General features: G+C 58.6%; 51 protein-coding genes and 1 tRNA gene (2 of these 52 cut by a window edge). 31 read left to right on the top strand and 21 right to left on the bottom strand.

Annotation, left to right across the window (positions count from 1 at the left end; translation table 11 throughout):
- Both ABJ076_RS06840 and ABJ076_RS06835 read left to right on the top strand, forming a co-directional pair.
- Nucleotides 1-133, top strand: partial view of a PLP-dependent aminotransferase family protein gene (locus ABJ076_RS06840; RefSeq protein ID WP_348194460.1) — the final stretch only. It extends 1,268 nt beyond the left edge of the window; only the last 133 of its 1,401 coding nucleotides appear in the window; its start codon lies off the left edge, out of view; the stop codon is at nt 131-133.
- A 49-nt stretch (nt 134-182) separates the two neighbouring features.
- Nucleotides 183-767 carry a GNAT family protein gene (locus tag ABJ076_RS06835; RefSeq protein ID WP_348194458.1) on the top strand — a complete coding sequence of 195 codons (585 nt, stop codon included), beginning with the start codon at nt 183-185 and terminating at the stop codon, nt 765-767.
- 52 nt (nt 768-819) lie between these two features.
- Here ABJ076_RS06835 and ABJ076_RS06830 read toward each other — a convergent pair whose 3' ends face one another.
- From ABJ076_RS06830 to ABJ076_RS06820, 3 genes are all read right to left on the bottom strand, one after another.
- Nucleotides 820-1,683, bottom strand: a complete 864-nt coding sequence (locus tag ABJ076_RS06830; protein ID WP_348194456.1) for a hypothetical protein — start codon at nt 1,681-1,683, stop codon at nt 820-822.
- Between the two features lie 165 nt (nt 1,684-1,848).
- Entirely contained in the window at nt 1,849-3,060 is a 1,212-nt protein-coding gene (locus ABJ076_RS06825) for a M20/M25/M40 family metallo-hydrolase (RefSeq protein ID WP_348194454.1), read from the bottom strand.
- Nucleotides 3,061-3,107: 47 nt separating this feature from the next.
- Entirely contained in the window at nt 3,108-3,263 is a 156-nt protein-coding gene (locus tag ABJ076_RS06820) for a hypothetical protein (RefSeq protein ID WP_348199336.1), read from the bottom strand.
- Nucleotides 3,264-3,339: 76 nt separating this feature from the next.
- Between ABJ076_RS06820 and ABJ076_RS06815 the strand changes: the two genes are divergently transcribed.
- On the top strand, nt 3,340-4,386 hold the full coding sequence (locus tag ABJ076_RS06815; RefSeq protein WP_348194452.1) for an ABC transporter substrate binding protein: 1,047 nt from the start codon (nt 3,340-3,342) through the stop codon (nt 4,384-4,386).
- Nucleotides 4,387-4,448: 62 nt separating this feature from the next.
- On the opposite strand, the gene ABJ076_RS06810 is transcribed toward ABJ076_RS06815, so the two are convergent.
- Nucleotides 4,449-5,048 carry a YitT family protein gene (locus ABJ076_RS06810; RefSeq protein WP_348194450.1) on the bottom strand — a complete coding sequence of 200 codons (600 nt, stop codon included), beginning with the start codon at nt 5,046-5,048 and terminating at the stop codon, nt 4,449-4,451.
- 367 nt (nt 5,049-5,415) lie between these two features.
- Here ABJ076_RS06810 and ABJ076_RS06805 point away from each other — a divergent pair, with 367 nt between their 5' ends.
- The 6 genes from ABJ076_RS06805 (at nt 5,416) to ABJ076_RS06780 (ending at nt 13,509) form a co-directional block, all read left to right on the top strand.
- Entirely contained in the window at nt 5,416-6,573 is a 1,158-nt protein-coding gene (locus tag ABJ076_RS06805; protein ID WP_348194448.1) for an ABC transporter substrate binding protein, read from the top strand.
- Nucleotides 6,570-8,489: an ATP-binding protein gene (locus tag ABJ076_RS06800; protein ID WP_348194447.1), complete on the top strand. Its 1,920-nt coding sequence runs from the start codon at nt 6,570-6,572 to the stop codon at nt 8,487-8,489. The genes ABJ076_RS06805 and ABJ076_RS06800 overlap by 4 nt, the downstream gene beginning before the upstream one ends.
- Before the next feature lie 255 nt (nt 8,490-8,744).
- On the top strand, nt 8,745-9,134 hold the full coding sequence (locus tag ABJ076_RS06795) for a DoxX family protein (RefSeq protein WP_348194445.1): 390 nt from the start codon (nt 8,745-8,747) through the stop codon (nt 9,132-9,134).
- Nucleotides 9,135-9,235: 101 nt separating this feature from the next.
- Nucleotides 9,236-10,792 (top strand): adenosine deaminase, encoded by a 1,557-nt coding sequence (locus tag ABJ076_RS06790; protein ID WP_348194443.1) that lies wholly within the window; start codon nt 9,236-9,238, stop codon nt 10,790-10,792.
- Between the two features lie 279 nt (nt 10,793-11,071).
- Nucleotides 11,072-12,664: an acyl-CoA synthetase gene (locus tag ABJ076_RS06785; RefSeq protein ID WP_348194441.1), complete on the top strand. Its 1,593-nt coding sequence runs from the start codon at nt 11,072-11,074 to the stop codon at nt 12,662-12,664.
- Nucleotides 12,664-13,509, top strand: coding sequence for a hypothetical protein (locus ABJ076_RS06780; protein ID WP_348194439.1), 846 nt, complete (start codon nt 12,664-12,666; stop codon nt 13,507-13,509). The genes ABJ076_RS06785 and ABJ076_RS06780 overlap by 1 nt, the downstream gene beginning before the upstream one ends.
- Nucleotides 13,510-13,705: 196 nt before the next feature.
- Here the strand turns inward: ABJ076_RS06780 and ABJ076_RS06775 are convergent, their stop codons facing one another.
- From ABJ076_RS06775 to aceA, 4 genes are all read right to left on the bottom strand, one after another.
- Nucleotides 13,706-15,745 (bottom strand): methyl-accepting chemotaxis protein, encoded by a 2,040-nt coding sequence (locus ABJ076_RS06775; RefSeq protein WP_348194437.1) that lies wholly within the window; start codon nt 15,743-15,745, stop codon nt 13,706-13,708.
- Between the two features lie 253 nt (nt 15,746-15,998).
- Nucleotides 15,999-16,074: transfer RNA gene (locus tag ABJ076_RS06770), tRNA-Ile, on the bottom strand.
- Nucleotides 16,075-16,283: 209 nt separating this feature from the next.
- Nucleotides 16,284-16,481 carry a hypothetical protein gene (locus ABJ076_RS06765; protein ID WP_348194436.1) on the bottom strand — a complete coding sequence of 66 codons (198 nt, stop codon included), beginning with the start codon at nt 16,479-16,481 and terminating at the stop codon, nt 16,284-16,286.
- Nucleotides 16,482-16,582: 101 nt separating this feature from the next.
- Entirely contained in the window at nt 16,583-17,887 is a 1,305-nt protein-coding gene (gene aceA, locus ABJ076_RS06760) for an isocitrate lyase (protein ID WP_348194434.1), read from the bottom strand.
- Between the two features lie 185 nt (nt 17,888-18,072).
- On the opposite strand from aceA, the gene ABJ076_RS06755 reads away from it, so the two are divergent.
- The gene (locus tag ABJ076_RS06755) at nt 18,073-19,584 is read left to right on the top strand and encodes a short-chain fatty acyl-CoA regulator family protein (protein ID WP_348194432.1); all 1,512 of its coding nucleotides are present in this window, start codon (nt 18,073-18,075) and stop codon (nt 19,582-19,584) included.
- A gap of 91 nt (nt 19,585-19,675) precedes the next feature.
- Here ABJ076_RS06755 and ABJ076_RS06750 read toward each other — a convergent pair whose 3' ends face one another.
- Nucleotides 19,676-20,605 (bottom strand): LysR family transcriptional regulator, encoded by a 930-nt coding sequence (locus ABJ076_RS06750; protein WP_348199002.1) that lies wholly within the window; start codon nt 20,603-20,605, stop codon nt 19,676-19,678.
- Between the two features lie 123 nt (nt 20,606-20,728).
- Here ABJ076_RS06750 and ABJ076_RS06745 point away from each other — a divergent pair, with 123 nt between their 5' ends.
- The gene (locus tag ABJ076_RS06745; RefSeq protein ID WP_348194430.1) at nt 20,729-21,409 is read left to right on the top strand and encodes a DUF2306 domain-containing protein; all 681 of its coding nucleotides are present in this window, start codon (nt 20,729-20,731) and stop codon (nt 21,407-21,409) included.
- A 148-nt stretch (nt 21,410-21,557) separates the two neighbouring features.
- Here ABJ076_RS06745 and ABJ076_RS06740 read toward each other — a convergent pair whose 3' ends face one another.
- On the bottom strand, nt 21,558-22,874 hold the full coding sequence (locus ABJ076_RS06740; protein ID WP_348194428.1) for a beta-eliminating lyase-related protein: 1,317 nt from the start codon (nt 22,872-22,874) through the stop codon (nt 21,558-21,560).
- Between the two features lie 102 nt (nt 22,875-22,976).
- Here ABJ076_RS06740 and ABJ076_RS06735 point away from each other — a divergent pair, with 102 nt between their 5' ends.
- From ABJ076_RS06735 to ABJ076_RS06725, 3 genes are all read left to right on the top strand, one after another.
- Entirely contained in the window at nt 22,977-23,891 is a 915-nt protein-coding gene (locus tag ABJ076_RS06735) for a LysR substrate-binding domain-containing protein (protein WP_348194426.1), read from the top strand.
- A gap of 121 nt (nt 23,892-24,012) precedes the next feature.
- Entirely contained in the window at nt 24,013-25,128 is a 1,116-nt protein-coding gene (locus ABJ076_RS06730) for a substrate-binding domain-containing protein (RefSeq protein WP_348194425.1), read from the top strand.
- Between the two features lie 8 nt (nt 25,129-25,136).
- On the top strand, nt 25,137-27,323 hold the full coding sequence (locus tag ABJ076_RS06725) for an ATP-binding protein (protein WP_348194423.1): 2,187 nt from the start codon (nt 25,137-25,139) through the stop codon (nt 27,321-27,323).
- Between the two features lie 85 nt (nt 27,324-27,408).
- On the opposite strand, the gene rpoD is transcribed toward ABJ076_RS06725, so the two are convergent.
- The 3 genes from rpoD to ABJ076_RS06710 all read right to left on the bottom strand — a co-directional run bounded on the left by rpoD (nt 27,409) and on the right by ABJ076_RS06710 (nt 31,993).
- On the bottom strand, nt 27,409-29,514 hold the full coding sequence (rpoD, locus tag ABJ076_RS06720) for an RNA polymerase sigma factor RpoD (protein WP_348199001.1): 2,106 nt from the start codon (nt 29,512-29,514) through the stop codon (nt 27,409-27,411).
- Nucleotides 29,515-29,573: 59 nt separating this feature from the next.
- Nucleotides 29,574-31,427: a DNA primase gene (gene dnaG / locus ABJ076_RS06715; protein WP_348194419.1), complete on the bottom strand. Its 1,854-nt coding sequence runs from the start codon at nt 31,425-31,427 to the stop codon at nt 29,574-29,576.
- A 110-nt stretch (nt 31,428-31,537) separates the two neighbouring features.
- Nucleotides 31,538-31,993, bottom strand: a complete 456-nt coding sequence (locus ABJ076_RS06710) for a GatB/YqeY domain-containing protein (RefSeq protein ID WP_348194417.1) — start codon at nt 31,991-31,993, stop codon at nt 31,538-31,540.
- Nucleotides 31,994-32,291: 298 nt separating this feature from the next.
- Between ABJ076_RS06710 and carA the strand changes: the two genes are divergently transcribed.
- From carA to ABJ076_RS06675, 7 genes are all read left to right on the top strand, one after another.
- Nucleotides 32,292-33,509 carry a glutamine-hydrolyzing carbamoyl-phosphate synthase small subunit gene (gene carA, locus ABJ076_RS06705; RefSeq protein ID WP_348194415.1) on the top strand — a complete coding sequence of 406 codons (1,218 nt, stop codon included), beginning with the start codon at nt 32,292-32,294 and terminating at the stop codon, nt 33,507-33,509.
- A gap of 8 nt (nt 33,510-33,517) precedes the next feature.
- Nucleotides 33,518-36,775 (top strand): carbamoyl-phosphate synthase large subunit, encoded by a 3,258-nt coding sequence (gene carB / locus ABJ076_RS06700; RefSeq protein WP_348194413.1) that lies wholly within the window; start codon nt 33,518-33,520, stop codon nt 36,773-36,775.
- 96 nt (nt 36,776-36,871) lie between these two features.
- Entirely contained in the window at nt 36,872-37,345 is a 474-nt protein-coding gene (gene greA, locus ABJ076_RS06695) for a transcription elongation factor GreA (RefSeq protein ID WP_348194411.1), read from the top strand.
- A 143-nt stretch (nt 37,346-37,488) separates the two neighbouring features.
- Nucleotides 37,489-38,121 (top strand): LysE family transporter, encoded by a 633-nt coding sequence (locus ABJ076_RS06690; RefSeq protein WP_348194409.1) that lies wholly within the window; start codon nt 37,489-37,491, stop codon nt 38,119-38,121.
- Between the two features lie 288 nt (nt 38,122-38,409).
- Nucleotides 38,410-39,618 carry an O-succinylhomoserine sulfhydrylase gene (gene metZ, locus ABJ076_RS06685; protein WP_348194407.1) on the top strand — a complete coding sequence of 403 codons (1,209 nt, stop codon included), beginning with the start codon at nt 38,410-38,412 and terminating at the stop codon, nt 39,616-39,618.
- Nucleotides 39,619-39,722: 104 nt separating this feature from the next.
- Nucleotides 39,723-40,250 carry a PAS domain-containing protein gene (locus ABJ076_RS06680; RefSeq protein ID WP_348194406.1) on the top strand — a complete coding sequence of 176 codons (528 nt, stop codon included), beginning with the start codon at nt 39,723-39,725 and terminating at the stop codon, nt 40,248-40,250.
- The gene (locus ABJ076_RS06675) at nt 40,247-40,720 is read left to right on the top strand and encodes a GNAT family N-acetyltransferase (RefSeq protein WP_348194405.1); all 474 of its coding nucleotides are present in this window, start codon (nt 40,247-40,249) and stop codon (nt 40,718-40,720) included. The genes ABJ076_RS06680 and ABJ076_RS06675 overlap by 4 nt, the downstream gene beginning before the upstream one ends.
- Nucleotides 40,721-40,738: 18 nt before the next feature.
- Here ABJ076_RS06675 and ABJ076_RS06670 read toward each other — a convergent pair whose 3' ends face one another.
- A complete protein-coding gene (locus ABJ076_RS06670; protein ID WP_348194403.1) occupies nt 40,739-41,719 on the bottom strand; it encodes a mitochondrial fission ELM1 family protein in 981 nt (326 codons plus the stop codon).
- A 153-nt stretch (nt 41,720-41,872) separates the two neighbouring features.
- Here ABJ076_RS06670 and ABJ076_RS06665 point away from each other — a divergent pair, with 153 nt between their 5' ends.
- The 7 genes from ABJ076_RS06665 (at nt 41,873) to ABJ076_RS06635 (ending at nt 47,869) form a co-directional block, all read left to right on the top strand.
- On the top strand, nt 41,873-42,382 hold the full coding sequence (locus tag ABJ076_RS06665; RefSeq protein ID WP_348194402.1) for an Lrp/AsnC family transcriptional regulator: 510 nt from the start codon (nt 41,873-41,875) through the stop codon (nt 42,380-42,382).
- Nucleotides 42,383-42,473: 91 nt separating this feature from the next.
- Nucleotides 42,474-43,268, top strand: a complete 795-nt coding sequence (locus ABJ076_RS06660; RefSeq protein ID WP_348194400.1) for a hypothetical protein — start codon at nt 42,474-42,476, stop codon at nt 43,266-43,268.
- Between the two features lie 209 nt (nt 43,269-43,477).
- On the top strand, nt 43,478-43,921 hold the full coding sequence (gene dtd / locus ABJ076_RS06655) for a D-aminoacyl-tRNA deacylase (protein WP_348194399.1): 444 nt from the start codon (nt 43,478-43,480) through the stop codon (nt 43,919-43,921).
- Nucleotides 43,918-44,592, top strand: a complete 675-nt coding sequence (locus tag ABJ076_RS06650) for a hypothetical protein (RefSeq protein WP_348194397.1) — start codon at nt 43,918-43,920, stop codon at nt 44,590-44,592. Before dtd ends, ABJ076_RS06650 begins: the two co-directional genes overlap by 4 nt.
- Before the next feature lie 91 nt (nt 44,593-44,683).
- Nucleotides 44,684-46,036: a Re/Si-specific NAD(P)(+) transhydrogenase subunit alpha gene (locus ABJ076_RS06645; protein ID WP_348194395.1), complete on the top strand. Its 1,353-nt coding sequence runs from the start codon at nt 44,684-44,686 to the stop codon at nt 46,034-46,036.
- 2 nt (nt 46,037-46,038) lie between these two features.
- Nucleotides 46,039-46,455 carry an NAD(P) transhydrogenase subunit alpha gene (locus ABJ076_RS06640; protein WP_348194394.1) on the top strand — a complete coding sequence of 139 codons (417 nt, stop codon included), beginning with the start codon at nt 46,039-46,041 and terminating at the stop codon, nt 46,453-46,455.
- A gap of 16 nt (nt 46,456-46,471) precedes the next feature.
- Entirely contained in the window at nt 46,472-47,869 is a 1,398-nt protein-coding gene (locus ABJ076_RS06635; protein WP_348202633.1) for an NAD(P)(+) transhydrogenase (Re/Si-specific) subunit beta, read from the top strand.
- A gap of 207 nt (nt 47,870-48,076) precedes the next feature.
- On the opposite strand, the gene ABJ076_RS06630 is transcribed toward ABJ076_RS06635, so the two are convergent.
- From ABJ076_RS06630 to ABJ076_RS06615, 4 genes are all read right to left on the bottom strand, one after another.
- Nucleotides 48,077-49,357: an aminotransferase class III-fold pyridoxal phosphate-dependent enzyme gene (locus ABJ076_RS06630; protein WP_348192037.1), complete on the bottom strand. Its 1,281-nt coding sequence runs from the start codon at nt 49,355-49,357 to the stop codon at nt 48,077-48,079.
- Nucleotides 49,358-49,439: 82 nt separating this feature from the next.
- Nucleotides 49,440-50,021, bottom strand: coding sequence for a c-type cytochrome (locus tag ABJ076_RS06625; RefSeq protein ID WP_348192035.1), 582 nt, complete (start codon nt 50,019-50,021; stop codon nt 49,440-49,442).
- Complete coding sequence (locus ABJ076_RS06620) at nt 50,018-51,274, bottom strand: PQQ-dependent sugar dehydrogenase (RefSeq protein ID WP_348192032.1); 1,257 nt, start codon at nt 51,272-51,274, stop codon at nt 50,018-50,020. Before ABJ076_RS06620 ends, ABJ076_RS06625 begins: the two co-directional genes overlap by 4 nt.
- A gap of 195 nt (nt 51,275-51,469) precedes the next feature.
- Nucleotides 51,470-52,708 (bottom strand): MFS transporter, encoded by a 1,239-nt coding sequence (locus tag ABJ076_RS06615; protein WP_348192029.1) that lies wholly within the window; start codon nt 52,706-52,708, stop codon nt 51,470-51,472.
- 219 nt (nt 52,709-52,927) lie between these two features.
- Here ABJ076_RS06615 and ABJ076_RS06610 point away from each other — a divergent pair, with 219 nt between their 5' ends.
- From ABJ076_RS06610 to ABJ076_RS06600, 3 genes are read left to right on the top strand one after another with little or no spacing between them, the layout of a single operon-like run.
- A complete protein-coding gene (locus ABJ076_RS06610) occupies nt 52,928-54,205 on the top strand; it encodes an NAD(P)/FAD-dependent oxidoreductase (RefSeq protein ID WP_348192027.1) in 1,278 nt (425 codons plus the stop codon).
- Nucleotides 54,206-54,261: 56 nt separating this feature from the next.
- Nucleotides 54,262-54,681 (top strand): RidA family protein, encoded by a 420-nt coding sequence (locus ABJ076_RS06605; protein ID WP_348192024.1) that lies wholly within the window; start codon nt 54,262-54,264, stop codon nt 54,679-54,681.
- Between the two features lie 26 nt (nt 54,682-54,707).
- A complete protein-coding gene (locus ABJ076_RS06600) occupies nt 54,708-55,382 on the top strand; it encodes a DUF1028 domain-containing protein (protein ID WP_348192021.1) in 675 nt (224 codons plus the stop codon).
- 3 nt (nt 55,383-55,385) lie between these two features.
- Here ABJ076_RS06600 and ABJ076_RS06595 read toward each other — a convergent pair whose 3' ends face one another.
- The 3 genes from ABJ076_RS06595 to ABJ076_RS06585 all read right to left on the bottom strand — a co-directional run.
- Complete coding sequence (locus tag ABJ076_RS06595; protein ID WP_348192018.1) at nt 55,386-56,993, bottom strand: Rieske (2Fe-2S) protein; 1,608 nt, start codon at nt 56,991-56,993, stop codon at nt 55,386-55,388.
- 26 nt (nt 56,994-57,019) lie between these two features.
- Nucleotides 57,020-57,499: a VOC family protein gene (locus tag ABJ076_RS06590; RefSeq protein WP_348192015.1), complete on the bottom strand. Its 480-nt coding sequence runs from the start codon at nt 57,497-57,499 to the stop codon at nt 57,020-57,022.
- Between the two features lie 96 nt (nt 57,500-57,595).
- On the bottom strand, nt 57,596-57,671 hold the end of the coding sequence (locus ABJ076_RS06585) for a hypothetical protein (RefSeq protein ID WP_348192012.1). It continues 251 nt past the right edge of the window; 76 of the gene's 327 nt are visible here — the last part of the coding sequence; its start codon lies off the right edge, out of view; it ends in the stop codon at nt 57,596-57,598.

The following is a 57,671-nucleotide window of genomic DNA, read 5'->3' as shown; positions in this document are numbered from 1 at the left end:
CCCCGGCGCGGGCCGCAACCGTCTCCGCCTCTCCCTCGGCAATCCTAAGGACCTGAAGATCGTGCGTCACGGTCTCGGGGTTATCGCCGAAACCCTCGCCGGAGCGCCGCAACAGGCCGCCTCCATCGTCTGACCAACTTTTGCCCACCGCCCTCCCCCTGCATGCTGAAAGACCATCCGAAATGAAAGTCACCCCCGTCACCCTGACCGGCAAACACGTTCGCCTGGAGCCGATGAGCGAAGCCGCTATCCCCGCCCTGCAGGAAGCCGCCCTCGATCCGGCGATCTGGAAATGGACATGGCCGGGCACGGACCCGGATGCGGTTGCCGCCTATGTCCGTCTGGCGCTGGATAATCAGAAAAAGGGCATCGACCTGCCCTTCGTCACCATAGATCAGGCCAGCGGCGAGGTCGCGGGCTCGACCCGCTACATGACCATCGACACCAAGAACACGCGCGTCGAGATCGGCAGCACCTGGCTGAACCCACGCTACCAGCGCTCCCCGATCAACACCGAAGCGAAATATCTGATGCTGACCCATGCGTTCGACACGCTCGGCTGCATCCGGGTCGAGTTCAAGACCCATCACAGGAACGAGCAATCGCAAAACGCCCTGAAGCGGATCGGCGCGATCTATGAAGGCACCCTGCGCCAACACATGATCCACACCGACGGCACGCTCAGGGATTCGGTCTATTTCTCCATCCTCGACAAGGAATGGCCGGAGGTGAAGAAGATGTTGGAAGCGAAGCTGGCGGCGAGATAAATTTGATCAAATCACCATGAAATGGGCGGCGACGAAGGCACTCTGTGCTCTACTAGTCTTCTAGCCGCCTCATGTTCTCAACTAAAAATCGTTTAACCCGACCATCAAACCAATACACAAACCTACCTGTAATTTCTATTTTTCGGCGAAAATGCTGACTCCACGAATAATCGTCCTCAGGAGGCAAACGGCCAGGGATATTATCTTGAAACGGAATCGATCGGCCCCTCTCTTCCGAGAAAATTATCCCGGTCTTCGAAGAGCGACTCAAATTATTTACCACACCTACAATCGTCTCTATTTTTTGATCTAATCTCTCCGATTGGATACGAATTGCTGCACTTTCATCAATTGATGAAATGGGCGTTCTAAATGGCCCAGAAGTCATTGCAACATAATCCGCAGACCTACCGACGGGCCGAAAAATATCTTTGAATGAGTTAGCCGTAATACCTCTCAGAGTAAGGAAATCGGGCGCTTTCTCCTCTATGAATCTATCAGCTCTAACTTCTTGATTTTTTTCCTCTTCTGTTTTCTCAATCGCTACCCCACCCTCTTGACGGAGCAATTTATTTTGCTCCTGAAGCAATTCGATAACTTGTTGCATTTGCGGATCAGGTCGAGGGAACCAATCGTCAAAAGTTCTCTGAACCAAAACCGCGAAAGGAACAGTAATAACTCCGCCAATCACAGCGGCGGCTACAGTCGTACGAAACGATCCAGCTTCAGGTGGATATAAATATATTTGCACCACGCTTTTGGGAGCATGTGAAATCACGTCTCCAGTTACGTAGTAGTGCCCTAATATACTAATTACACGAGCCATGCCGTTGTAAGATATTGATGCGTCATACAAATCAAGGCGGTTTTTATCAGCGTCTCGACCATGAAACTCAAGCGCGAACTCCACCGACATAATTATACCCTAACAACTGCACACGATAAGGTTTAGAAGATCACAGTCGACTCATCAAATCAACGTCGCCACATGCTTCAGATAATCGATACGAAGCTTGTGACTTGAGCTACCCAATACGAGTTTTGTCCCGTTCGGACCGCCTTAAAGTTTTTGCTTTGAAAATTACCTCTCCACAAACCCAGCTGTAGCGACCAGAGCCAGCAAACCGGCATTCAACCCGCGCAGGCTCAATTCCGGTTCCACATCGATCCATTCATCAACCGTGTGGGCCCGGCCACCGGCGCCGCCATGGCTGAACTTCACGGCCGGGACGCCATGCGCCATCGGGATGTTGGCGTCGGTCGAGGAGGCGGAGAAGGCAGGTTCGAATCCATAGGCCTTGATGGCGGCGACGCTGGCCTCGACGATGGTGGTGTTGTGCGCCGTGGTGCCCGCCGGGCGGTTGCCGATCTGGGTGAGCTCGACGCTGATTTCGCCGTTTTCGGTATCGCCGCGCGCATTCTCGCCCGCGACCGCCGCGTCGATCAGCGCTTTTACTTCACCATCGACCCGGTTCAGCACCTCGGCGGATTCCGAACGCAGGTCAATCTCGGTCCAGACCTCTTCCGGAATGGCGTTCACCGACGTGCCGCCCTGGAACGTACTGGCGCAGTAGGAAGACCTGGGATCGTCCGGCACCTCGATTTTCGACATGCCGACCAGGAACGTGCCGAGCGCATAGGCCGGGTTTACCGTGCCGAAGGCGCCAAGGCTGTGCCCGCCCGGCCCCTTGAAGGCGACCTTGTAGCGGTAGGAGCCGACCCCGGCGGTGACCAGATCCTGGGTCTCGATACCGTCGAAGGTAAAGAAGGAGGCGATGCGTTCGCGATAGGCATTCTCGGTGAAGAGATAACGCACGCCGCGCAGGTCGCCCTTGCCCTCCTCGCCGACATCGCCGACGAAGAGAATGTCCTGCTCGGTCTCGATCCCGCCCGCATCGAGCGCCCGGATAAAGGCCAGCAGGGCCGCCAGTCCGCGCGTGTCGTCGCCGACACCGGGGGCGAACAGCTTGGTGCCCTCCCGGCGCACTTTCACGTCCGTGCCTTCCGGAAACACCGTATCCAGATGCGCCGCCGCCACGACGATCGGGCCATTGCCCCGCCCGCGCCGCAGACCGGTGACATTACCGATGCCATCACGCTGCACATCCTCCAGACCCAGCGCCCGGAACATCTCCTCATAGGCCGCTGCCCTCCTCTCTTCCTTGAAGGGCGGAGACGGAATCTCGGTCAGGGTGATGATCTCGCCGACGAACTTGTCGTGGCCGGCACGAAGGTCCTCTGTGGCTTTCTGGAACTGGGCGGAGACGCGGATGGTCGCGGTATCGTTGGTCATGGTTTTTCTCGCGGGGACGGTCGAAGAAGGGACAACACGATCACAGACTACAGGAAACAGAGCGAGCTCAGCAGCCGCCTGATCGGCATCACCGGATTGCCGATCAGGAAGCGCCAGAGCAAACTCAGCCAGCAACCACTCAGCTTTACATCGTAATTATGGGTAGAGCACAAATCCTTGCTTTGTAACTTTTGTGAAGCCACAAAACCACTCCGAGTTTAGAATCGAAAAATATTTACGCATAATCAGAGTGCCATATCGCTTTCAACCGAGGACCATATGACAAAAGCGTTTCTGAACCTGCTGTTTCTGGGTCTCTGTTTCTGTCTGCTTCCATTAAACGCGCCGGCAGCCGAAAGGCCGGTGCGTATTGTGATACTCCAGACCTTTCCGCCTCCCCTGCTGGAGAGATCGACCAAAGCGTTCCGCGCTGAAATGACCGATTTCGGATACAAGGACGGCACCGATGTCGATTACACAGTCCTGAACGCTCAGGGTGACTTCAAGCTTGCTAAATCCATCCTGAGATCCGCGATCGATGAGGTCAGACCCGATCTCGTCCTGACCATCGCCACCCTAGCAACCCGCGCGGGACGGCAGCTTCTATCGGACACAGCGATTCCCCAGGTTTTCATGATCGTTACAGACCCCGTCGGCGAAGGATTCGTAAGCGAGATGGGCAAAACCACCCGATCGAACATTACCGGGCAGAGCCACGTCGTGCCGGTGGACACCCAGCTGACGTTGGTCTCCGAGATACTGACAACAGCGAGAAGGGATACCCCGTTCCATATTGGTATCCTGCGGTCCACATATCCATCAGCAGTCAGCGAAACCGCCCAGTTGCGAGAGGTCGCATCACAATTTCCTGCCATTGACCTGATCGATCTCAGTTTTCCCTACTTGCCCGGCGAAAGCGCGCGTCCAGAAATGCATAAGTCTGCCATCGATCAGATTCATAAACATAAAGATACTCTGGACGGCCTTTGGCTTGTTGCCGGACCAAACCAGAGCAATCGCGACTTTATGAAAAAAGTCCGCGCCACCGGCGTTCCCATCGTGAAAAGCGGCAGCATCCTGAGCGCCCGCGCGGGGGCAATGATCGCCGTTCAATCCATTCCCGAGCTTAATGGCAGAGCTGCCGCAGAAGCTGCCAGCGCGATTCTTTCGGGAACCGATCCCGGAGATATTCCGGTAGTTCGGCCGAACAGTTTTGCTGCCGGCGTCAACATTGCGACCGCCGCCAGACTTGGAGCAATCATCCCCTCCGAGATTCTGGAGTTAGCGCAAGACAACGTCTTTCACCAACCGACCCTCGGCAACTGAACCTCTGTAATAACGTCTTCACCGCGACCACGCCTTCGGCACAGGCCTGCAAAGACGGTTGTTTAATCGGACATCGAAGCGCTTTGCGCGATCTTGAAATTCCAGGCAATGATCGCGTTCAGAATGACCGCACCGACGAAAGAGTAAAGGATCTGATCCGGCGCCAGGACGAAACAGGCTCCCAGGAAAATGAGGCTGTCAAAACCCATCTGGAACCATCCGGTCTTGAAGCCGGTTTTTTCCTCCACCACCAGTGCCAGAATTCCAAGGCCACCGGCCGAGGCATTATGGCGGAACAATGCGATCAAACCGACGCCGGCACAGGATCCGCCAAGAGCCGCGCCAAACAGCGGATGTATGCGCTCGATAACAATTAACTCCGACAACATCGGGGTACAGAGTGCGACGCCAGCCACTACAAACAGCGTCCGCAGGGTAAAGTTTACGCCGCGCCTGACGAGAGACAGCCAGAGAAATGGCAAACTCACGCAAAAAAAGACTGTGCCGAAACTGAAAGGAAGCACATAGGACAACAGGAGCGAAAGACCTGCCGTCTGCCCCGTTACCAAGCCGGTCTGCTTGAGAAAAACGACACTCATCGACATCATGAATGCGCCAAAGACTACGCCCTGGGCATCATAAAAAGAGATTGGTGACTTCATGGGGCTCGCGATGTGTCAGTGGCTCGGGTTGATCTAACGCGCGGCATCGTGCCGATCCCAAAAAAACAAAAACGGAAAAGACATCGCAAGACCGAATGACTTGGTTCTAGGGCAATATGACCGACGCGGCAGAAATCTCGTCGGTGATTAGCAGAAACAAGCTTCGGGTAACCAGAAAAACCGGCAATCCTTAGCTTCGTTCAAGGGCGAAAGGGCGCGAAACTATGGCTTCGGCAAATCACTCTATTTATGAAACGTAGCCCCGAAACGCAGCGCGCTTCGAAACAATCTCTCCCACCATATAAAGAGCCCGATTCGGACTGTGCGCCTCTGCATCGCCTATTCTTCTACAGCCGGATCAGTGCCGATGACAGCTACTCACTTTGCGTGTTCAACAAAATCCGTACAATGTGTGAATGTATATGCGATAGAAGCACCCTATTTTGACCATGGTGCCAGAATGATTTTAGTTGGGAGCAGTCAGACGCGCTCGATTATAATATTACTTATTGTAGGCCTCTTCTGGTCATTTTCAGTGGATGCTGCCGAACGCGGCACACTGAAGCGCATTCTGATTTTGAACTCCCTCAGTTCGTACTTCCTCGACGACTCAATCAATTCGTTTAAGAGGGAGATGGCTCGCCTCGGGTTTGAAGAGGGAAAGGATGTTTCCTATTCCGTCATGAACGCCGAAGGTGATTTTGCCTACGCCGAATCAATGCTTGTAGAAGCAATGATCAAGGCTCCGCCCGACCTTGTTGTCACAGTTGCCAGCCTGGCAAGTCTTGTCGCACGCGAACTGTTAAGCGATACGGCGATCCCGCAGATATTCATGATTGTCACTGACCCGGTCGGCGTTGGCTTTGTGGAGGCAATGAACACATCAAGCCAATCTAACATCACAGGTCAGACTCACGTTGTTCCTGCGGAATTCCGGTTGGCACTGGTTTCAAAAATTTTGGAGACAGCTAAGCGTGATAAGCCGTTCCGGATCGGTGTTCCGCGATCTACTTATTCTTCCGCTATTGGCGAATTGTCTCAACTGCGGACTGCAGCGACTAAATTCCCAATCTTGGAAATCGTCGATCTCGGCTTTCCCTATGTGCCGGGAGAAAAAGGCGGTTTGGCAATGCGGGACTCTGCTTTGAAACTGATTGAAGGAAATAAGAACAGCCTCGACGGTCTTTGGCTGGTTCCGGGGCCCAATATAACAAACCCGGATTTTGTGAATGCAATCCTCGATACTGGTGTGCCGATTGTGAATGGCGGCAATATTCGTAACGTGCGCCTTGGCGCCATGCTCGCCATCCATTCAACAGCAGAACTCATCGGAAAATCCGGCGCGGAGACAGCCAGCATGATTTTATCTGGAACCGCTGCCGGAGAAATACCTGTAACCCGGCCGAGCAAGTTTATTGCCGGCGTAAATGTCTCAACAGCCGCCATGCTGGGCGCCATAGTTCCATCCGAGATTCTGGAGCTGGCGCAAGACAACGTCTTTCATCAACAGGGGCGGACAAATTGAGCCTCTACACGAAATTCATTGCCGCGATCATACCTATCGTTCTTTTGGGAACAGGGGCGCTTGGCTATTGGTCCTTCACATATTCGCGGGATGTCCTCTACAGGACCGAGCAACAGGCGATGAACCTGCGGCTTGAGAATGCAATCGACCAATTTGTCGCCCGCCGGTACATGCTTCTGGAAACTACCGGGCTTAACGCACTGACATCTTATGTCGATCAGTACAAGTCCGAGGCTATGAGCGATTTCCAGACTCTCAGCGAGAAAACCGGACGGCGTGTTTTGGTTTTCAACCGTGACGGCACCGCTTTGTCCTGTGGCGGTTGCGAGAACGATCTTTTTCCCGACGGTTGGGAAGAGATCGCATCGGGCGTTACCGGCAAGCTTTTTGGAACCCACTACGCGGCGACCAGCGATCACGCGGTTTTCAGCGCTGCCAGTTTCACGAAACCGGAATGGGATTGGGTTATCCTTCTTACGATCCCGGAATCCGTTATCTCGAAGAGTGTCGAGGATATTCGGCTGGTCACGATCATCGTCTCCCTGGCTTCTATCCTCGCCGTAGCGGGAATGATCGCCTGGGTGTCGCGCGGCCTCCTTGTTACCCCTATCCTGAAGCTCAAGATGGCTGCGGATTCCATTGCGCGACAAGAGCCAATCTCCCGGATCGACATCAACTCGAACGATGAACTTGGCCGCCTCGCCCGGGATATGGAGATAATGTCCCGAGCGACCCACGATTACGTCGAGCGCGCGAACGCGGCAAACAAGGCCAAGTCGGGGTTCCTGGCAACCATGAGCCACGAAATCAGGACGCCGTTGAACGGCGTCCTAGGCATTGCGCAGCTTCTGGAAGACACGGATCTCGATCCTGACCAGCAACGTAAAGTCTCGAACATCGTGGCCTCGGGCAAGACCCTGCTTGCAATCATCAACGACGTGCTGGACATGAGCCGGATCGAATCCGGCGCCATGGAGCTTGAAGACACAATCTTCGACCTGAAAGAATTGCTGTCCTCAATCATGACCCCGTTCCAGACTGCCGCCGCTCAAAAAGGCCTTTTCATCCGGGGCGAATACACAATCTCGGAGCCGGCCCTGATGCGCGGAGATCCCGTCCGCCTGCGACAGATACTCTGGAACCTTCTCAGTAATGCCGTGAAGTTCACGGGCTCAGGCAGCGTCGTCCTCACGGTCAAAGAAATCAGCGCGGACTCCGCGCCGATATCCGTGCCTTCACCTGGCACAACACGCGGGATTCGCTTTGCTGTGATCGATTCCGGGACAGGAATCGCACCGGACCGTCAGGCATCTATTTTCGAGGCCTTCACCCAGGAAGACAGCTCGATCACCCGGAAGTTCGGCGGCACGGGCCTTGGACTGGCCATTGTCAGTCAGATCGTCGAGCTCATGGGTGGCAAGATCGGGATCGAAAGCGAACTCGGGAAAGGGACGACGATAGATGTCTTTATCCCGTTCGGTATCGTCACCGAGGAGGATCTTGAACGCGCGAAGTCATCAAATCTGGCAGCCTCCAGCGAGAGGAAAACGCTCCCCGTTTACAGAGTCTTGGTCGCGGAAGACAACGCAATCAACGCCATGGTGGTCACCGCCGTCCTCGAGAAGCTCGGCCAGAACGTCAAACATGTGGAAAACGGCCGTGAAGCCGTTGACGAAGTCATGCGGGGCGATACCGACTTCGTTTTCATGGACATCCACATGCCGGAGATGGACGGGATCGAAGCGACGAAAGAAATCAGAGCAGCCGACGCCAACAACGACATTCCCATCATCGGTCTCACCGCCGAAGCATTTGTCGAGCGCCATGCCGAGTTCAGAGAGGCCGGCATGAACGAGGTCCTGACCAAACCCTTCACGGAAGACCAACTGTTCAAGGTGCTGTCCCAGTTCGGGTGATTATCCATTCACCCGAGACAGGGCAAAGAACCATACAACGCCAAATCCAGAAGGCAAAATTATGCGGCGCCAGCGTTGGCTGTCTGCAGCAGCAAGATCAAGATAAAGTCAGGGGCAGGCTCAAGCAGCTAAACCCGCCTACGGACGCACAGCTCCAATGGGACCAGATCGTGACGAGTCAGCTTTTGCCATGCTTAAGACAATGCGTTACCGTCCGGAAAAATCACCCTCACATATGATGTGGAATAGCTTCCGATGAGGAACAAGTTAACGCCTTGGGCTCCGACGATACTCAGCATCACCCGTGCAATGGCCGGTCTGATCTTCATGGCACACGGCACACAGAAAATTCTTGGCTTCCCGGTTGGCGGACATGCGCCGGCGATGTTTACGATGTCATGGACGGCAGGCGTCATAGAGCTGATCTGCGGTGCCCTCATCGCTATCGGATTTCTGACGCGGCCGGCCGCGTTCCTGTCGTCCGGCCTGATGGCCTTCGCGTACTGGATCGCTCATGCACCGCGCGACTTCTTCCCGTTGAACAACGGCGGTGATGCAGCAATCCTCTATTGCTTCCTGTTCCTCTATCTGGTTTTCGCTGGCCCCGGGCCTCTCAGCATCGATGGCATGCGCCGTCGCGCCTGAACACGGAACAGGGCGATCCGGCCACACTGCATAGACAACATAAACGTGCATAAAAAATGATCCGCATATACTCTGACTTCACTCTCACGAGGAAGGAGCAGATGATGCGGATCATCTCTATTGCGCTGACGCTCGCCGTAGGGCTTGGCGCCTGCGCCGGTACGTCGTTGGAACGCCGCACCGCACACACCAGCGCTCACTTCGAAGCAATCCGGGGCGACCACACGCTGACCCGCTCCTTCCTTCAGGAAATGCCGAAGGGCGCTGATCTGCACACCCACCTCTCCGGCGCCGTCTACGCCGAAGCCTATATCCGTTGGGCCGCCGACCCGGACCTGCAGCTTTGCTACGATCCCGGCGCCCGGTCTATCGTGAAATGCGCCCCCCACGTCCCGCCGATGACGAAACCGGACTGCATAAGCGCGACGCAGGTTCGGATGAGCGATGCGGCCGAAAGCGATGCCTGCATCGCGGCCATTACCGACAATTTCTCGATGCGCAATTTTCAGCCCAATTCGCTCTCGGGGCAACGCTCGGGGCATGATCAGTTTTTCTCCACTTTCGCCAGGTTCGGAGCGATTTCCGGTGAACGCAAGGCGGAGAGCCTCGCCTGGCTTGCCAGAAATGCGGCGCTTCAAAACATCGTCTATGTCGAACCGATGATGACCCTCGGCTGGGTCAATCCGGCGTCTCTCGGCGTGACACAAAAGCTCTCCGGCGGCAGCGACGATGAACTCGCCGCATTCGAGAAGGCGCTGCTCGATCACGGTTTCGGTAAACTGGTGGATCAGGGTGCCAAAGTCTTGAACGACGCTATGGCGGGCGCCCGCGCGCAGATGGGCTGCGGCACCGCCAAACCGGAGCCTGGCTGCACCGTGACACTCCGCCAGCTCGGCCAGAGCATTCGCACCCAGCCGCCAGAGAACACCTTCGCACAAGTCATGCTGCACTACATGATCGCGGACCGGGAGACGCTCAGCGTCGGGGTGAACTTCGTCGCACCGGAAGATTATCACATCGCCCTCCGGGACTATTCCCTGCACATGAAGATCTTTGGCTATTTCAAACGGAAGTACGAAAAGGTCGGCCTGTCCCTCCATGCGGGCGAGCTTTGGCTCGGTGTGACTGAGCTGAAAGACATGACATTCCATATCCGGGAAGCCGTAGAGATTGCCGGCGTCGACCGCATCGGTCACGGGGTCGACATAGCCTTTGAGAAAGACAGCGGCGCGTTGATCGAGCGGATGGCGGAGGACGGCATCGCGGTCGAGATTAACCTGTCCAGCAACGAGCAGATCCTCGGCGTTAAAGGAAAGGATCATCCCTTCCCGACTTACCTGAAGGCAGGTGTGCCCGTGATGCTCTCCACCGACGACGAGGGCGTCGAGCGCATAGACCTTACGAGCCAGTACCAGCTAGCCGCAGAGCGCTACGGGCTCGGATATGAGGAGTTGAAAACGCTCTCACGGCAGAGTCTGGAGAAAAGTTTTTTGGCGGGCGCGTCGCTCTGGCACGACTTTCGCTCTCTCTTACCAGTGAAAGATTGCGGGAACGGTTTTGAGTCTTCGTCCTGCCAGGCCTTCGTCAGCCAAAGCGACAAGGCACGGGCGCAGGTCGCACTGGAGGAGAGGTTCGAGCGGTTCGAGGCAAAGAGGTGAGAGAGCGGCGAGCCCAATGAGGGGTCATTCCATATCCTCGCCAAATCTCCTCATCTCAGCCGAAAAGTAGGTCAACTCCGCGCCTGCAATGAAACTATTGATCGGCACAAAACCGCGCTCGGAATGCCATACGCCTGACCTCCGCAGTCTTCCTGCCAGATCCAGAATAGTGCCTGCCGTTTTTTGAATCCGTCATGTCATCAGATTGACGGTAGGGTCACATCAGAAAACGATTACCGTTCCAGCGACGCTCAAAACAAAAATACTGAGACGAATACAATGAACGAGACCGCCGCCACCCCCTTCAGCACGCGCACCATGAACCTCGCACATCTGGTCGAGCAGCAGGCGCGGCGGCTTCCTGACGCGCCCGCCTTCATATGGGGCGATGAGCAGTGGAACTGGCGCGCCTTCGACCGGCGGGTAAAGGCGATGGCGTCTGTACTGGCGCACAAAGCCGGGATCGGCAAGGGTGACCGGGTGCTGGTGCAGTCGCAGAACTGTAACCAGCTGTTCGAGAGCATGTTCGCCTGCTTTCGGCTGGGCGCTGTCTGGGTACCGGCAAATTTCCGTGGGATGCCGGACGACCTCGTCTGGATGGCCGAGCTTTCCGGTGCCAAAGCGCTGATCTGCAACGCAGCCTTTCCCGAGCATGCCGCCATTGAAGGACCGAGCCTCGAAACCTGCATTGCCATTGGAAAAGCAGACTTCGGACCTGACATCAACGCGTTGATGGAGCGCTATGCGGACCACGTGCCGCCGCTCGCCGCCGTCGACAGGGACGACCCTGCATGGCTCTTCTTCACCTCCGGCACGTCCGGCCGTCCAAAAGCTTCAGTCCTGACCCACGGCCAGCTCGGCTTCGTCATCAACAATCATCTCTGCGATCTGGTGCCCGGATCGACCGAGGCGGACGCGTCTCTTGTGGTGGCTCCTCTCTCCCACGGTGCGGGCATGCATCAACTGATGATGGCGGCACGGGGCGCACCGACGATCCTGCCCGCCGCTGCCCGCTTCGATACGGCTGAGATATGGTCACTGGTCGAACGCTGGCGCGTGACGAACATGTTCACGGTGCCAACAATCCTGAAAATGCTGGTCGAGGCGCCTGAAGCCATGAGCGCGGACCATTCCAGCCTCCGCCATGTGATCTATGCGGGCGCGCCGATGTACCGGTCCGACCAGATCAAGGCATTGGAGGTTCTGGGACCGGTGTTGGTGCAGTATTTCGGCCTGGGCGAGGTAACTGGCGCTATCACTTTCCTGCCGCCACGCGATCATTCCACCGGCGACGATATGCGCGAAGGGACCTGCGGCTACGCCCGCACCGGCATGCAGGTGGAGATCCAGGGGGAAGATGGGACCGCTCTCGCGCCGGGCGAAACCGGGGAGATCTGCGTCACCGGCGGCGGCGTCTTCGCCGGCTACTGGCGCAACCCGGAGGCCAACGCGAAGAGCTTCCGGGACGGCTGGTTCCGCACCGGCGATATCGGGCACATGGACGAGAACGGTTACGTCTATATCACCGGCCGGGCATCGGACATGTATATCTCTGGCGGCTCCAACATCTATCCGCGCGAGATCGAGGAGAAAATCCTGCTCCACCCGGCAGTGACCGAGACCGCCGTCTTCGGCATGCCGGACCCGAAATGGGGCGAAATCGGCGTGGCAGTCTGCGTGCTGGAAGACGGGCACACGCTCGACGGTGTTGCGCTTGATACGTATCTTCGGGAACTCCTCTCCTCCTACAAGCTCCCACGGCAGTATTTCTTCTGGGAGGACTTGCCGAAAACCGGTTACGGCAAGCTGTCCAAACGGATCATCCGGGCGGAACTGGAAGAACGGCTTGCCGCCGGCGAGAGTGCCCCCTGATGCGCGTCATTACGCAGCCCGGCCCCATCGCCCCTGAGCGTCAGGAGATCCTTCCAGTCGAGGGACAAGCGATCAAGGTGACGCTCCGCCCGGACATTCCGCTTGAAGATGCCGTTGCCGAGGCCCTCGCGACAGCGGGCTGCGACGGCGCCTGGCTGGAGTTTAGCGATGCGCCGGTCGCGGCACTCGACTATGTTATCCCGGCCCTGTCACCCGACGATGAGCATGTCGCCTGGTACTCCGCTATCCACACGTTCGGCGGCCCGGGACGGATAGAGCGGCTGGGCATGATGGTCGGCCGCGAAGGCACCGTATCCTTCCTGCATGGGCACGGGCTCTGGATCCCGGAGGGAGGAGAGATCGCGATGGGTCACATCCTGGCGCCGCGCACAATGCTCTCCGAGCCTACCGTCGCCCACGGCACCGGAATTACCGGCAGTCACTTCGCACGCCAGGCCGACCCGGAGACCAACTTCACACTCTTCAGGCCAGCCGGTGCTGCGAAAGAAGGACAGGATAGCCGCCATGCGCTGGTGCGGCTGGCACCAAACCAGGATTTCACGCACGCACTCGAGCAGGTCTGCACCAGGCTCGGCTGGGACGGTGCACGGGTGCACGGTCTCGGCAGCCTGATCGGCGCCTGGTTCGACGACAGCACTATCCTCGATAGCATTGCCACCGAATTCCTGATCCTCGATGCCGAGGTGCGGACAGAAGGAAGCGCGGGAAAGGGTCCCGAAATTGCGATTGTCGGAATTGACGGCAGCGATATTCGATCCGGAAGGTTATGCCGAGATCAGAACCCGGTGCTCATAACGGCCGAACTGATACTGGAACGCTGCTGATACAGAAGCTCGCGCGCCAGCCTTTCTTACAAAGACTGATTCTCATGGAGCGACTTGCACGCAAGCATTTGAACTCCATGATGTTCGGGTCGGTCGAAAGCGGTCGTGAACGCCGCAGCAATCCCACGAGGTCGCCGTCCGCCAATCCACCTGTCTTTCAACGCTATCGGCGGGGGCATCAAAGATTTTTGCGGAACTAAATGTCTTTGAATTTCTTGAGAAAAGCGGCGATCGCTTCAGTCACTTTCTTTTCAGCCTCATCAACGCTTTGCATCTGCTGCATTACGTCTCTTGCCGCAACGGCCGCTTCGGCTGATGTCGTTTCGACACCCCCGATGTTTTCATCAACGGCAGACACGCGCACGGCCGTATCCGACATACTGCCGGTAATCTCTGACGTCACGGCCCCTTGCTCTTCGGCGGCAGCAGACATTGTCGCTGCCTGGTCACGGACAAGCTCGATGGCCTCGGTGATCCCGCGAATACCGGAAACATTATCCCGAACGGCCTTGGTGACATTGTCGACTTCTGTGCCTATTTCCTCAGTGGAACTGGTCGTCTGGGTCGCAAGTTTTCTGACCTCTTCCGCGACAACAGCAAACCCACGTCCTGCATCACCTGCCCGGGCCGCCTCGATAGAGGCATTCAGGGCAAGCAGGTCCGTTTTGTTGGCGATGTCCTTGATTAAGGTGACCACACCGCTGATGCGTTGTGTTGCGATTTCCAAATGTTCCAGAGAAGACGTCGCCACCTGAGCCCTTGCAGACGCATCATCAGTGAGGCTTGAGGTCTTAGTCACACCTTTGGCGATCTCCTGAATAGAGGATGCCATTTGATCCATCGCGGCCGCGACGACGGTGACATTCTGAGCTGCAGCAACCGAATTCTCTTTGACGACAGAGCCTTGGCGGCTTGTTTCTTCCGCCATTGAGACCATTGATCCCGCAGCAATCTTGGATTGTTTTGACGCTTTTTTCTGGGCGTTCATCGCGCCAACGACGATTTCATGAAAATCTCTGCCGAGTGCCTGAACAGGACGCAAGAGATAAACACCCAACCCATAGCCGCAGGCCAGGATGAGCAGGCTAAACACACCAAGATTGATAAGGGCGTCTCGGATCGAGGCATTGGCATCCGCCATCGCCTCTTCATCCGAGACAGAGAGAATGATTTTCCAGTCAAGCCCGGGAAGGCTCACCTGCTCAAACCCAGCGATCACCGGTACACCCTTGCGATTTTCTGCAGAAACAAGCCCTGCCGTACTATCGAGAACCCGCGTAACAACGTCGCTGGATATCGATGAGCCAATGGCGAGATTGCCGGCGTTCTCTGGCACGGAACGGAGCTCCCCGTTTGCGCCAATAAGAAAGGTTTCCGCAGTCTCGAAGCCGGCAATTTCCTTGTTTACAATAGCATTGATACGATCGACCGGCATCTGGAACGCAATAATTCCGATCAACTGCCCCTCGTCCTTAAGGGGAGCAAGCAAGAATGCGGCATCCTGATTGTATGAGGGCTCGTATGGCTCGAAATCCACAAAGACGAGGTCATCCGACTGATTGCGGATAATTTCTTGAACAGCCCGTCCAAAAGCTGAGCCGCTGTAAGGGCCGTCAACGAAGGATGTGCCGTAGTCGAGCTCCTTGAAGACAGAGTAGACGATACGGCCTTCTTTGGGTTCGAACAGGAAGATGTCGTAGAACGCGAACTCTTCCAGGTACTCTTTAAAAAATGGATGATAGGCCGCATGCAGGCTTGAGTATCGACTGGTATCGCCAGCCGTCATGAGCAGGTGTTTCTCACCAATTTTTTGTGAGTTTTCCGAAATGTAGAGGTGTTGAAGCTTTTCCGCGATCGGGTCGATTTTCATCCATCGGGCTAGATCGGCCTGCATTGCCCCCGTTGTGTTTTCCTGTTGGTAGACATAGCGCTTCCTGAGCTTCCGAGCGCCAACGGCAACATCATCAGATGTTTCGAGCTGGCTAACAGCATCAGTAAAAGCCCGCGTCGCGTCACTGACGACAGGATTGATGACAAGCGTGCGAGCAATGCTGAGAAGTGTGCCAAAATATGTTTCGACCATCTCTTCTTTCAGGTCGATGACAGAGGCAATTTCTGCACGAGCAGAATCTTCTGCCATTTTGTACATGCGGGAGATATCGAACACGGAACTTACGATCATGGGCAGAATACCTGCTGCCAACAACGCACCCATGATCTTGTGTTTGAATTTCATCGCCGATGAATCACATCATGATTTTTGCCAGATTTACGGGCCTATCAGATTTCGAGACGATGTTCACGCTGAAAGGGCAACACCGGCGCCGGTAATACCGAACCCAAATGTCGACAGACCGGGTCCAGAAATAGCGGTTGTCGAAATAGACGGCGGCGATTTCAGGTCCGGAGAGCGAAAGTATGCTCAGAACCTCGTCCTTATGACGGCCAATCTGTTGCTGTAGCGTTGCTAAAACACGATCAACAGAGAATGGTGGGCCCGGAGGGATTCGAACCCCCGACAACACCGTTATGAGCGGTGCGTTCTAACCGCTGAACTACAGGCCCTATTCCGGCGGAAAGCACGGGACAGGTGTTATGCGCACCGACGACGGCGCCGTCAACCGGCCTGCACGTCCAAGGAACTAATTCTCCGTAAAAAAATGCCCGGCCGTCAGGGCCGGGCAGTCAGGCTTTATCGGACCCTCCGATCGGATAACCGACCAAGAAACGTTCCGAGCCGCCAGGGATTGATTCGTCCGTCTGTGCTCAGCAGCTCAGCTGACAGCACCTTCCTGCACGATGGTGAAGCGCGCGGTGCAGATGCTGCGTGTCTCGCTGGCGATGCGGTCCCAGACTTGCCGTGCTTCTCCCTGGTCGCCGAACGGGCCGAACATTCGCTCGGTGCCGTCGATCAGCTGGCTGAACCGGGTGTCCGTGTATTCCCCGCCGATGACCCAGAAACGATTGCTCATTGTCTCTCTCCTTTTTTATACCGGTAGTCCAGGAGCCCGCGGGTAGCGGATTGGTGGCCCCGCAGAACGGTCCGCTGCGCTCCTGAACATCTCGCTTTCGGTTATTCCGCCGCCGTGCGGGCAGCTTCCTCTGTGCCGTGGAACTGGGCTTCCTCTGTCGATCCGGTCAATGCCGTGGTCGAGGAAGCATCCCCCTTGATGGCAGTCGCAACCGCGTCGAAATAGCCGGTGCCGACCTCGCGCTGATGCTTGGTCGCGCTATAGCCTTTGGCCTCGGCGGCAAATTCCGCGTCCTGCAGTTCCGAATAGGCGGCCATGCCGCGGTCTCGGTAGCCGGAGGCCAGCTCAAACATGCCGTAATTGAGGGAGTGGAATCCGGCCAGGGTGACGAACTGGTATTTGTAGCCCATGGCCCCGATCTCGCGCTGGAAGCGGGCGATATCGTCCTTGTCCAGATTGGCCGTCCAATTGAAGGACGGGGAGCAGTTATAGGCCAGCATCTGGTCTGGAAACTCCTTCCGGATGGCTTCGGCAAAGCGCTTGCACTGCTCCAGGTCCGGCGTCGATGTCTCCATCCAGAGCAGGTCCGAATAGGGCGCGTAGGCGAGCGAGCGGGCAACGCAACGCTCGAAGCTGGTGCCATCCTTGAGTCGGAAGAAACCTTCCGCCGTGCGCTCGCCGGTCAGGAACGGGCGGTCACGCTCGTCCACATCGCTGGTCACCAGTTTAGCGCTTTCCGCATCCGTTCGGCAGATCACCAGCGTCGGAACGCCTTCAACATCGGCGGCGAGACGGGCTGCGTTCAGCGTGTTGATATGCTGCTGGGTCGGGACCAGCACCTTGCCGCCCATATGGCCGCATTTCTTCTCGGACGCGAGCTGATCCTCAAAATGCACTGCGGCGGCACCGGCATCGATATAAGCCCGGGTCAACTCGTAGGCGTTCAGCGCACCACCAAAGCCGGCCTCGCAATCGGCGATGATCGGCAGCATCCAGTCGGTACTGTTATCCCCTTCAAGATGATGGATCTGGTCGGTACGCAGCAGGGAGTTGTTGATCTTGCGGGCCAGCTCCGGACCACTATTGGCCGGATAGAGGCTCTGGTCCGGGTACATGGCGCCTGCGACATTGGCATCGGCCGCAACCTGCCAGCCGGACAGATAAACCGCCTTCAGCCCGGCTTTAGCCATCTGCACCGCCTGGCCGCCGGTGACGGCGCCAAGGGAGTGCACATAGTCTTCCTCATGGATGCTCTTCCACAACCGCTCGGCCCCCTTACGGGCAAGGCTGTGCTCGATGCGAACAGTGCCGCGCAAATGCTCCACATCCTCCCGGCTGTAATCGCGTTTCACATTGTCAAAGCGGCCAGACGCGGTCGATGTCAGATTTTCGAAGTCCTGGGACATGGATGATCTCCTCAATTGCGCGGCAGCGCCGCTTTCCTCCGTATCGATGCCAGGTCTCTCGCCCGATGTGCACCGCAACACTAGGAAGACCGTGCAGCGCAAAACGAAGAACGTCCATAAGTCACTGAAAGTAAAAAGGTAAATCTGTCACATTTGTAAAATTAAATCGGCGCTAATTGAAAATCATGAAAATCATTGTGCAGGCGCGAAAGAACCATAAGCTGGAGGAAAGCCCGCTAATCATAATAAAGGAACAGGGCATGGAGGCGCTTGACCGTAAGGCGATGCTGGGGCCGAAGATCCGCCGTTTCCGGACCGATCTCGGCATGAGCCAAACGGAAATGGCTGGCGAAATCGGTATTTCGCCAAGCTACCTCAATCTGATCGAGCACAATCAGCGGCCGGTCACAGTTCCGCTATTGTTCAAGCTCGGGCAGGCTTTCGAGCTGGACCTGAAACAGTTCGCCGAGGATGACGACGCCAAGACCATCGCCGAGCTGGCCGAGGTGTTCAGCGACCCGCTTTTCCGGGACCAGCCGGTCCGTCCAGCCGAATTGCAGGAATTCGCCGCCCACTCGCCAAACGCGGCGCTGGCCATGCTGCGACTCTATCAGGCCTACCGTCAGGTTTGGGAGAATGCCCGGACCGGCGCGTCCGCCGCCGGGCGCGATCCGCTTCCCGATCCCGGCCAACCGCTCTCACCTGTCGAGGCGGTGCGAGACATGCACCAACGGGAAGCCAACCATTTTCCGGAACTGGAAGACGCGGCAGAAGCTCTCTGGCAGGAGGCCGGGTTGGAGCGCAACGACCTATTCCGGGGATTGACCCTGCATCTCTTCAAAAAGAAAGGGCTCGCGGTGAAGGTGATGCCCGTGCATGTCATGACCGACACGCTCAGGCGCTACGACCCGCATGGCCGCCGCATCCTGCTGTCGGAAGCATTACTGCCATCGGGACGCTGTTTCCAGCTCGCGGCCCAGATCGCTGCTCTGGCGGATCACGATCTGATAGAGACCGTCATCGACCGCCTCAGACCAGACGACGACGAAACCCGTAACCTGCTGTTCGTCACCCTCTGTAATTACTTTGCAGGCGCTGTGTTGATGCCCTACGAGAGTTTCCGGACGTCGGCACAGGAACTCCGGCACGATCTGGAACTGCTGCGCCGCCGCTTCGGTGCCAGCTTTGAGCAGGTCTCGCACCGGCTGACGACGTTGCAACGGCCGGGCGCGCGGGGCATTCCGTTCTTCTTCATCCGGGTCGATGCCGCCGGCAACGTTTCAAAACGCCTCAACGGTGGTGGTTTCCAGTTCGCCCGCTATGGCGGCACATGCCCGCGCTGGGTGGTGCATGAGGCCTTCCGCACTCCTGGTCAGGTGCATACCCAGATCGCCCGCATGCCGGACGAGACCACCTTCTTCACCATTGCCCGGACGCTGGACAGCGCCGGAGGCTGGCACACGCAGTTACAGCCGCAATTCGCTGTAGGCCTCGGCTGCGAGATCAGGGATGCGAAACATCTGGTTTATGCGGATGGGCTGGACCTGCCGAAAGCGACCGGCGCCACACCGGTCGGCGTCAGTTGCCGGCTGTGCGAGCGGCTAGATTGCAGCCAGCGCGCCTACCCGCCGCTAAACCGGACGATCCGGGCGGATCAGCATATGAAGAAGGCATCGGCTTTTACCTTCGAGAGCTGAGGGAACAGAGCGTATCGTGCAATGTCCCGAGGGCGATCCTTCACACGTTTCAAAGTGGCAGGAAGAGCCTGAGAGTGCTGGCAATGTGCCTTCACGCATTATCATCAGGGAGGCGCATCAGGACCCTCGGCACATGCAACGCCAACTCATCAAAAACCAGACGAATAAGACGGCTGGTGTAAAGCTCCCGATGTGTCACAAGCCAGACCGGGACTGGAATTCCCTCGGCCTCAGAAAGAACCGGACGCAGGCGGGGTGGTTGAGACGCAAGCTCTTTTGTGAATAAACCAACCCCCAGCCCGGCTTGAACGAGCGCCATATAAACCGTGCCACTCTCCGACGTTATAGCGATGTTATCGCTTGTTATGGTGATGCCCATATTATCAAGCGCCGCAAATAACCACTCCGGGTTCTCAACTCCGATAAAATCAAGCCGTGAGATATCCGCTGAAAGTTCCGGGAACCCTTGCGCTTCCAGGTATTCAGGAGACGCGTACAGTTGAAGCTTTGGCTCACATAGCAGTTTCGCAATGAGATCGGGCTGCTCCGGCCTCATGTGCCGGATAGCAATATCGGCTTCCCGACGCTTTAGATCGCTTATTTCATTTGAGGCGACCACATCAATTTTTACCCGGGGTTCCTTCTGCCGGATGGCTTTGATGATCCGAGGAAGGTGATAAGTGGCCATCACATTGGTCGCGGCGATTGTAACGCGCCCCTCAATGGCTTGCGATTGGCCGGACGCGGTCAGAGAGATCATCTCGGCAGCCACGCCCATTGCTTCGAAATGTTCAAGAAGTTCAAGGCCTGAAGCGGTGAGGACGAGCCTGCGACCAACTCTTTCGAACAGCGTGACCTCAAGGTCTTCCTCAAGGCTTGAAACCTGTCGGCTTAGCGTCGGCTGTTGTTGCTGAAGGACCCTTGCCGCGGCGGACAATGACCCCTCTTGAGCCGTTGCCAAGAATGCGCGCGCCTGATTCCAATCAAAATTGAATCTCTTCCCCTTCATCGCTTTAAGCATAAGCGAAATAGAAATTCAGGCAATATTTAAGCGATTAATACATATGTAAGGTGCCGAACATGACGAGCGGGCCACCAATGGTTGCTTGCTTCGATCAGGCACAATTACCGAAATAGACACTTCATGAAAAAATTGAACAGGCAGGAATGGGCGCTACTCCTCATCATCCTCGTCTATTCTTTCATTCCGGCCGTTGGCGGATTGTTCCGAATATTCGAATTCGCGGGAGGACCGGCAATCGCGCCCGGAAATCCGCGCGCCCTGGCGTCTCCCGCACCAATCATTCTGCATATTTTAAGCAGCTCCCTGTTCTTGCTCTTGGGCGCTGTACAATTCTTGCCGGGCATAAGGCGGCATAGCCCTGCAATCCACCGCACTCTCGGCCCTGCAGTCGTCGTTTCAGGCTGCATATCAGCGGCAACCGGAGTGTGGATGACCCATTTCTATACATTCCCATCAGAGCTCCAGGGCGTTTTGCTCTATTGGGCGCGTATTTTTCTCGGCTTATCCATGATTGGCTTGATCGTCTGCTCTGTCGTCGCAATCAGGTCTCGAAACATATCCCTGCACGGCGCGTCAATGTTCAGAGCCTATGCCATCGGCCAGGGCGCTTCGACACAGGCATTCATGGGTATCGGCTGGATGATCCTGTCCGGAACGGAGGCGCTTGGACCGGTCCGTGAGGGCATCATGCTGTCTGCCTGGATTCTCAATTTTCTGGCCGCCGAATATTTGATCGGCAAATTCCTAATGCCAAAGAATTTGCCAGTTGAGACAAAAAGCCTCCCAAGCGGAGATCATTGACGGCGGACATCGAGCGCACGCGACTCCGGTGGTACACTAGGAATATCTCAACGACACAAAAAGCCAAAAGCCGTGTAACAGACAGGCATCATCCTTGAGCCGTCCTCTCGGACAAGACGGAGTCGCCACCTCCTTCGAGGCTCGTGCTTTAGGCGCGAACGAAATGAATTTTATCGAACCGCCTCCGCAAGGCAGCCACCTCCGGCGCCAAAGCCGCAGGGTCGTTCGCTTTCAGTGCCCGGGCCACGTAGCCCGCGATCTCGGGAACATCCTCAACCCCAACACCCCAGCGGACCAACTCCGGCACGCCGATGCGCAATCCGTTCAAGTCGCCCTCAACTGACGCTATGGGCAGACCTATACCGCAAGCGAGAAAGCCTGCTTCATACAGCCTCTTGGAAGCCGCCTGGCCGCCGCCGAACGCCGCCGCCTCGACCGCAAACTGGTGCGAGCCGGTGAAACCGCGCTCGGCTGCATGGACCGGCATACCACCCTCGGCAAGCGCTGCGGCGAAGGCCTTGCTGACCTTGACCATCTCCGTCGCATAAGCAGTACCGAACTCGCGCCAGTCGAGCAGGGTGATGGCGAGAGCCGCCGATTTGCCAGCGTCGAAATTCGCCGTCATGCCCGGGAAGGCGATGGCATCAAGCTTTTCGGCAAGAGCGGCATCATCGGTGACGATCAGCCCGCCCGCCGGACCGCCGAGGCTTTTGTAAGTGCTCATCGTCATGAAATGAGCGCCTTCTTTCAGCGGGTTCGGCCAGGCGTCGCCAGCGATCACGCCGCATTGATGCGCGGCATCGAACATCACCTTGGCTCCGACTGCATCGGCAATTTCGCGCACACCGGCGACGGGATGGGGAAAGAGGTTGATACTGCCGCCGACGGTGATCAGCTTCGGACGGACCCGTTCGGCGAGGGCTTTGAGCCCGTCCAGATCTATCGTGAAATTGTCCGGATCAATCGGCGCTTCATGAATATCGAGGCCGTAGAGTCCGGCGCAGCCCGCGTTCAGATGGGTCACGTGACCGCCAATCGAGGCCGGAGGCGCGATAATCGCATCACCCGGTTTGCAGGTCGACATGAAGCCATAGAGGTTTGCAATCGCTCCAGACGGCACGCGAATCTCTGCAAATCCGGCGTCGAAAACTTCGGCTGCAAGCTCGGCGGCGATGACCTCGATCTCCTCGATCGCCTCAAGCCCCATCTCATATTTGTCGCCGGGATAACCGAGCGACGGGCGGCTGCCGAGCCCGGCCCCGAGAGCGGCTTCGGCCCGCGGGTTCATGACGTTGGTGGCGGGGTTCAGATTGAAACAATTACGCTCGTGGATATCCCGGTTGTCGGCAATAAGCGCATCAATGCGCGCGGCTACATCAACGGAGGGCGCAATCTCAGTACGTCCCGCGATCGACATGACCAGTGCCTCGCACGTCTCCGGCACCCAGGCTCTCTTGCTCAACATAACCCGCTCCTCTCCGCTGAATTTCGCTATTCAGCCTTAGCGTCTGGTGACGTGCAAACCAGATTTGCTATATTTCAGAGGCAGAAAAACTAGGCCTCGAATATGTCACTCTCTCCGCCCCGCCCGAAAGGGCCACCACTCAACGCGTTACGCGCCTTCGAAGCTGCCGCACGTAACGGGAGCTTTGCCACCGCCGCCGAAGAACTTTCGGTCACACCCGGCGCCATTGCGCAGCACGTTAAAAGCCTGGAAGCCTGGGCAGGCTCCCCCTTGTTCGAACGGCGCTCGCAAGGCGTCCGGCTTTCTCCGCTCGGCTCTGATGTTCTCGAGGATTTTTCCGAGGCGTTCGACCGGCTCGGAGAAGCCCTTCAGAAACTCCGCACCCGCTCAGCCCCGACGAAACTGCACATCGCCGCCCTTGCCTCTGTCGCACAGCTATGGCTGACGCCGCGCCTACCGGCCCTTCGCGCCCGCTTTCCCGGTATCGCCTTCTCGATCACTGCACTTGAGCGCAGACCAAACCCAAAGCGTGAGCCGTTCGATTTGAGCTTATTCTTCGAGGAAGAGCGGGACGCTACTGCCGCAGGGATGATTGTTCTCGACCAGGACCGGCTGATCCCTGTCTGCGCGCCGGCCCTCGCTGCGGGATTGAAGACACCTGCCGATCTCAGCGGCTCGACATTCCTGCATGACGCAACATGGTCCTCGGATTGGGAGACTTGGCTGGCGGTTGCTATGCCCGGGCACCGGATCAAGACTGTGGGACCGGCATACTCTCTCTACAGCCTCGCTGTCTCTGAGGCTATTGCAGGTGCCGGCATCCTGATCGGTCATGAGTCGCTCATTCAGGATGCGCTCGACAAAGGCTCCCTGGTGCCGCCGTTTCCATCAAAGGTGGGAACCGGCCGTGTACTCGCTCTCGCAGCAGCACAGTCGGGGGTCGCATCCCCCTTGATACCTCCTCTCATCAAGGCCTTGAAAGGGCTCGTACCGTTTCGAAAACTCCAGCGGGATTGAATACCCACTCTACATCAAGCGACCGAAATCCGGGGTTTCTTGTAAAGCGTGCGTTAACTCATGCACTCATGTAGGGTGCTTAAAAGAAAACCCATGGACCGGCATCCATAGGGAGCTTCAGTTGAAGGCGCTTTTAAAAATACTGGCACTGGCGTCAGCTCTATTCCCAAGTCTGTTTGATCCGGCCCCGGTTGCCGCACAAGGTGATCCAAAGTTTATCGAACTGGATGCCTTTCATAGCGCCAATCCGAAGGAGAGGGGCAAAGCAGAGGCTTTCGCGCGACGAATTTACGGGGCGGCAGGTCACCTCAAGGTATCGGTCGAACGACCCGTCACCATCCACATCATCTATCCGGGTTTACAGCGATCTGATTATTGGCGACGCAGCGTCAAATCCTTCACCGCCCGCATGGATGAAATCGGCATACCGCACAAGATAACCGCGCTTTTTACCAAGAGCGCGGACGATCTCCGGCTACAGGAAAAAGCCATCGGTGAAGTGCTCCGTGAGAAGCCGGATTTTCTCATCTTTACCCTCGACGCGCTGCGCCATAAGGGAATGATCTCTCGGGTGCTGGCCTCCGGTGAAACGCGAGTGATCCTGCAAAATATCACGACACCACTGACCGATCTCGGCCCGCCATCCCCCTTGCTCTATGTCGGCTTCGATCATGGCGTCGGTTCCATGCTACTTGCAGACGAGCACATTAAACGGGCAGGTAAGAAGGCGCGGTATGCCATCTTCTACGGGCCTGTGGGTTATGTCAGCAAGATGCGCGGCGGAACTTTCAAGCGGCACATTTCCTCCAAGACCGATTACAAACTCGGCGCAGAATATTATGTCGGTTTCGACCGGGCACGCGCCCGCGAGGCCGCTCTTGGACTTTTTCGGATCGACAAGAATTTCAGTTTCGTCTTCGCCGCCTCGACAGACATCGCGCATGGCATCACGGATGCCCTGGATGAATTAGGTCTTCTCGGGTCCATCACAGTCAACGGCTGGGGCGGCGGCAGCACAGAAATTACTGCGATACAGAATCGCGAGATCGACTTCACGGTCATGCGGATGAATGACGACAACGGCGTCGCTATGGCTGAAGCGATCCAAATGACTCTGGAAGGTGAAACACACAATATCCCTCAGGTCTATTCAGGCAGTTTCTCGATGGTGGATCAAACAACCTCCGACACAACGCTGGAAACACTGATCGACCATGCCTTCCGGTACTCGAGGTAACGCCTACCTTGACGCGCCACGATTTCAGATATTCGACGATTATCGCCGCCGCGTCCTTCGGTGCGATGCTGGCTATATCCGCCATTGTTGTATGGCTCGGGTTTTGGTTTGCGAGCCGGACACTTGATGCGGAATTTGAGCGTCGTCACCTGCATTACCAAAGGCTGGCAGAACTCCATTTCAGAACCCAGCTTGGGCAATTGGGGAGTTTTCTTCGCGTTCTTGCCCACAATGGCGTGCTGGTGAGCCAGTTGAGAGAAGGTAACAACAGTGCAGTTGAAGGGCTTCTCGGCAACGCCTTCTTCGAGCTGGACAGCGGCGTCCTCGATATTCTCTTCATTGATCCCGGTAGCGGCGAACCGATCATCGATGTCAGTTCAAGCCCTTATGATAGCGCCTCAATCGTTCGAAACGCTGCGGCAACATCACAGTCGAGATCACCGCGCCTCATAACGAGTCAAATGGCTGACGGCACAAATGTTGTCGCATATGTCAGCGGCCTGCAAATCATCGACCCGTCAAGTCGGGCTGTCACAGGACGGCTATTCGGCGGTGTTATCCTGAACGATAATCCGCGCCTTCTGCGCGATCTTCTGAACGACACGGATCTCAAGAGTGTTGCCTTGCTGATTGGCGGCAAGATGATCTCGGAAATCTCGTCATACGACGAGGCCGATAAGGACGGGAATATTGGAGCTGAAAGCGGCAATCCCACGACCGGGGTAAAAATCACCATACCGTTTACGGTTACGAATGATGGCCCGGAGACGATTATTGAAGCAATCCGTTCCGTAGATCCGATTGCCGATCTTAAGGAAAACTATCTGCAACTGCTTCCCATCGTAATCGGCCTGATCATCGTTCTGGCCGCCATGCTCAGCGGTTTCATCCGGCTGGTGACCATGCGCTCGTTGACCAAGCTGTCGCACTATGCGGACGCAGTCGCGGCAACGATCGAGGGCGGCCGCCACATCCCGCATTTCCAATCGGGCCCGATAAAGGAGTTCAATAGTCTCGGCGACACAATCGAACGGGTTTTCAGTGCGTTCCGGCAAAGCGAATATCGCGCGGAATCGGTTATCGACCGAGCGCCGGCAGCAATTTTCGCCAAGGATCTGGACGACCGTTACATCATTGCCAATGCCCAGTTCCTATCCATATTCGATCTCCGTAAGGAACAAGTGATTGGTGAGGCGAGCGAAAATCTGTTTCCCGATGAATTTGTTGCGGAACTGAAAGCCTTCGAGACATCAGCCGCGAAACGGGAGGACGGCACAGCTGTCGAACTCACCGCACCGACAACTGCCGGAGAAAGGGCCTTTCTCGGTATCGTTTTCCCGCTCCGGGACGATAGCGGCACCATCTATGCCTATTGCACAATTCTTGCGGATATCACGGAACGAAAAAGGGCAGAGATCGGTCTCCGGCATGCAAAGGAAGAGGCTGAATTCGCAAATTCCGCAAAGACCAATTTTCTTGCCGGCGTGAGCCACGAACTTCGCACCCCCTTGAACGCGATCATCGGATTTTCCGAGATGATCGTACAGGAGGTACTCGGGAAAATCGACAACCGGAACTATGTCGAATATGCGGAGTATATCCAATCAAGTGGCCACCATCTCCTGAGCCTGATTGGGGATGTGCTTGATCTCTCGGTCATCGAGGCCAGCGGAGAAGCCGTTCGCGAGGAAGCACTCGACATTGAGAAATTGGGCGATGATTGCGTGAGAATGATTGCCGAACAAGCGGATGCTGCCGGCATCGAGATCTTCACCGACATCAACCTGAAGGGTCACGCCCTCAAGGCCGATGCGCGGCGCATACGGCAGATCCTTCTCAATCTGCTGACCAACGCGATTAAATTCACACCGCGAGGCGGACGCATTGAGTTATCCGGTCATCTGCAAACAGACCGCCGTGTCCGGCTCACTGTCACTGACACCGGCAGCGGCATGGACGAGATGACCAGGACACATGCTTTCGAGCCTTTCATGCAAGGCAATTCAAGTATGGTGCGTAAGGCCGAGGGTGCCGGCCTCGGGTTAGCACTGGTCAAGAAGCTGACAGAACTGCACGAGGCGGAGCTGGATTGTGTCAGCGCGCCAAATAAGGGCACGACGATCTCGGTCCTCTTCCCCGCTGTCCGCTCTGTCGCGGCGCCGCCTCTGTTCCGGATTAAAGAAGCCGGAGAATGAAAAAGGCGGCACCGCATGGCACCGCCTTTTAGAACAGTCTTTGGATCACCCACCCGACAAAAACCTATCAGGCACGGTCCGGCGTTTAGTAGTCCAGGAAGCTCCGGAGTTTCCGCGACCGGCTCGGATGCTTCAGCTTGCGCAGAGCCTTCGCCTCGATCTGGCGAATACGCTCACGCGTGACGCTGAACTGCTGGCCCACTTCCTCAAGCGTATGGTCCGTGTTCATGCCGATACCAAAGCGCATGCGCAGCACGCGCTCTTCACGCGGTGTCAGGCTGGCGAGCACACGGGTCGTGGTCTCACGCAGGTTGGCCTGGATCGCCGCATCAAGTGGCTGCACCGCGTTCTTGTCCTCAATGAAGTCACCGAGATGGCTGTCTTCCTCGTCACCAATCGGCGTCTCGAGGCTGATCGGCTCCTTGGCGATCTTCAGGACCTTGCGGACCTTCTCCAGCGGCATCACCAGCTTCTCAGCCAGCTCTTCCGGGGTCGGCTCGCGACCGATCTCGTGCAGCATCTGCCGAGAGGTCCGGACCAGCTTGTTGATCGTCTCGATCATGTGGACCGGGATACGGATAGTCCGTGCCTGATCCGCGATAGACCGAGTGATGGCCTGCCGGATCCACCAGGTGGCGTAGGTCGAGAACTTGTAACCGCGCCGATACTCGAACTTATCCACGGCCTTCATCAGACCGATATTGCCTTCCTGGATCAGATCCAGGAACTGCAGGCCGCGGTTGGTGTATTTCTTGGCGATGGAGATCACGAGACGCAGGTTCGCCTCGACCATTTCCTTCTTCGCCCGGCTCGCTTCACGCTCGCCCTTCTGCACCGTCTGCACGATGCGGCGGAACTCACCGATAGGCAGACCGGCATCTTCGGACACGGCGGACATACCGTCACGCAACTTGGCAATTTCAAGCTCATTGCGCTCGACAAACTTGCTCCACCCCTTGCCGGACAAGCCGCCAACGCGCTCTGACCAATCAGGAGCCAGCTCGTTCCCGAAATGCTCTTTCAGGAAAACACCACGGTCGACCCCGGCCTTTTCCGCCATCTTCAGCATGCGCATATCCATGCCGGTGAGATGACGGTTGAGGCTATAGAGCTGCTCTACAAGCGCTTCAATACGACCGTTGTTGAGCCGCACGCCTTCCATCAGGTCAACCAGTTCTTCGCGCAGTTTCTCATAGCGGCGCTCGCTCTGGGCGGTAAGTTCCTCACCCTTCTGAAGGCGCTGGAGGCGCTTGTCCTGGACCTTCTTCATCTTGCCGTAGGTATCGGCAATCTGGTCGAATGTTTCGAGTACTTGCGGCGTCAGGGCCGCTTCCATGGCGGAAAGAGACATATTGTTCTCTTCGCCATCTTCATCTTCATCGTCGTCATCGGACTGCTCGCCGGAAGCGCGTTCCTCATCGGACTTGACGACGCCGTCCTCGGCCTCGTCATCCTCGGACTCTACATCCTCGGACTTGGCATCAGCCGACTTTGTATCGGCCGATTTGACCGCGTCGTCCTCGATTTCGGCCTCGGGCTCGTCCTCATCGCTCGCGCCGTTTTCAGCATTTTCGCGGTTGGCCGCAGCGTTGGCGTTGGCGTTCTCCTTCGCCTTCGCGCCTTCAGGAGTAGCGCCATAGGTCGCATCAAGGTCAACGACATCGCGCAGGAGAACCTTCTCCTCCTTCAGCGCGTCACGCCACTGGATCAGCGCCTTGATGGTCAGCGGGCTCTCACAGATGCCGCCGATCATCATCTCGCGGCCAGCCTCGATCCGCTTGGCGATGGCAATTTCGCCTTCGCGCGACAGCAGCTCGACGCTCCCCATCTCGCGCAGATACATCCGTACCGGATCATCCGTGCGGCCTACATCGTCATCTGCGACGTTGCCGGCCACTGCCTTCTCGTCTTCGGCCTTCGGCTCCGGGCCGCTCTCTTCCTGTTCTTCGTTCTCGACGACATTGACGCCCATCTCGCTGAGAGCGGACATCACATCCTCGATCTGTTCGGAGGACATTTCCTCCTGGGGCAGTGCCGCGTTCACCTCGTCATAGGTGAGGTAGCCGCGCTCCTTGCCCTTTTTGATCAGGTTTTTGACAGTCTGATTGACATTGTCGATCAGCGGGCCGTCCGCGTTATTCTCTTCGCGGTCCCGGTTCTCGTCTTCGTTCGCCAGCGATTGCTTCGCCATTCGTTCGTCGACCTCTCCAAATGCGCCATCGCCCCAACTGGGGGCGACCCGCCGTTATCTTATGACCGACCCATGTCGGTCTCTTCGAGTGCGGAGCTGGAATTCAGCGAAGCCAACGCCGATCTTAGGGACGCCAACCGATTCCAACTCGCCTCGCTAAATTCTTCCGCCACGGCCCGTTCGGCATCGGCCAGCTGTGCCTCAAGCTGAGGCTTTCCGATGCGAGCCAGCAATTCAGTCAATCCCGCGCGTGCCTGAACAAGCGACGCGCTGCGCCGCGCGAAAGCCGCGTGGCCCAATGTCTCCCCACCAAGAAGCCCGTTGCAGGCATCCGACAACCCCAACCGCGTCAAATGGGAGATTAACCCCTCAGTGTCAAGACCCGAATCGGCAAGCGCAATCTCTATGATCTGCTGCCGCAACTTGTCAAGGAAGGGATCGGCGAAGGAAAGTGCGCCCACAGTCTCGCCAAGTTCATCAATCAGACCCGGATGATTGATCAGGGCCGCGAGCACAATTTGCTGCTGCCGGTTCGCCATCACCGCCGGTATATTCGATCGATTACCCTGAACGAACGTCACGTTCTGATTCGACGGTTTGTTTCCGCGCTTATCGCCGCGCTTAAAACCGGTTCCGGTCTCTCGACCCGCTCGCCGCATCTCGCGAATCCGGTTCTCGACCATATCCGCGTAGCTTTCCTGGACCGTACGCTCACCGATTTCCTTGATACGAGCTCGCATCCGGGTCTGAAAATCGGCAATCCGTTCCGGTGTTGTCACCGGCTGTGCCGTCAGCTCCTGACGCCAAATGAAGTCGGACAGCGGCACGGCCGCGTCCAGCACATCGCGCATCGCCTTGGCGCCGTGCCGGCTGATCAGGTCATCCGGGTCCTGCCCCTGCGGCAAGGTGACGAAGCGCAGCGAATGACCCGGCTTCAGCATCGGCAGCGCCCGGTCGGCAGCACGGGCAGCGGCACGCATGCCGGCGGTATCTCCATCGAAACAGACGACCGGCTCACTCGCCAGCTTCCACAGCTCGGCGATCTGGTCCTCGGTCAAAGCCGTGCCAAGCGGCGCGACGGCTTGCGGGAAGCCGCCCTGCGACAGCGCGATCACGTCCATATACCCTTCGGCAACAATGATCTCTTCCGATTTACGGGCCGCCTCGCGCGCCTGCGCGAGACCATAGAGTACGCGCCCCTTGTGGAAGACCGGTGTGTCAGGCGAGTTCAGATACTTCGGCTGCCCGTCCCCCAGGATGCGGCCACCGAAGGCGATGACCCGGCCGCGCCGATCGGTGATCGGAAACATCACCCGGCCACGGAAATAATCATAGGCATCGCCGCCGCCTTCCGGCTTGCGCAGCAATCCGGCTTCGATCAGCAGGGCCTCGTCAATGCCCTCAGCCTTCATCGACTGGGTCATCGCCGTGCGGCTGTCCGGGGCCCAGCCGAGGCGGAAATGTCCGATGGTCTTGGCCGACAAGCCGCGCCCTTGCAGATAGTCGAGTGCTTCCGCACCGCCCGGTCCGGCGAGCTTCTGCTCAAACCAGTTGCAGGCATGCTCAAGGACGTCGTGCAGAGTGTTACGCTGCTTCGACCTTTCCCGCTCGGCAGGGGTTTCCTTGGGCACCTCGAGGCCGGCCATTTCCGCCAGCTTCTCGACCGCCTCGGGGAAGGCCATGCCTTCGTTTTCCATGACGAACTTGATGATATCGCCATGCGCCCCGCAGGCGAAGCAGTGATAGAAATTCTTGTCGTCGACGACATTCATCGACGGCTTGCTGTCGGTATGAAAAGGGCAGAGACCGATGAATTCCCGCCCGCGCCGCTGCAGAGTCACACGCCTACCGACGACTTCGGAGACCGGCAGTCGGGTTCTCAATTCATCAAGGAATTGCGGCGGAAAGCTCATCGCACACAGCACATTGTTCTGCCCTCGCAGAGGGGGCGAAGAATAGTGAACCTCGGAGGCATTCCGGTCAAAAAAATTCCCGGACCAAGATTTCTCGGAAAATTGTCAGGTCAGGCGAGCATCTGACGGACAAGACCACTGGCCTTGGAGAAATCCATGCGGCCGGCATATTGCTCTTTCAGGGCAGCCATGGCGCGCCCCATATCCTTGAGCTCTTTCGCGCCGATTTCCCGCACAACGGATTCGACGGCCTCAGTCATCTCCGAGTCACTCAGCTGCTGCGGCATGAAACGGCGGATGACTTCCATCTCGGCCTTTTCCTGCTCTGCGAGCTCCAGGCGGCCGCCTTCTTCATACATCCGGATGGATTCGGTCCGCTGCTTCAGCATGGTCTGCAGCATGGACAGGATTTCATCTTCGCCAATGCCGTCCGACTTACCGTTCGTCCGGCCGGCGATATCGCGATCTTTCAGGGCAGCCAGAATCAACCGGATGGTGCTGACTGCACACTGATCCTTGGATTTCAAAGCCTCTTTCAAGGCGTCACTGAATGCGGCGCGCAACATTTTGCTAATACCCCTAGCCTTTTCACGGCGAGTTTCTGAAAAGACCCGCTCGCGAATTCGCCTACACCATCGACATCGCGGCGCAAAACGCAAGACACATTTCTTAACTTATTGAATTTATTGAATTATACGTAAAACAAGGCTCTTGACCTGCGGCTCAGCTTTCTTTATCAAAGCGCCACCGAAGCGCCCGGCCTGGCCTGAATTGACATTAAAATGTCGAGTAAGCGGAAATCCCATGAGATCCTCCGCGGTTCACGTATGCCGGAACCGCAGCGATTCACGAGGGATATTCGCAATGGCGCAGCCTGCGACCGCCGATAACGCTAAACCCGACTTCGCCTCCGTCACCAAGCCGGATGGCGCAACCGCCGTTCTCATGCTTGCAGATGGCACTCTGTTCTGGGGCCGAGGATTGGGCGCCGCGACAATCCGCGTCGGCGAAGTTTGCTTCAACACCTCGCTGACCGGTTACCAGGAGATTATGACTGATCCATCCTATGCGGGTCAGATCATCACCTTCACCTTTCCGCATATCGGCAATGTCGGCGCCAACTCAATGGACGTCGAGACCACCACACCGGCCGCCCTCGGCCTGGTATTGCGCGCCGACATGACCGAGCCATCGAACTATCGCGCCGAACGGCATTTCGATGACTGGCTGAAAAGTTTCGACCTGCCGGGCATCAGCGGCATCGATACGCGGCGCCTGACCCGGCGCATCCGCGATGGCGGCGCCCCGACCGGCTGCCTCGTCCATGCTCCGGACGGTGTGTTCGATCTTGATGCTCTCTGGGAGAAGACCCGCGCATGGCCGGGTCTGGAAGGCATGGACCTGGCGATCCAGGTTTCCTGCCGGCAGACTTATCAGTGGCGCGAAGGCACCTGGGAATTCGCGCGCAAAGGGGTCAACGGCGACGACAGTTTCGAAGCAGAGCCCGAGATCAAGCGCCATGTCGTGGCAATGGACTTCGGCGCCAAGCGGAACATTCTGCGTAACCTCTCCAGCCTCGGCTGCAAGGTCACCGTGGTTCCGGCAGACGCAAAGGCCGATGACATTCTGGCACATGAGCCGGACGGCATCTTCCTGGCAAACGGGCCGGGCGACCCGGCGGCGACCGGCGAATATGCCGTTGCGGAAATCAGCAAGCTGATCGAGAGCGGCAAGCCGGTCTTCGGCATCTGCCTCGGCCATCAGATGCTGGCTCTGTCCCTCGGTGCGAAGACCGAAAAGATGCACCAGGGCCACCGCGGCGCTAACCATCCGGTGAAGGACCTGACCACCGGCAAGGTAGAAATCACCTCGCAGAACCACGGTTTCGTCATCAGCGAAGGCAGCCTGCCGGACGGTGTGGAGATCACCCACCGCTCACTGTTTGACGGCTCGATCGAGGGCATCCGCCTGACGGGACGCCCGGTCTTCTCCGTCCAATACCACCCCGAAGCCTCCCCCGGGCCGAAGGACAGCCATTACCTCTTCCAACGGTTTGTCGATCTGATCGACAAGGAAAGCTGAGCGGCGCCATGCCCAAACGTACAGACATCCAGTCCATTATGATCATCGGGGCCGGCCCGATCATCATCGGTCAGGCCTGCGAGTTCGACTATTCCGGCGCACAGGCCTGCAAGGCCCTGAAGGAAGAAGGCTACCGGGTCATCCTGGTAAACTCGAACCCGGCCACAATCATGACCGATCCGGGGCTCGCCGACGCGACCTATATCGAGCCGATCACGCCCGAGATGGTTGCCCGTGTGATCGAGAAGGAAAAGCCGGACGCGCTGCTGCCGACGATGGGCGGCCAGACAGCTCTGAATACAGCCATTGCGCTCTCCAAGGACGGCACGCTGGACAAATACGGTGTCGAGCTGATCGGCGCCAAGCTGGAAGCCATCGAGAAGGCGGAAGACCGGCTGCTGTTCCGTGATGCGATGGACAAGATCGGTCTTGATTCACCACGCTCCAGCCTCGTGCATTCGGTCGAAGAAGCGATGGATGCGCTAAACCATGTCGGCCTGCCAGCCATCATGCGCCCGTCCTTCACCCTTGGTGGCGAAGGCGGCGGTGTTGCCTACAATGTCGAGGAATACGAGCAGATCATCCGCAACGGCCTGCGCGCCTCTCCGGTCAGCTCCGTGCTGGTCGAGGAAAGCGTGCTCGGCTGGAAGGAATACGAGATGGAAGTTGTCCGCGACAAGGCGGACAACTGCATCATCATCTGCTCTATCGAAAACGTCGATCCGATGGGTGTCCATACCGGCGACAGCATCACTGTCGCCCCGGCCCTGACGCTGACCGACAAGGAATACCAGCGGATGCGTGACGCCTCCCTCGCGGTGTTGCGCGAGATCGGTGTCGAGACCGGCGGCTCCAACGTCCAGTTCGCCGTCAATCCGGAGAATGGCCGGCTCATCGTCATCGAGATGAACCCCCGCGTTTCCCGCTCCTCCGCCCTCGCCTCCAAGGCCACCGGCTTCCCGATTGCAAAGATCGCGGCCAAGCTGGCAGTCGGCTACCTGCTGGACGAGCTCAGCAACGACATCACCGGCGGCGCGACCCCGGCAAGCTTCGAGCCGACCATCGACTATGTGGTCACCAAGATCCCGCGCTTCACCTTCGAGAAATTCCCGAACGCAGTGCCGCTGCTGAGCACGGCAATGAAATCCGTCGGCGAGGCAATGTCCATCGGCCGGAGCTTCCCGGAGAGCTTGCAAAAGGCCCTGCGCTCCATGGAAACCGGCCTGACCGGCCTCAACGAAGTCAATATGCCGGGCGTCGGCAGCGACGGCGTCGATCAACAGCGGGTACTGGCGGCGCTCAGCGAGCAAACGCCGGACCGGTTGCTGCGCGTGGCCCAGGCCTTCCGGGCAGGTCTCTCGCTGCAGGAAATCCAGAATGCCAGTCACTTCGATCCCTGGTTCCTCCGCCATATAGAGGAGATCGTGGCTGTCGAAGCGGAAGTCCGCGAAGCCGGGCTACCGACCCATGCGAAGGATTTCGCCCGGCTGAAGCAAATGGGCTTCTCCGACGCCCGGCTCGGCGAGCTGACAGGCACGGAAGAGGCCGACGTGACGGCGGCCCGGCACGCGCTGGATATTCGTCCGGTCTACAAGCGTATTGACACCTGCGCGGGCGAGTTCCCCTCACCAACGCCCTACATGTATTCCTGCTATGAGAGCAACGGCTTCGAGCCGCCGGAATGCGAGTCCGATCCCACCGATGCCGAGAAGATCGTCATTCTCGGCGGCGGCCCGAACCGGATCGGCCAGGGTATCGAATTCGACTATTGCTGCGTCCATGCCGCCTATGCGCTGTCCGAGGCCGGGTACGAGACCATCATGGTCAACTGCAACCCGGAAACCGTCTCGACCGACTATGACACCTCCGACCGGCTCTATTTCGAGCCGCTGACCGCCGAGGACGTGATTGAGTTGGTCCGCAAGGAACAGTCCAACGGCACCGTGAAGGGCGTCATCGTGCAGCTCGGCGGGCAAACCCCTCTGAAGCTCTCGCAGGCTCTCGAAGATGCCGGCATTCCGATCCTTGGCACATCGCCGGACGCTATCGATCTCGCCGAGGATCGCAAGCGCTTCCAGGCGCTGCTGAACGATCTCGGTCTGCGCCAACCGGCGAACGGCACTGCCTTTACCGTCGAACAGGCAGAGGCCATTGCCCGCGAGGTCGGCTACCCGGTTGTCATCCGCCCGTCCTACGTGTTGGGCGGCCGGGGCATGGAAATCGTGCATGAGCCGTCGCAGCTCCGCCGTTATATGGAAAAGGCCGTCATCGTATCGGGCAAAAACCCGGTGCTGGTTGACAGTTTTCTGCGCAGCGCCGTCGAGGTCGACGTGGATTGCCTCTCCGACGGCAGCCAAGTCTATATCGCCGGCATCATGGAGCATATCGAGGAAGCCGGTATTCATTCAGGTGACAGCGCCTGCTCCCTGCCGCCGCAAAGCCTGCCGGAAACCGTGATCCAGGAGATCCGGCGTCAGGCGACCCTGTTGGCCGAAGGCCTGAAGGTGGTCGGTCTGATGAACACCCAGTTCGCTGTCAAGGACGGTGCGGTCTTCATCCTCGAGGTGAACCCGCGCGCCAGCCGGACCGTGCCCTTCGTCGCCAAGGCGACCGGTGTGCCGATTGCCAAGATCGCCAGCCGCATCATGGCCGGCGAGAAATTGGCCGACTTCCCGCTGCCGACAAAGATGCCGGATCATGTCGCGGTGAAGGAAGCCGTCTTCCCGTTCAACCGGTTCCCCGGCGTCGATGTCATTCTCGGCCCGGAAATGAAATCGACCGGCGAAGTCATGGGCATCGACAAGGATTTCGGCCGCGCTTTCGCGAAAAGCCAGATGGCCGCGAGCACACATCTGCCAGCGTCCGGTACGGTGTTCGTATCCGTGCGCGACGAAGACAAGGCGGAGATCGTCAAACTGTCTGCCGATCTTGCGGAAATGGGCTATCAGCTGCTGGCGACCGAAGGCACGGCGAATACCCTGAAAGAGGCTGGCTTGCGTGTCGACCGGACCAAGAAAGTGCTCGAGGGCCGACCGCATATCGTCGACAACATGTTGTCCGGACACGTCGATCTGGTGTTCAACACCACCGGCGGGGCCCAGGCGATCTCGGACAGTTTCAGCTTGCGTCAGACCGCACTGACCCACAATATTCCTTATTATACGACGGTCGAAGGTGCCCGGGCCGCTGTTCAGGCAATGAAAGCGATGCGGGCAGGTCGCCTTGAAGTCGCACCGTTGCAATCCTATCTATCCGGATCGTTTTGACGGCCGGCGATAGGATCCGGCGCCACCGGTGACTCTTGCTCGGGAGAGCAGGTTACCTTTGTTGAGCTAATTGAGTGAGAAACCGAGGTCGGTTTAATGGAAAAAGTCCCGATGACGGCGCAGGGTTTTGATCGTCTCAAAACCGAGTTGAAGCAGCTTAAAACTGTGGAGCGCTATGAGATCATCAAGGCCATTTCAGAAGCGCGCGAACATGGCGATCTTTCGGAGAACGCCGAATATCATTCCGCGCGCGAGCGCCAGAGCTTCATCGAAGGTCGCATCCTAGAACTTGAGGACGCGACCAGCCGAGCCGACGTCATCGACACAGCCAAACTCGGCGGCGAAACGGTAACCTTCGGGACCATTATCAAGGTTGCGGATGAAGATACGGACGAAGAGCAAACCTTCACCATTGTCGGCCCATACGAGACCGACATTTCGAAGGGCTTTATCTCGACATCCTCCCCTATCGCCCGCGCGCTGATCGGCAAGAAGGTCGGGGACAGCGCCGAGGTGACGACTCCGCGTGGATCGAAAAGCTACGAGATTCTCAGCATCTCCGTGATGTAATTCCGGCACGGTACTGGAACGCATGAACAGGGAGCCCGAAGCGGGCTCCCTGTTCTTTTTGCCAAACCTATTTGCCAGTCTTCGTTGTGGACAATCGCAAACACACTAAGATGAAAAATGAAGTGTATTTGCGGAGCAACAAAATGACCGAAATTTACCTCACCGGTATCCTGCTTGCCTTTGGTGCCTTTGGCCTTGGTATGTTGAGCCCTGGACCGAATATCCTTGCGGTGATCGGCACCTCAATGTCCACGGACCGCAAAGCCGGCATGGCCCTCGCTCTCGGGATTGGCAGCGGCTCGCTCCTCTGGGGAATGATGACTCTGTTCGGGTTGACGTCCCTCATCGCGCTCTATGCCTCGCTGATGACCGGCATCAAGATCGCCGGGTCCCTCTACCTGCTCTGGCTTGGCATCAAGTCCTTCCGATCGGCCCTCTCCGCAGTTCCCATCACCGTCCGGGGCGTAACCGGTCAAAGGTCAGCTTTCGGGTACTTCCGGCGCGGTCTGTTGATACAAATGACCAACCCGAAGGCAGCACTGACCTGGATTGCCGTCATGTCTCTGGCCATGGGAGCGAACACACCCTTCTGGGTCGGTGCAGCAGTCGTAACCGGCACCACGGCCATCTCGATGTTCGGCCATCTCGGCTACGCCCTTGCCTTTTCCACGACGCCGATGGTCGCTGCCTACGGCAAGGCACGACGCTGGATCGACGGCGGTCTCGGCTGCTTTTTCTGCTTTGCCAGCTACAAACTGATCACCAGCCGGACCTGACGTCCTGAAGCCACGGGGGGCAGCAGCGCACTTGACAGGCCCCGCCGCCCTCGTCTATTTCAATGACCAGCGCCGATTTGAGACTCAGATTGCGGGCGCTTAATAAATGCGGCTAAAGAGGGATTTCGATCCGTCCGGCGCCGCCGCGACGGATTTTTTTGTTTCAGGCTTGGTCCAGCCGATTGGACCCGCGGGATTTGAGGGCAGCTTGCATCCGCGTCACCAAGTGCTAAAGCGCCACGGGGAATGCTCCCGTGGGCCCGAACGGAGACCAAGGAGCAGATAGCCATGTCCGACAAGATCAACCCAGCCTTCATCGAAGCCGCCGATTGGAACCTTGAAACCCGTCTGGTACGAGGCGGCACCAACCGATCGGAGTTCGGCGAGACTTCCGAAGCGTTGTTCCTAAGCTCCGGCTATGTCTATGACAGCCCGGAATCGGCCGAAGCCCGCTTCAACGGCGAGGAAGAAGGCTTCGTCTATTCCCGCTACGGTAACCCGACGGTCCAGATGTTCGAGGACCGCATGGCCTTGCTGGAAGACGCCGAGACCTGTTTCGCCACGGCCAGCGGAATGGCTGCGGTCTGGGCAGCAATGATCTCGCAGCTTCAGAGCGGCGATCACGTAGTCGCAGCGCGCGCCTTGTTCGGCTCCTGCCATCACATCCTGACAAAGATTTTCCCGAAATTCGGCATCGAAGCCACGCTGGTCGACGGTACCGACATCGCGCAATGGCGGAACGCAGTCAAGCCGAATACCAAGGTGTTTTTCTTCGAAACCCCATCCAACCCGACACTGGAAATCATCGACATTCCAGCCGTCGTCGCCATCGCTAAGCAAGCCGGTGCGCGGGTTGTCGTCGATAACGTCTTCTCAACACCGATCCTGCAGCAGCCGATCCGGCTCGGCGCCGATATCTCGGTCTATTCAGGCACCAAACATATCGACGGCCAGGGTCGCACGCTCGGCGGGGCCGTGCTCTGCTCGAAAGAGTTCCGTAAGGATTATCTCGAGCCCTTCATGCGCCATACCGGCGGCTGCCTCAGCCCGTTCAATGCCTGGGTCCTGTTGAAAGGCCTTGAGACTCTCGATCTCCGGGTCCGCCGCCAGTCCGAGAACGCACTGGCCATCGCCGCGTTTCTGGAAAACCACGCTGCCATCTCCCGGGTGATCTATCCCGGCCTTAGCTCTCACCCTCAGCATGAACTTGCAACGAAGCAGATGAGCGGCTTCGGCACCCTCGTCTCGTTCGATGTCAAAGGCGGCAAGGACGCAGCCTTCAAGCTGCTGAATGGCCTCAAGATCGTTGATATCTCCAACAATCTCGGCGACACCAAGAGCCTGATCACCCATCCCTACACAACCACCCATCGGGCGATGGAAGAGGCGGACCGTCAGGCGCTCGGCATCGGTCAGGGACTAGTGCGGATCTCGGCTGGAATCGAAAACGGTACAGACCTGATCGAGGATTTCAGGGCAGCGCTGAGCAGTATTTAAAGGTCAGACACACCTTTAGGTAACCATTGCATGGACTTTAACAGCAATTAGTCTACCATTTAGATAAAAGACAGAATGAAATGAATTTAGTCAGGGGGGCACTTATGGCCCATCCCGGTCAGTTTGCGATTAAAAGGTCTGCATTTCTCTTCCTCAAGCGTATCACGCTGGATGATGTGCCCGAGGATTCTCTAACCAGGGTAGCCTATGAATTCTGGCGCGGGCTGGCTCCAGAACCAGCCCTCCCTGCCCGAACCGATTTCAGGCCAGAAATGGTCCCCCGGGATGTTCTCCCTTGGGTATTCCTGATGGACGTGATCAGAGCACCGAATGGCGCCCTCGACTACCGCTATAGGCTGAACGGAACGAGAAATGTTGCTCTTGTCGGGCGTGATCCGTCACAGCGGCTTGCTTCCGAAGTCTTTGATAATGGCGACCGCCGCTTCATGCTCGAAAGCTTCAACAAAACCGTGGACGAGAAAACTGCGACTTTCTGGGTCGGCGACATTCCTCATGACAGGATCAACCAGATCAATATCTGGCGCGGACTATTTCCTTTGGCAAACGACCGTGAAAACGTCGACCAGCTCCTGGGCATCGCCGTACCCCGCTCCAACGACATGGACGCATGACGACAGCTAAGGCGACCTGCCGGGTGCGACAGGTGCGCTTCTCGGACGCCGCAGTGATTTCAGACCTGATAAACCCGATTATCGCGGACGGTAAACTCACCGCCATGACGGGAACCATGACGGTCCAGGATCAGGAGGACTTCATCCGGACGCTGCCAAACCGGTCTGTCTACCTGGCGGCTGACGACGAGAAAGAGACCCTGCTTGGCATCCAGGATTGCCTGCCCGCCCCGGATCGCCCCACACAGTGCGACATCAGTACATTCGTGGATCTGAAAGCGTCCCGCCGAGGTGTCGGCAAAGCCCTCTTCCGTGAAATGCTAAAGCATCTGAAACGCCTTGATTTCCAAACGATCCGCGCGGTCATCCGGGAAGAGAATGCGGATGCCCGAGCCTTTTATCGCAGGCTTGGTTTTATCGAGACGGGAAACGAGAACAACAATGTAATTGCGTCTTATGCGCTCAACTGAACTGTTTCCCACAAGCCATTAATTGCCGCGCCTTTGAAGATGGCGCTCCAGCATCGGACGCAACAACGCCGCTGCACTGGCGGCATCATTCAGCGGCTCGTAGAGAAACGGCTCGACATGCCCGTCGAACGGCCGTGTCAGTTTTCGAGCCCGCAGGTTTTCCTGGAAAGTCGCAATGCGCCCTGAGGGAACCAACAGATCGGCGACGTAGACGCCTTTGCCGGACGAACAGGCTTCTGAGACCATGTTCACAGAATCGGATGTCACCACAATAGCGTCAGCCGCGCCGACGAAACCGAGATACGGGTTCTCTCCCTCCCCATTCCAGAAACAAGCGGCTGCCTCGTTCTCTCCAAGAGCCGAGAGCGCCTGAACCAGCCGCTCCGGCGTCCGGCGGGAGGCGGTGATCATCAAACCGCAGCCGTTATCGATGAGCCTCTCCAGATTGCCGATGAGCTGGTCCACCAGCGCATCATCGACTGTCTGCCGCCGCGTGGCACCGCCCACAGCAACAAGCACGCGCGGCCCCGGCAAAGGCTGGATCATATGGCCGAACCGTTTCGCCTCGGCCCGCAGATCGAGGGTCGCGAGGCCATTCAGGGAGGCCGTGGTCACGATCACATTCTCGCCCCGCGCCGGATCGTGTTCCGGCACGATGAGGGCATCGAAATGTGCCGGATCGACTCGCGGGTCCTGAATTTGCACTGCAAAACTGTGACCACCGGACCGCGCCTTCATCGAAAGCACCGCTCCCGCATTCCGGCGGCCACATCCGATGACAAGATCAGGCCAGGGAGGCGTCAGCGATTCCCCCCCAGCGCTGGGCGGGATCATTCGAAAGCCCCCCAATGCCGGAAAGGCGCGCAGCAGCAGGGACGGGCGAATGCGTTTCATCGCGGGCTCAATGCCGAGTGCCTGCGTCAAAGCAACCGACTGCACCTCCATGCCCCGGGTACCGTCGCTGACGACCCAGGCGGACACTTCCGCCGGCAGACTCATAGGGTGCTCCATTACAATTTATTGCGCACGAATATGACAAGGAGATGTAATAATCTTGCGCAAACAATCCCACCTGCTTTATTCTGCACTGCAATATCCGGCAAGGGAAACCTTCCGCTGCCGATCAATCAATCGAACCAGGAGTCATCCGCCATGCGGCGTGTCAAACTTGACCGTATCGACCGACGCATCCTTCGCGACCTGCAGGACAACGGGCGCATGACCAACGTGGATCTTGCGAACCGGGCCGGTATTTCCGCGCCGCCATGCCTCCGGCGTGTGCGGGCGCTCGAAGAGGCCGGTTTCATCCGCGGCTACCATGCAGACGTGAACCCCGAGGCGCTCGGCTACAAAGTGACGATCTTCGCTTTCGTCGGTCTCAACAGCCAGGCCGAGGACGATCTGGTCGCCTTCGAGGAAATGGTCGAGGACTGGCCGGAGGTGCGCGAGTGCCACATGCTCTCCGGGGAAACCGATTTCCTGCTGAAAGTGGTCGCCAAGGACTGGGATACGTTTCAGAAATTCCTGACCACACGCCTCACCCCCGCGCCAAACGTCTCGCACGTGAAGACCGCGCTCTCCTTCCGCACCCGCAAGCAATTGCCTGGTGTGCCGGTAGAAGTCGACGTTGAGGACGACGAGGACGACCTCGAAGAGGAATAGGCATTAGCCGTTACCGGCCTCCCACATCCATAATCTCGGCATGGATATTGCTTGCCTGAGGGTCAGCGCAACCAGACGGGAGACCGCGGCAATGACCTCATCAGCAGCCCTTTCCGCCACCACGAGTTTCACCAAGGAGATGTTCTCCGACCCTTCCATGCGACCGCACCTCGAAAACTATTACGAGACGCAGTACAGCGCTTTTCGCGCGCGCATCGAGGATATGAAGGAAGCAGAGGCAAACGGTACGGCACCCAACACCCTGACATCGCCCGACGGCATGACCGGCACGGAGCTGAGTGCCGCGCAATACGAATCCATGATCCCCAGCTTCGACCGCTGGCTCGAGATGCAGCAGCAATCCTCGGTTTTCGATCAAGTTGAGTTTTCCTCGGGAAGACTTGAGGACATTAAGACGGTCGAGGCCTCCATTGAGAAATCCCTCAACCCCGATCTGACGTCCGGCGTGCGTACCGTCTTCTCGGCCGGCGACACGATTCTTGGATACATCGACAATTCCGGCCAGCTGACCGTTACCCACCCTGACGGAAAAGCGCTGGCAAAACTTGCCGACGAAGCAAAGACCATGAACATGACCAGCGAGGAGAGAATTGCCTACATCCGCGATCGCGGCGCAGCAGAATTGTCCCGGAGCCAATCCAACCTGGAAATTACCGACTATACTGAAACGAGCATGCCAACACGGCGCGCATTCGCCGCCGAATGGTACCCGGATCAAGATGTGGACGCGCGATATCAGGAAGCGTTACAGGAGATCAAAAGCTCGGTTGAGAAATGGGTCGCCGCGCAGGATAAGCAAATGAACAACCTGAACGAAATGCACGCTTTCCTGCTTCAGTCACAACAAGTAGAGCAAGCCGTCTAGTCGGTTGAATGGCCTCTTCCGGATGCCGCCAAACGGGGCAGGAAAAACAAGCATAGAGAGCTTGATTTCCCTGCCTGACATCTAGCCCTGACAAAAGGATGGCACGCAGTCAGTAAAGTCCTTGATTCAGAATGCGTAACCTCACCAAAATCCCATGCTGGATAACCTATCCGTTTTTTTTCGGCGGCAGGTATGGGAGAGCGTCCGGAATGCGCGTGCTGTTACAGAGAGTGAGTGAAGCAGCCGTTAGGATAGATGGAGCCACAGTTGGTGAGATCGGCGCCGGTCTGCTGGCGCTGGTTTGCGCCGTCGAGGGCGACGGGCAGGCCGAAGCCGAACGACTGGCCGGCAAAACCGCGAAGCTCCGGATTTTTGAAGATGACGCCGGGAAGATGAACCAGTCCGTCGCCGATATCGGAGGCAGCGTGCTGGTCGTCTCGCAATTCACCCTGGCCGCCAACACCCGCAAGGGCAACCGGCCGAGCTTCATCGGTGCCGCCGCGCCGGATCTGGCGAATTCCCTTGTCGAGCATTTCGGCTCCTGTCTGAAATCGGCGGGCCTGACAGTCGAAACCGGCCGGTTCGGGGCAGACATGAAGGTCTCCCTGATCAATGATGGGCCAGTCACGATCTGGTTGGACAGCAGCGCATGATAAATGCACGAGCCATGACCGGTCTTGCCGCCACACTTTTTCTCGTAGCGGCCTGCGCCGACCCACCACCGCCGAGCGGAACCTTCCCGCCCAACCCACAGCGCCCGGACGCTGCGCCAGTGACCCTGATCGATACCATGCCGACAGGGCATCGATGCATCGTTACCGGCGGTAAAGCGCCGCCACTCACCGTGACAACACCGCGTCTCGTACCACTTCATCAATATGGAGACGCCCCGGTGATCGACTGCTTCGGGGACGGCTTCCTGCGCCAGCGCAAAGCCATACTGGCCAACAAAAGCACACGCCTCGCGGAGCAGATGATAGTGCCGGGCGCGATCGACCCCGCTTTCGCGCCTTATCCAAAGCGCGAAAGAAGCTCCGGGAAGGGCGATTTCCCCGCATGGGTCCGCATCCGGTTACAGCGAAGCGGTTTCGACTCCATTGCAGAACGCGATCGGTATTATGCAGTCGAGGCACAATGGATCGACACGGCCTGGAGCACCATCGAGGATCGCCTCAAACTGGAATGTCGGAGCCGTCAGACCCAAGCACAGGGCCTCATCCTGCTTGATGCGCTTTGCAAGGACGCCTTCCATGCTCTGGCGGACCGTCAGGCGGCTGATCGCACCACGGTCGAAGTAAACCGCAGGCAATCCACCATCCGATAAGACCGGCCCTTGCCATGATTGCTGCAGCGCGGCACTCTCGGCCTTCGTCGGCATGCGAAAAACGATCGCGGAACGTATGGGAGAAACGCGAATGAAAATCGGCATCGCTAAAGAAAGACGACCGTATGAGGCGCGCGTTGCCGCATCGCCCGATACGGTCAAAAAATATGTCGCCATGGGCTTCGAGGTTGCCATTGAAACCGGCGCGGGTCTGAGCGCGGCCTTCACGGACGCGGCTCTTGAAGCTGCGGGCGCGAAGATCGTCAAGACCGCGAAAGACGCACTCGGCAGCGCGGATATTGTGCTCAAGGTCCGCAAACCCATCGGCACCGGCGCCGAGGTTACAGGCGAAGCGGACGAAATCGCCCTGATGAAAAGCGGCGCGACCCTGATCTCGCTGATGGAGCCTTATAAGGAACGGGCGCTGATCGATGCGCTCGCGGCAAAGAAGATCACCACATTTGCGCTGGAAATGGTGCCCCGGATCACCCGGGCGCAAAGCATGGACGTCCTCTCCAGCCAGGCCAACCTCGCCGGCTACAAATCCGTGCTGGATGCGTGCAACGAATTCGGCCGCGCCTTCCCGATGATGATGACGGCCGCAGGCACCGTTCCGCCGGCACGGGTTCTCGTAATGGGCGCCGGTGTTGCCGGCCTTCAGGCCATCGCCACGGCCAAGCGCCTTGGCGCCGTTGTTTCGGCAACCGATGTGCGCCCCGCCTCCAAGGAACAGGTCGAAAGCCTCGGCGGCACCTTCGTCGCGGTCGAGGACGAAGAGTTCAAGGAAGCGGAAACCGCTGGCGGTTACGCCAAGGAAATGAGCGACGCTTACAAGAAAAAGCAGGCCGATCTGATCGCGGAGACCCTGAAGAAACAGGATATCGTCATCTGCACAGCGCTGATTCCGGGGCGCCCGGCACCGGTACTCATCACTGAAGATATGGTGAAAACGATGAAACCGGGTTCGGTGATCGTTGATCTCGCCGTAGAGCAAGGCGGCAACTGTCCGCTCTCCGAATACGGCAAAGTGGTGCGCAAGCACGGCGTCGCTATTGTTGGCCATGCCAATGTGCCAAGCCGGATCGCTGTCGATGCCAGCGCGCTCTACGCCAAGAACGTCCTGAATTTCCTGACGCCGCTCTATGACACAGAAGCAAAAAGCCTGAAGATCAATCTCGAGGACGAGATCGTGAAAGGCTCGCTGATCACTCAGGACGGCAAGGTCGTGCACCCGGCCGTTCAGGCGGTCGCGGCGGAAAAATCCCCGGCGAAACCGGCGGCGAAACCCACTGCAAAACCGCGCGCGGCCCGCAAGCCAGCTGCGTCGAAAACAACCTCCAAACCAGCAGCAAAAACCGCCAAGGCACCCGCCAAGCCGAAGGCCACGACGGCAAAGTCAGTGGCAGCGCCGGCGGCCGGTTCAGATAAAGAGGGGGATGCCTGATCATGGATGCCACACAGATTGAACAAAAAGCGAAAGCCCTCGCCGAACAGGCCGCGAGCCTGGCGGGCGAGATGGCTCAGTTCGCAACGGATGCTGGCGGAGTTACAAGTCAAGTAACAGAGGCCGCTCATTCCGGCCCCTACAGCTTCATCTCGCTCTTCACGGTCTTCATCCTGGCCTGCTTCGTCGGCTACTACGTCGTCTGGCGGGTCACACCGGCGCTGCATTCGCCGCTGATGGGCGTGACCAACGCAATCTCCTCCGTGATCATCGTCGGCGCCCTGATCGCCGCCGGTCCGGCGGAAACGAACTTTTCCCAGATCATGGGCTTCTGTGCTGTGGTGCTGGCGTCGGTAAACATCTTCGGCGGCTTCATCGTCACGCAGCGCATGCTGTCCATGTTCAAGAAAAAGCGCTGAGGCGGGGGATATAGACATGACCGAGAATCTCTCAGCCGTCCTTTATCTGATCTCCAGCATCTGCTTCATCATGGCGCTGAAGGGACTCAGCTCTCCGGACAGTGCCCGACAGGGCAATATGTTCGGCATTGCGGGCATGGTGATTGCCATCCTGACAACCATCGCCATGCCTGAAGTGATGAGCTACGGCACCATCCTCGCCGGTATCGTTATCGGTGGCTCCGTCGGTGCCTTCATCGCCCGCAAGATCGAGATGACGGCCCTGCCGCAACTGGTCGCGGCCTTTCACAGCCTAGTCGGTCTCGCCGCCTGTTTCGTTGCAGCGGCCGCGTTCTTCCGGCCCGAGGCTTACGGTATCGGCACGCCCGGTAACATCGCCGTCGGCTCGCTGGTGGAAATGGCCGTTGGTCTCGCCATCGGCGCGGTAACCTTCACCGGATCGATCATCGCCTTCGGCAAGTTACAGGGCATCCTCTCCGGCGCACCGGTCACCTTCTCCGGCCAGCATCCGCTGAACGCGGCACTCGGCCTGCTGATGGTCGCGCTGGTTGTCTGGCTGTGTATCGACCAGAGCCCGGCCGCCTTCTGGGCCGTCTTCGTGCTCGCCCTGGTGCTGGGTATCCTGATCATCATCCCGATCGGCGGCGCCGACATGCCGGTCGTGATCTCGATGCTGAACTCCTATTCCGGCTGGGCCGCCTGCGGCATCGGCTTTACCCTTGGCAACTCGCTGCTGATCATCACAGGAGCGCTTGTCGGCTCCTCCGGCGCGATCCTCAGCTACATCATGTGCAAGGGCATGAACCGCTCCTTCTTCAGCGTCATCCTCGGCGGCTTCGGCGGCGAGAGCGACGCGGCGGCGGCGATGGGCGGTCCGGGCGGCGACAAGTCGGTCAAGTCCGGCAGCGCCGACGATGCGGCCTTCATCATGGAGAATGCCTCCTCCGTCGTCATCGTGCCGGGCTACGGCATGGCGGTGGCGCAGGCCCAGCATGCCTTGCGGGAGTTGGGCGACATCCTGAAGGCGAAGGGCGTGAAAGTGCGCTACGCCATCCACCCGGTGGCGGGCCGTATGCCGGGGCACATGAACGTGCTGCTGGCGGAAGCAAACGTGCCCTATGAAGACGTGCTGGAACTGGAAGAGATCAACCGCGATTTCGCCCAGACCGATGTCGCCTTCGTGATCGGCGCGAACGACGTCACCAACCCGGCGGCGAAAACCGATCCGGCCAGCCCGATCTACGGTATGCCGATCCTCGACGTGGAAAACGCCAAGACGGTGCTGTTCGTCAAACGCGGCATGTCATCCGGCTATGCCGGGGTCGAGAACGAGCTGTTCTTCCGGGACAACACGATGATGCTGTTCTCTGACGCGAAGAAGATGTGCGAGGAAATCGTCCAGGCGCTCGACTGACGCTGAACGGCAAGAATGAATCAAAAAGGAGCGCTTCGGCGCTCCTTTTCTTGTTCCGGGCAGAAATTTATTTTCCGTCGGCAGCCTTAGATGGTCCTACCACCTTCCGCCAAACTATCGCAATCCAGCGTCCAAACCGCTGCCAGCGTCTGACTTCTCCACCAAGTAGCATCGTGCCTCCCGGGGCCAGGTTCACTGACCTTTTGTTTATTGTGCAGCCACAGCCTTTGCCGCGGCAGCGATCGCCTCTTCAGTCTGCGCCAGATCCGCTTCGGTCAAGGCAAGCGAGATATAGAACTTGCTAGGCGGTTTCAGAATACCGTGCTGGCGCAGCACCGCATTGAAAATCTCCGCCTGCTTGGCGTTCCCGTCCGCCCCGTCGCGATAATTCTTCACCGGTTTGTCGGTGAATACCACATCGAACATGACCGGCTCGCCAACCACCTGATGCGCGATCCCGGCTGCACCGAGTTCTCGGGTCAATGACGCCATGATCCGCGTGCCATTGGCATAAATATTCTCATACGCACCGGGACGCTTCAGGATTTCCAGTGTCTTCAACCCGGCAACGCTGGCAACGGGATTACCACTGAGCGTGCCAATCTGGAAAGTGAACCCCTCGGCCCCTACCTTCGCCTTGTCGAAATGGGCCATGATCTCGTCGGAACCGGCAATGGCCGCCAATGGGAAGCCGCCGCCAATCACCTTGCCCAGCGTGCAAAGGTCTGGCGTCACGCCATACTTTTCTTGGCCTCCGCCATAGGCAAGCCGGAAGCCGGTCACCACCTCATCGAAGATCAGTACAATGCCGCGCTTGGCGGTTTCCTTGCGAAGCATCTCGTGAAAACCCGGCTCTGGAGGGATCAGGCGCTGCAACGGCTCGACGATCACCGCCGCGATCTCGTGGCCACGCTCTTCAAGAATACCGCGAACAAAATCGAAATCATTAAAGGGCGCAACCAGCATGCCGTCGCGGACGGCTTCCGGAATACCGGCGGAATCCGGCACGGCGAGCGGAAAGTTCACGCGCTTTTCCGGCGCCAGAGACATAAGCGAGTCTCCGGACATGCCGTGATAGCCGCCCTCGAATTTCAGAATCTTCTCCCGGCCCGTATGAGCGCGGGCGAGCCGCATGGCGTACATATCCGCCTCGCTGCCGGTGGAAACGAAGCGCACCTGGCCGGCACAGGCCATGGCCCCGGCGATTTCCTCGGCCAGCTGGATACCCTGCGCGTTGTTGGCAAAAAAGGTGAAGCCCGCCTTAATCTGCTCCTGCACCGCCTGCAGCACTTCGGGATGCCCGTGGCCGACCAGCATCGGGCCGGAGCCGATCAGATAATCGACAAATTCAGTGCCGTCTTCGTCCCAGACCCGCGCGCCTTCGCCACGGGCGATCACAACGCCGGGATCGAAATTCCCGAAGCCGGCTGCGGGAAGCACTTTGCCCGCACGGTCGCGCCAGTCCTGAAGGGTCGTGTTGCTGCTCATCCTGTCGCTCCCACCGCGTGCGTCAGGCCCTATTCAGACACAGGCTCGCATAGCGATGCAACGCACACCCTGCGCGCGACATTCATTCCTTCGCGGCGTCGACCTTCAGCTCGACCGCCGCATACCAGTCGGCCGCCGCCCGGATTTCCTCATCCGACATTCCTTCAGCGATACCGCTCATGAGCGCGTGCGTCCTCTTACCCCGTTTGAAGGCCTTCAGCTGGGTGTCGATATAGATGTTGGTCTCGCCAGCAAGGTTTGGAGCTTCGTCATAGAGAGCGATGCCGTCAGTACCGTGACAGCCGGTACAGCCTTTCGGCGCTCCAGCAGGGTCTGCTCCGGCTGGCAGGGACGCAGTAACCTTATGCGCAGCGTACCAGGCCGAGACATCGACGATCTGCTGTTCGCTCAGCCCGGACGCGACGACCGACATCATCTCATGACGACGGGCTCCGGATTTGAAGGCGAACAACTGTGTCTGAAGATAGCTGCTCGGCTCCCCCCCGATATGCGGGGCGATGGGGATCTTCGCGACCCCATCGAGCCCATGGCAGGTCCGGCACATGTTCGCGACCTTGCGGCCCGCCGCAGGATCGCCAGAAAACGCCGGAGCGATCCCGGCGAGCATAAGCCCGCCGAGACCAAGCAGGATCGCACGCCTCATTTGGCGTAGCTGATCCGGTAGAGCGCCCCGGCCAGATCGTCCGACACCAGGATCGACCCATCCGGAAGCTGCGCCACATCAACAGGGCGGCCGAGATATTCGCCCGTCGGCTCATCCAGCCAGCCTTCGGCGAAGGGCTCCATCGCGGCGTTGCCCTGCTCGTCGATGAAGGTGACCATGACCCGGGCACCGACCGGAGTGGTCCGGTTCCAGGACCCATGCTGGGCCGAGAAGATAGCGTGCTTGTACTTCTCCGGGAACATCCGGCCCGTATAGAAATGCATGCCCAAATCCGCCGCGTGCGCGACAGTCGCGACAACAGGCATGACGGTGCCCGCCGGCGGTTCCTCCGACTTGTACTCGTTGGTCCGGGTGTCGCCACCGCCATACCAGGGATGGCCGAAGTTCTGGCCTGCCGCCGTCTGCCGGTTCAGCTCTCCAGGCGGGATGTCATCCCCCATGCCGTCGACCTGATTGTCGGTAAACCAGAGCTCTCCCGTTGCCGGGTGGAAGTCGTGACCGACAGAATTGCGGATGCCGTATGTATAGACTTCACGGCCGGTGCCATCGAGGTTCAGGCGGATCATTCCGCCGATGCCCCATTCATTGTAGAGATCCATCTTCTCCGCCGGAGCCACATTGAAGGGCTGGCCGAGCGAGATATAGATCTTGCCGTCCGGCCCGATCCGGCAGACACGCGCCGTGTGGTTGAAGCTTTCCTCTTCCGGCGGAATCAGGTCACCCTTGGCGACAAGGTTGAAAGCGGCGACATCCGGGCTCTCGTAGAAGAACTCGGCAGCCGGGAACAGCAGCACCCGGTTCTGCTCGGCGATATAGAGAAAGCCGTCCTTGGAGAAACAGGGACCGTTCGGAATGCTGAACGTCAGCGATGGCGCGAAATCCTTCACCTCATCGGCAACGCGATCCTTGTTTCGGTCGGTGACCGACCAGACTTTGTCCTTGCGGGTTCCGACGAAGGTGACGATGCCCTGTGGGCCAACTGCCATATGCCGTGCATCCGGCACCACTGCATAAAGCTCGATCTTGAAGCCATCCGGCATCTTGATGCGTTCCAGCGTCCTCTCGATACCTGCAGCATAATCGCCGCCCTGCTCGATAAAGGTGAATTCTGTAACGCCGGTGGTCTTGAAGCCCGACAGTTTTTCAAGATTGTCCGGAACCTGCCCGGACTGCGCGAAGGCGCCGCCTGCAAAGAGCGACGCAGCCACGGCCAATACGATGATCTGTTTCATCAGATTTCCTCCCTGTTGGCACGTTTATACAATCATAGTTTGCGTCACCAAATGGTAGGTCAACCATATTTGCGTATTTATTATATGCGAAAATTTTTCCCCGCGACCATCTGGCAGCGATCACGAAAAATCATAAATTCGATCAGTGCTTGTAGATCAATCAGTTACCGCACGTTCACCCGACACACCCAACCTTCAGGCTGGTGCGACAATCAGCAACCGCAGACGGCGGGCCACCACTACGAAAATGGCGCACAACCCGACGCACCAGAGCATCATGAAAATACCCTGCTGCTCCAGCGTGATCCCGGCATCGATCAGCAGGCCCGTAATCGCAGGCCCGATAGCGGAGGAGAACACCATGGCCGAAACGGCCAATGCCCGGATCGCGCCAAGGTTACGCGTGCCGTAGATCTCGGCCCAGACCGCTCCGTTGAGCGCACTCGAGAAGCCCGCGCAGAAGCCAATAAAACCGAGCACGACACCCCAGATCCAGACCGCGTCGCCGGCACCGAGCAAAACGATGCCGAGACCGATCGGCAGCAGGAAGAGCGGTAACAGGGTCAGGGCACCAAAGGCGTCGATGATACGGCCAGCGACGAAAACCGCGATCATGGCGCTGACCGCATAGACCGGATACCCCGCCGCCATCTCGATCAGGCTCCAGCCCTTCTCACCAGAGACGTGCGCCTGATGAAAAAAGATCACCGTCCCGATGAAGGAGGGTGTCAGGATACCGGGGAGAAGCGCCCAGTAAGACCAGTGCCGGAGTGCTTCCGGCCGGGTCCAGTGCCTCCCGAGCGCGCCTGTCGTCGGGCCACTTGTCTCCCCGCCCTGAGGCTCCCGGTCCCGGGCAAACAACACCCAGAGCGCGCCCCCGAACGCCACGGCGAGGATCGCAGCGGCGAGCAACCATGTGCCGCGCCAGCCAACCAGCGCTATGGCCAGGACCGCCAGCGCCGGCAAGATTGCCTCGCCGATACCGTAGCCGAGGCTGGTGATGGCAATTGCCCGTCCCCGTCGCGCCTGGAACCAGCGGGCCGTTGCCGTCATCCCGACATGACCGATCATGCCCTGGCCGAAGAAGCGCAGGCCGAGCACCATGACGAAAAGCATGATGGTGGACTCGTGCAGTGCCATGCCGACGCAGACCAACGCAAACCCTGCAAGAACGAGTATCGCCAGCGTGCGCAATGACATCGTGTCCGCGAGCTGGCCGGCCTTGATCAGCAGCGCCGCAGAGGTGAGGGTCGCCCCGGCATAGAGCGTTCCCCAATCGCCGTCGCTGAGACCGTGCAGCGCCATGAACTGGCTGGCGAAGAGCGCGATAAAATAGGTCTGACCGAAAGACGAGCAGAACGTGCACAGCAGACCAGCACCGAGCCAGCGGGCATTTGCGAGATAAAAATTTCTCTGAGTGCGGGTCGGGTCCATTTCTCTGCTTGGCGCGGAAAACCACGGCATGTCAAGCAGATGAATGGTTGAGCAGGGCCGCCCAAAAGGCGTGAGGCGACGATTTGCCTCTTGAAGCGCAGACCGGCCTCCCCTCACACTGCAGGTTCCAATTAAGGTGCTTCCCGGCGCCGGTATGCCGCTCCGGCATCACATATTCCAGCGCCGCCGAAAGGGCTCCCCCTGAACAAGGACCGTCATATGCCTGTTGAGAAATGCGATACGCTCGTTGTCGGCGCCGGTCAGGCCGGAATCGCAATGAGCGAACATCTCGGCAAGGCCGGTGTACCGCACATCGTGCTGGAACGGGACCGGATTGCCGAACGCTGGCGGTCCTGCCGCTGGGACTCCCTGGTCGCAAACGGCCCCGCATGGCACGACCGTTTCCCCGGGATGGAGTTCAAGGGCGAGAGCCCCGACGCCTTCGTCGCGAAAGAGAAGGTCGCCGATTATTTTGCCGATTACGCCGAGATGATCAATGCACCGGTCCGCTGCGGTGTCGAGGTAATCTCTGTAACCCGCAACGAGGGCCATCCAGGCTTTCGCGTCGAGACATCGGAAGGCGTCATCGAAGCCAACAGCGTGGTCGCCGCCACCGGTCCGTTCCAGACAGCCACGATCCCGCCGATGGTCCCCGAGAGCGCGGGGATCGCGCAACTCCATTCCAGCGCCTACCGGAATCCCGGCCAGCTTCCCGAGGGTGGTGTTCTAGTGATCGGTGCGGGCTCGTCCGGCGTGCAGATCGCCGATGAGCTGAACCGTGCCGGACGTAAAGTCACGCTCGCGGTCGGCCCGCATGACCGGCCGCCCCGCGCCTATCGCGGACGGGACAATTGCTGGTGGCTGGGCGTTCTCGGCAAATGGGAAGCCGCAACTCCGCCCGCCGGCGCCGAACATGTGACGATTGCCGTCAGTGGCGCGCGTGGTGGGGAGACAATCGACTTCCGCAGGCTCGCGGAACAGGGCCTCACCCTCGTTGGCCGTGCCGAGAACTACGCGGACGGCGTCATAAGCTTCGCCGACGATCTTCGCCGCAATATTGAGAATGGCGACATGAACTACCTCTCCGTCCTGCGGGAAGCGGACGCCTATCTCGCGCGGACAGGGCTCGACCTGCCGGAGGAGCCCGAAGCGCACCTCATCGGCCCCGATCCGGATTGTGTGACCAACCCGATCCGCGAGTTGGACCTGAAGGCCGCCGGGATTTCGACGATCATTTGGGCCATTGGCTTCGGGCATGATTACAGCTGGTTGAAGGTCGATACCTTCGACGAAACCGGCAAGCCCCTGCACCAGCGCGGTGTATCCCGCGAGCCAGGGATCTATTTCCTCGGCCTGCCATGGCAGTCGCGACGCGGATCGAGTTTCATCTGGGGTGTCTGGCATGACGCCAGATATGTCGCGGATCAGATTGCGATCCAGCGCTCCTACCTGGATGTCGACGCCGCCGCACGTACACGTGGCGCGGCGAGGCCCTAGTTCGATAACAAGAGGCGGCATCATGGTCCGCCACATCTTTCTTTACGGAGGCCAGCATGGCGCATGAACGGCTGCGGAAATTCAACACCAGGGACACCTACCCGGAGCAAAAGCTGGACAACGATCTGGCCCAGGCGGTGATCACGCGCGGCGGACGCACGGTCTGGCTGCGCGGCCAGTGCCCGCAGGATCTGGACACGGCGAAAAACATCAAGAGCCACGATCCCGTCGAGCAGACCCACAAGGTGATGCAGAACATTCGCCAGCTTCTCGAAGAAGCCGGGGGCGACATGCATCATCTTGTAAAACTTGTCGTCTATATAACGGATGTCCGGTACCGGGAGGCTGTGTACCGAACCATGGGCGAGTACATCAAAGGCGTCCATCCGGTCTGTACCGGCCTTGTCGTCCAGGCGCTTGCCCGCCCGGATTGGCTGGTCGAGATCGATGGCACCGCCGTTATCCCGGATGATTAATCCGGACGCATAATCAGGAGTTCCGCATGACCTTCTCCCTTGTTGCCCGCTGTGCCGAGACCGGCATGTTCGGCATCGCCATCTCCTCCTCCTCACCCGCGGTCGCTGCGCGCTGCGCTTATACCCGCGCCGGAGTCGGCGCCGTGGCCAGCCAGAACATCACCGACCCGCGCCTCGGCTCGCTGGTGCTGGACCGGATGGAGATTGGCCTGTCCGCAGAGGACGCCATCGAGGCAATGCGCAAGGAGTGTGAATTTCTCGACTACCGCCAGGTGCTCGCAGTAGATAAACATGGCAGCAGCGCCATCCATTCTGGCGGCAACGCGCTGGGTATCTGGTCGGAAGCAAAAGCCGAAAACGTCGCCTCGGGCGGCAACCTGCTCGCCAACGCGGATGTTCCAGCGGCTATCGTCGCCGCTTTCACGGACTCCACCGGTCATCTGGGCGACAGGTTGATCGCCGCCATGAAGGCCGGTCTCGCGGCAGGCGGCGAAGCAGGCCCGGTGCATTCCGCCGGCATGCAGATCGCCGATAAACTCGGCTGGCCCGTCGCGGACCTGCGCTGTGACTGGACCGAAGACTGCCCGATCGAAGCGATTGCGACAGCATGGGATGTCTACAAGCCACAGCTCGACGCCTATGTCACCCGCGCGCTAGATCCACGCGAGGCACCGTCCTATGGCGTGCCGGGGGACGAATAATCCTCACCCCTCCGCCGCGACGAACACCACTGATTGTTTCGCCGTCCGCATGACATGCTTGCGCTTGATCCGTGACTGGAAGAACCGGTTCACAGCCGCCGCCAGCACCGGGGCCCAGGGCGCATCTGGCCGGGCGCGGATTTCCTCGCGGGTGGCGACCGGCAGCTTCACCATGTGGGCGGAGACGATATATTCCGGCTCCGCGTGGTCGAAGAAACCGGGCAGCAGGTCCTCAAAGAATGCTTCTGGATCATCCACCACATAAGGCGCCATGTCCTGCTGGGCCTCGGTATAGGCGGCATTGCGTCCAGTGAAGCAGGCCATCTGTAACAGCGCGTCAGGCCACAGGTCTTCATGGCGACTGCATTGAGCCCGCACCGCGTTGGCAAAGGTGATGCCGTGGGTGAAGTTGAGCCAGTTCACATTGTCCGGCACCGGACGGTCGTGGCGGGTGCCCCAGTGCGTATCGAAATGCAGCATCTGCCATGCGGCCGCCCCCATCAACGCATCGAACAGGGCGGTGCGATCGCCGCTTGAGCGGTTCGCCCGATCCAGCGCGCGCGGCACGTTGAGACTGTAGAATTCCTCCGGCGCGACCGGTGCATCTCCGGTCCCACTCCATGCAGCGCGGGCCGGACGGTAGGCCTTGAATTCAGGGATCAGGTCTTCACGGCTGGCATTCACCAGCGCCCGGACCAGCGTCAGATAGAGCGGCTCGGCCAACGCGTCGCCCAGCCGTTCAACGAGCTGCCGGGTCTTGTAGCAATAGATCAGGGAATGACCGAAATCCTGATAATGGGCGAGCGCGGCCCGCGTCACCGGAGCGTCCAGCGCCCGCCATCCAGGGCCGCGACAAGCCCCGCGCACCAGCGCCACAGCTTCCGCCTCATCCTCCGCCTCGATGGCCTCGACCAGCCGGTCCGCATCGAATGCCATCTCTCCGTCGGGAAACGGAAAGCGCTCCCAGCGCAAGCTGTCCCAGGCAAGATGGGCGACAACCTCGACATTAGGAATGATCGAAGAGGCCGGGTCCTCATCACCATAATCCTCCCCCAGCTCCAGCCAGTCCGGCGCCGCGGCAATGGCGTGTGTGGTGCCCCATTCGAAATGCTCATGCGTCCAGAGCACCGCCTGCCGCACAGCCTCCAGCGGGTCGCCACCAGCCGCCTTCAACCGGGCGATCTCGCGGGTCATACGGGTGTAATTATGATCCCGAAAACTCTCTTTCAGATTAGCGAGCGCGGTTTCGATACGCTCGCGCGCCGGAGCGTCCACGATATCGACAAAGATGGCGCCATCCCGAATTTGCGTGGGATAGATCCTCAGACGGTCGCCGCCGACCTGATTTGCTCCGCTGACCAGATCGAATTTCCAGTTATGCCAGTTGCAGGTCAACCGGCAGACAGCTCCGTCGGAACCGGTCGTATCAAGCGTGCCTTGGATCAGGGGGTAGCCTTCGTGCGGGCAACGGTTATTGCAGGCATAGACCTCGCCATCGATATGGAAGAGGACGATCTGCTTGCCGCCAGCTTTGAAGATTTTCCGGCCTGCCTGCTCAAGCACTGTGAGCGGCATTGCTTCAACCCATTCGGGTTTCCGTTTTTTGTCCACGGCACATCTCCCACTTTTTTATCCGATCAGTCCGGTCGCATGTCCTTCGCTGACAGCTCTTCGATAGCCGACTCCGTCTTCCGCAGGTGATCCAGCCCCATGCCCCGAAGCACATGATCGGCCTTGGTGAACTGAATATTCTCGTAGCCGATGATTTCGATCCGGTTGCCCCAGGGATCGAGGAAATCGAGAAAGCGATCCGGCAGGGGAAGGATGTCCACGCCGGTCGCCACCAGCGCCGCGCGCACCGCCTCCTTGTTCTCGACCACAAGACCGACATGCCGCTTTACATCTGCTGGCTGTGTGCGTCCCAGGACCAATGCAATGAACTGGTCGCCAAGGTCGATTTCCGCCTGAGTCTCGCTCCGGCCACGCTGCTCGAACTGGAAGAGCTTGCCGTAAAATGTCAGCGCCTCGTCGAGATCTCCGACCTCCAGCGCAATGTGATTGATCCCGATCGCACGAACGGGCTGGGGGACGTCGGTTTCGGATCGGGTGTCATCCATATCGCTGGTCCTTACAAGAGCTGTTCCATCAACAGCATCTTGGACGCGTAACATATTATATCAAGATTTTTCTTTTTTAATTATTTGAGCGGGCGTTTAATTCCGCATGAACAGATCCCGCGAGGCGCGCCGGCCAGGCAGCCTGGTCAACGACCAGAGAATGATCCCGAGC

Source organism: Nisaea sp. (assembly GCF_039990255.1).
GTDB lineage: Bacteria > Pseudomonadota > Alphaproteobacteria > Thalassobaculales > Thalassobaculaceae > Nisaea.
Note: the sequence above shows the minus strand (reverse complement) of the source record. Positions and strands in the feature narration are given on the sequence as shown.

Bases quoted from the DNA above. Each gene is read 5' to 3' on its own strand.
- ABJ076_RS06790 (WP_348194443.1), top strand. From the start codon at position 9,236: ATGATGCGGATCATCTCTATTGCGCTGACGCTCGCCGTAGGGCTTGGC.
- ABJ076_RS06755 (WP_348194432.1), top strand. From the start codon at position 18,073: ATGAAAATCATTGTGCAGGCGCGAAAGAACCATAAGCTGGAGGAAAGC.
- rpoD (WP_348199001.1), bottom strand. From the start codon at position 29,514: ATGGCGAAGCAATCGCTGGCGAACGAAGACGAGAACCGGGACCGCGAA.
- carA (WP_348194415.1), top strand. From the start codon at position 32,292: ATGGCGCAGCCTGCGACCGCCGATAACGCTAAACCCGACTTCGCCTCC.
- ABJ076_RS06625 (WP_348192035.1), bottom strand. From the start codon at position 50,021: ATGAGGCGTGCGATCCTGCTTGGTCTCGGCGGGCTTATGCTCGCCGGG.
- carB (WP_348194413.1), top strand. From the start codon at position 33,518: ATGCCCAAACGTACAGACATCCAGTCCATTATGATCATCGGGGCCGGC.
- ABJ076_RS06780 (WP_348194439.1), top strand. From the start codon at position 12,664: ATGCGCGTCATTACGCAGCCCGGCCCCATCGCCCCTGAGCGTCAGGAG.
- ABJ076_RS06610 (WP_348192027.1), top strand. From the start codon at position 52,928: ATGCCTGTTGAGAAATGCGATACGCTCGTTGTCGGCGCCGGTCAGGCC.
- metZ (WP_348194407.1), top strand. From the start codon at position 38,410: ATGTCCGACAAGATCAACCCAGCCTTCATCGAAGCCGCCGATTGGAAC.
- ABJ076_RS06810 (WP_348194450.1), bottom strand. From the start codon at position 5,048: ATGAAGTCACCAATCTCTTTTTATGATGCCCAGGGCGTAGTCTTTGGC.
- ABJ076_RS06605 (WP_348192024.1), top strand. From the start codon at position 54,262: ATGGCGCATGAACGGCTGCGGAAATTCAACACCAGGGACACCTACCCG.
- ABJ076_RS06635 (WP_348202633.1), top strand. From the start codon at position 46,472: ATGACCGAGAATCTCTCAGCCGTCCTTTATCTGATCTCCAGCATCTGC.
- ABJ076_RS06745 (WP_348194430.1), top strand. From the start codon at position 20,729: ATGAAAAAATTGAACAGGCAGGAATGGGCGCTACTCCTCATCATCCTC.
- ABJ076_RS06690 (WP_348194409.1), top strand. From the start codon at position 37,489: ATGACCGAAATTTACCTCACCGGTATCCTGCTTGCCTTTGGTGCCTTT.
- ABJ076_RS06650 (WP_348194397.1), top strand. From the start codon at position 43,918: ATGATAAATGCACGAGCCATGACCGGTCTTGCCGCCACACTTTTTCTC.
- ABJ076_RS06750 (WP_348199002.1), bottom strand. From the start codon at position 20,605: ATGCTTAAAGCGATGAAGGGGAAGAGATTCAATTTTGATTGGAATCAG.
- greA (WP_348194411.1), top strand. From the start codon at position 36,872: ATGGAAAAAGTCCCGATGACGGCGCAGGGTTTTGATCGTCTCAAAACC.
- ABJ076_RS06680 (WP_348194406.1), top strand. From the start codon at position 39,723: ATGGCCCATCCCGGTCAGTTTGCGATTAAAAGGTCTGCATTTCTCTTC.
- ABJ076_RS06645 (WP_348194395.1), top strand. From the start codon at position 44,684: ATGAAAATCGGCATCGCTAAAGAAAGACGACCGTATGAGGCGCGCGTT.
- ABJ076_RS06805 (WP_348194448.1), top strand. From the start codon at position 5,416: ATGACAGCTACTCACTTTGCGTGTTCAACAAAATCCGTACAATGTGTG.
- ABJ076_RS06640 (WP_348194394.1), top strand. From the start codon at position 46,039: ATGGATGCCACACAGATTGAACAAAAAGCGAAAGCCCTCGCCGAACAG.
- ABJ076_RS06615 (WP_348192029.1), bottom strand. From the start codon at position 52,708: ATGGACCCGACCCGCACTCAGAGAAATTTTTATCTCGCAAATGCCCGC.
- ABJ076_RS06815 (WP_348194452.1), top strand. From the start codon at position 3,340: ATGACAAAAGCGTTTCTGAACCTGCTGTTTCTGGGTCTCTGTTTCTGT.
- ABJ076_RS06630 (WP_348192037.1), bottom strand. From the start codon at position 49,357: ATGAGCAGCAACACGACCCTTCAGGACTGGCGCGACCGTGCGGGCAAA.
- ABJ076_RS06775 (WP_348194437.1), bottom strand. From the start codon at position 15,745: ATGAAATTCAAACACAAGATCATGGGTGCGTTGTTGGCAGCAGGTATT.
- ABJ076_RS06825 (WP_348194454.1), bottom strand. From the start codon at position 3,060: ATGACCAACGATACCGCGACCATCCGCGTCTCCGCCCAGTTCCAGAAA.
- ABJ076_RS06740 (WP_348194428.1), bottom strand. From the start codon at position 22,874: ATGTTGAGCAAGAGAGCCTGGGTGCCGGAGACGTGCGAGGCACTGGTC.
- ABJ076_RS06835 (WP_348194458.1), top strand. From the start codon at position 183: ATGAAAGTCACCCCCGTCACCCTGACCGGCAAACACGTTCGCCTGGAG.
- dtd (WP_348194399.1), top strand. From the start codon at position 43,478: ATGCGCGTGCTGTTACAGAGAGTGAGTGAAGCAGCCGTTAGGATAGAT.
- ABJ076_RS06660 (WP_348194400.1), top strand. From the start codon at position 42,474: ATGACCTCATCAGCAGCCCTTTCCGCCACCACGAGTTTCACCAAGGAG.
- ABJ076_RS06620 (WP_348192032.1), bottom strand. From the start codon at position 51,274: ATGAAACAGATCATCGTATTGGCCGTGGCTGCGTCGCTCTTTGCAGGC.
- ABJ076_RS06670 (WP_348194403.1), bottom strand. From the start codon at position 41,719: ATGAGTCTGCCGGCGGAAGTGTCCGCCTGGGTCGTCAGCGACGGTACC.
- dnaG (WP_348194419.1), bottom strand. From the start codon at position 31,427: ATGAGCTTTCCGCCGCAATTCCTTGATGAATTGAGAACCCGACTGCCG.
- ABJ076_RS06665 (WP_348194402.1), top strand. From the start codon at position 41,873: ATGCGGCGTGTCAAACTTGACCGTATCGACCGACGCATCCTTCGCGAC.
- ABJ076_RS06735 (WP_348194426.1), top strand. From the start codon at position 22,977: ATGTCACTCTCTCCGCCCCGCCCGAAAGGGCCACCACTCAACGCGTTA.
- ABJ076_RS06590 (WP_348192015.1), bottom strand. From the start codon at position 57,499: ATGGATGACACCCGATCCGAAACCGACGTCCCCCAGCCCGTTCGTGCG.
- ABJ076_RS06795 (WP_348194445.1), top strand. From the start codon at position 8,745: ATGAGGAACAAGTTAACGCCTTGGGCTCCGACGATACTCAGCATCACC.
- ABJ076_RS06710 (WP_348194417.1), bottom strand. From the start codon at position 31,993: ATGTTGCGCGCCGCATTCAGTGACGCCTTGAAAGAGGCTTTGAAATCC.
- aceA (WP_348194434.1), bottom strand. From the start codon at position 17,887: ATGTCCCAGGACTTCGAAAATCTGACATCGACCGCGTCTGGCCGCTTT.
- ABJ076_RS06765 (WP_348194436.1), bottom strand. From the start codon at position 16,481: ATGAGCAATCGTTTCTGGGTCATCGGCGGGGAATACACGGACACCCGG.
- ABJ076_RS06785 (WP_348194441.1), top strand. From the start codon at position 11,072: ATGAACGAGACCGCCGCCACCCCCTTCAGCACGCGCACCATGAACCTC.
- ABJ076_RS06675 (WP_348194405.1), top strand. From the start codon at position 40,247: ATGACGACAGCTAAGGCGACCTGCCGGGTGCGACAGGTGCGCTTCTCG.
- ABJ076_RS06830 (WP_348194456.1), bottom strand. From the start codon at position 1,683: ATGTCGGTGGAGTTCGCGCTTGAGTTTCATGGTCGAGACGCTGATAAA.
- ABJ076_RS06600 (WP_348192021.1), top strand. From the start codon at position 54,708: ATGACCTTCTCCCTTGTTGCCCGCTGTGCCGAGACCGGCATGTTCGGC.